Source organism: Bradyrhizobium erythrophlei (genome assembly GCF_042430365.1).
Taxonomy (GTDB): Bacteria; Pseudomonadota; Alphaproteobacteria; order Rhizobiales; family Xanthobacteraceae; genus Bradyrhizobium; species Bradyrhizobium erythrophlei.
This window is the reverse complement of the sequence record NZ_JBHMET010000144.1, coordinates 121,990-179,660: the sequence shown is the minus strand read 5'-3', so window position 1 is coordinate 179,660 and position 57,671 is coordinate 121,990. Positions and strand designations below refer to the sequence as shown.

General features: G+C 62.3%; 47 protein-coding genes (1 of these 47 running past the window's edge). 35 read left to right on the top strand and 12 right to left on the bottom strand.

Annotated elements, in window-relative coordinates; all coding sequences use genetic code 11:
* The 3 genes from asnB to ACFFWD_RS22395 all read left to right on the top strand — a co-directional run.
* A protein-coding gene (asnB, locus tag ACFFWD_RS22405) for an asparagine synthase (glutamine-hydrolyzing) (protein WP_376968657.1) crosses the window boundary here: on the top strand, positions 1–1,117 show its 3' portion. The gene continues 731 nt to the left of window position 1, outside the view; the window shows 1,117 of its 1,848 coding nt (coding positions 732–1,848); the start codon falls outside the window, past its left edge; it ends in the stop codon at positions 1,115–1,117.
* Positions 1,118–1,861: 744 nt separating this feature from the next.
* Positions 1,862–3,148 carry an O-antigen ligase family protein gene (locus ACFFWD_RS22400; protein ID WP_376968656.1) on the top strand — a complete coding sequence of 429 codons (1,287 nt, stop codon included), beginning with the start codon at positions 1,862–1,864 and terminating at the stop codon, positions 3,146–3,148.
* A 264-nt stretch (positions 3,149–3,412) separates the two neighbouring features.
* Entirely contained in the window at positions 3,413–4,285 is an 873-nt protein-coding gene (locus ACFFWD_RS22395) for a dTDP-4-dehydrorhamnose reductase family protein (protein ID WP_376968655.1), read from the top strand.
* A gap of 47 nt (positions 4,286–4,332) precedes the next feature.
* Here the strand turns inward: ACFFWD_RS22395 and ACFFWD_RS22390 are convergent, their stop codons facing one another.
* On the bottom strand, positions 4,333–6,873 hold the full coding sequence (locus ACFFWD_RS22390; protein ID WP_376968654.1) for a hypothetical protein: 2,541 nt from the start codon (positions 6,871–6,873) through the stop codon (positions 4,333–4,335).
* A 495-nt stretch (positions 6,874–7,368) separates the two neighbouring features.
* Here ACFFWD_RS22390 and ACFFWD_RS22385 point away from each other — a divergent pair, with 495 nt between their 5' ends.
* The 6 genes from ACFFWD_RS22385 (at position 7,369) to ACFFWD_RS22360 (ending at position 13,906) form a co-directional block, all read left to right on the top strand.
* A complete protein-coding gene (locus ACFFWD_RS22385) occupies positions 7,369–8,403 on the top strand; it encodes a polysaccharide biosynthesis protein (protein ID WP_376968653.1) in 1,035 nt (344 codons plus the stop codon).
* A gap of 63 nt (positions 8,404–8,466) precedes the next feature.
* A complete protein-coding gene (locus tag ACFFWD_RS22380; RefSeq protein WP_376968652.1) occupies positions 8,467–9,831 on the top strand; it encodes a hypothetical protein in 1,365 nt (454 codons plus the stop codon).
* A gap of 113 nt (positions 9,832–9,944) precedes the next feature.
* On the top strand, positions 9,945–11,027 hold the full coding sequence (gene wecB, locus ACFFWD_RS22375; RefSeq protein ID WP_376968651.1) for a non-hydrolyzing UDP-N-acetylglucosamine 2-epimerase: 1,083 nt from the start codon (positions 9,945–9,947) through the stop codon (positions 11,025–11,027).
* Between the two features lie 60 nt (positions 11,028–11,087).
* Positions 11,088–12,302 (top strand): glycosyltransferase family 4 protein, encoded by a 1,215-nt coding sequence (locus ACFFWD_RS22370; RefSeq protein ID WP_376968650.1) that lies wholly within the window; start codon positions 11,088–11,090, stop codon positions 12,300–12,302.
* A gap of 99 nt (positions 12,303–12,401) precedes the next feature.
* The gene (locus ACFFWD_RS22365) at positions 12,402–13,349 is read left to right on the top strand and encodes an NAD-dependent epimerase/dehydratase family protein (RefSeq protein ID WP_376968649.1); all 948 of its coding nucleotides are present in this window, start codon (positions 12,402–12,404) and stop codon (positions 13,347–13,349) included.
* Complete coding sequence (locus tag ACFFWD_RS22360; RefSeq protein ID WP_376968648.1) at positions 13,346–13,906, top strand: sugar transferase; 561 nt, start codon at positions 13,346–13,348, stop codon at positions 13,904–13,906. The genes ACFFWD_RS22365 and ACFFWD_RS22360 overlap by 4 nt, the downstream gene beginning before the upstream one ends.
* A gap of 154 nt (positions 13,907–14,060) precedes the next feature.
* Here ACFFWD_RS22360 and ACFFWD_RS22355 read toward each other — a convergent pair whose 3' ends face one another.
* Positions 14,061–14,927, bottom strand: a complete 867-nt coding sequence (locus ACFFWD_RS22355) for an NAD-dependent epimerase/dehydratase family protein (RefSeq protein WP_376968647.1) — start codon at positions 14,925–14,927, stop codon at positions 14,061–14,063.
* A gap of 63 nt (positions 14,928–14,990) precedes the next feature.
* Positions 14,991–15,266, bottom strand: coding sequence for a hypothetical protein (locus ACFFWD_RS22350; protein ID WP_376968646.1), 276 nt, complete (start codon positions 15,264–15,266; stop codon positions 14,991–14,993).
* A 375-nt stretch (positions 15,267–15,641) separates the two neighbouring features.
* Between ACFFWD_RS22350 and ACFFWD_RS22345 the strand changes: the two genes are divergently transcribed.
* From ACFFWD_RS22345 to ACFFWD_RS22320, 6 genes are all read left to right on the top strand, one after another.
* On the top strand, positions 15,642–16,823 hold the full coding sequence (locus ACFFWD_RS22345; protein ID WP_376968645.1) for an ABC transporter substrate-binding protein: 1,182 nt from the start codon (positions 15,642–15,644) through the stop codon (positions 16,821–16,823).
* Positions 16,824–16,974: 151 nt separating this feature from the next.
* On the top strand, positions 16,975–17,844 hold the full coding sequence (locus ACFFWD_RS22340; protein ID WP_376968644.1) for a branched-chain amino acid ABC transporter permease: 870 nt from the start codon (positions 16,975–16,977) through the stop codon (positions 17,842–17,844).
* A 7-nt stretch (positions 17,845–17,851) separates the two neighbouring features.
* The gene (locus ACFFWD_RS22335; RefSeq protein ID WP_376968643.1) at positions 17,852–18,883 is read left to right on the top strand and encodes a branched-chain amino acid ABC transporter permease; all 1,032 of its coding nucleotides are present in this window, start codon (positions 17,852–17,854) and stop codon (positions 18,881–18,883) included.
* Positions 18,880–19,632, top strand: a complete 753-nt coding sequence (locus tag ACFFWD_RS22330; RefSeq protein ID WP_376968642.1) for an ABC transporter ATP-binding protein — start codon at positions 18,880–18,882, stop codon at positions 19,630–19,632. Before ACFFWD_RS22335 ends, ACFFWD_RS22330 begins: the two co-directional genes overlap by 4 nt.
* Complete coding sequence (locus ACFFWD_RS22325) at positions 19,625–20,341, top strand: ABC transporter ATP-binding protein (RefSeq protein ID WP_376968641.1); 717 nt, start codon at positions 19,625–19,627, stop codon at positions 20,339–20,341. Before ACFFWD_RS22330 ends, ACFFWD_RS22325 begins: the two co-directional genes overlap by 8 nt.
* Before the next feature lie 19 nt (positions 20,342–20,360).
* The gene (locus tag ACFFWD_RS22320; protein ID WP_376968640.1) at positions 20,361–21,479 is read left to right on the top strand and encodes a cobalamin-independent methionine synthase II family protein; all 1,119 of its coding nucleotides are present in this window, start codon (positions 20,361–20,363) and stop codon (positions 21,477–21,479) included.
* A 137-nt stretch (positions 21,480–21,616) separates the two neighbouring features.
* On the opposite strand, the gene ACFFWD_RS22315 is transcribed toward ACFFWD_RS22320, so the two are convergent.
* Positions 21,617–23,323, bottom strand: a complete 1,707-nt coding sequence (locus ACFFWD_RS22315) for a caspase family protein (RefSeq protein WP_376968639.1) — start codon at positions 23,321–23,323, stop codon at positions 21,617–21,619.
* Between the two features lie 144 nt (positions 23,324–23,467).
* Here ACFFWD_RS22315 and ACFFWD_RS22310 point away from each other — a divergent pair, with 144 nt between their 5' ends.
* The 13 genes from ACFFWD_RS22310 (at position 23,468) to ACFFWD_RS22250 (ending at position 41,466) form a co-directional block, all read left to right on the top strand.
* Entirely contained in the window at positions 23,468–24,823 is a 1,356-nt protein-coding gene (locus ACFFWD_RS22310; protein WP_376968638.1) for a hypothetical protein, read from the top strand.
* 60 nt (positions 24,824–24,883) lie between these two features.
* Positions 24,884–26,080 (top strand): methionine adenosyltransferase, encoded by a 1,197-nt coding sequence (gene metK / locus ACFFWD_RS22305; RefSeq protein ID WP_376968637.1) that lies wholly within the window; start codon positions 24,884–24,886, stop codon positions 26,078–26,080.
* A 126-nt stretch (positions 26,081–26,206) separates the two neighbouring features.
* Entirely contained in the window at positions 26,207–27,634 is a 1,428-nt protein-coding gene (ahcY, locus tag ACFFWD_RS22300; RefSeq protein WP_376968636.1) for an adenosylhomocysteinase, read from the top strand.
* A gap of 192 nt (positions 27,635–27,826) precedes the next feature.
* Positions 27,827–28,048: a hypothetical protein gene (locus tag ACFFWD_RS22295; RefSeq protein WP_376968635.1), complete on the top strand. Its 222-nt coding sequence runs from the start codon at positions 27,827–27,829 to the stop codon at positions 28,046–28,048.
* 3 nt (positions 28,049–28,051) lie between these two features.
* Positions 28,052–29,221, top strand: a complete 1,170-nt coding sequence (gene grrM / locus ACFFWD_RS22290; protein WP_376968634.1) for a cyclophane-forming radical SAM/SPASM peptide maturase GrrM/OscB — start codon at positions 28,052–28,054, stop codon at positions 29,219–29,221.
* Between the two features lie 26 nt (positions 29,222–29,247).
* Positions 29,248–31,440, top strand: a complete 2,193-nt coding sequence (locus ACFFWD_RS22285) for a hypothetical protein (RefSeq protein WP_376968633.1) — start codon at positions 29,248–29,250, stop codon at positions 31,438–31,440.
* 150 nt (positions 31,441–31,590) lie between these two features.
* On the top strand, positions 31,591–31,743 hold the full coding sequence (locus tag ACFFWD_RS22280) for a hypothetical protein (protein WP_376968632.1): 153 nt from the start codon (positions 31,591–31,593) through the stop codon (positions 31,741–31,743).
* 754 nt (positions 31,744–32,497) lie between these two features.
* Positions 32,498–34,519 (top strand): acyltransferase family protein, encoded by a 2,022-nt coding sequence (locus ACFFWD_RS22275; protein ID WP_376968631.1) that lies wholly within the window; start codon positions 32,498–32,500, stop codon positions 34,517–34,519.
* Positions 34,520–35,043: 524 nt separating this feature from the next.
* Positions 35,044–35,973, top strand: coding sequence for an aspartyl/asparaginyl beta-hydroxylase domain-containing protein (locus ACFFWD_RS22270; RefSeq protein WP_376968630.1), 930 nt, complete (start codon positions 35,044–35,046; stop codon positions 35,971–35,973).
* A gap of 316 nt (positions 35,974–36,289) precedes the next feature.
* A complete protein-coding gene (locus ACFFWD_RS22265) occupies positions 36,290–37,411 on the top strand; it encodes an adenylate/guanylate cyclase domain-containing protein (protein WP_376968629.1) in 1,122 nt (373 codons plus the stop codon).
* 302 nt (positions 37,412–37,713) lie between these two features.
* Positions 37,714–38,022 carry a tetratricopeptide repeat protein gene (locus ACFFWD_RS22260; RefSeq protein WP_376968628.1) on the top strand — a complete coding sequence of 103 codons (309 nt, stop codon included), beginning with the start codon at positions 37,714–37,716 and terminating at the stop codon, positions 38,020–38,022.
* A 206-nt stretch (positions 38,023–38,228) separates the two neighbouring features.
* Complete coding sequence (gene ggt, locus ACFFWD_RS22255; protein ID WP_376968627.1) at positions 38,229–39,911, top strand: gamma-glutamyltransferase; 1,683 nt, start codon at positions 38,229–38,231, stop codon at positions 39,909–39,911.
* Between the two features lie 214 nt (positions 39,912–40,125).
* Positions 40,126–41,466 carry an MFS transporter gene (locus tag ACFFWD_RS22250; RefSeq protein WP_376968626.1) on the top strand — a complete coding sequence of 447 codons (1,341 nt, stop codon included), beginning with the start codon at positions 40,126–40,128 and terminating at the stop codon, positions 41,464–41,466.
* A gap of 41 nt (positions 41,467–41,507) precedes the next feature.
* On the opposite strand, the gene ACFFWD_RS22245 is transcribed toward ACFFWD_RS22250, so the two are convergent.
* Positions 41,508–41,768 carry a hypothetical protein gene (locus ACFFWD_RS22245; protein WP_376968625.1) on the bottom strand — a complete coding sequence of 87 codons (261 nt, stop codon included), beginning with the start codon at positions 41,766–41,768 and terminating at the stop codon, positions 41,508–41,510.
* A gap of 216 nt (positions 41,769–41,984) precedes the next feature.
* Between ACFFWD_RS22245 and ACFFWD_RS22240 the strand changes: the two genes are divergently transcribed.
* A complete protein-coding gene (locus ACFFWD_RS22240) occupies positions 41,985–42,194 on the top strand; it encodes a hypothetical protein (RefSeq protein WP_376968624.1) in 210 nt (69 codons plus the stop codon).
* A 103-nt stretch (positions 42,195–42,297) separates the two neighbouring features.
* Here the strand turns inward: ACFFWD_RS22240 and ACFFWD_RS22235 are convergent, their stop codons facing one another.
* The 3 genes from ACFFWD_RS22235 to galE form a co-directional block, all read right to left on the bottom strand.
* A complete protein-coding gene (locus ACFFWD_RS22235) occupies positions 42,298–42,999 on the bottom strand; it encodes a fumarylacetoacetate hydrolase family protein (protein WP_376968623.1) in 702 nt (233 codons plus the stop codon).
* A gap of 36 nt (positions 43,000–43,035) precedes the next feature.
* The gene (locus ACFFWD_RS22230; protein ID WP_376968622.1) at positions 43,036–44,847 is read right to left on the bottom strand and encodes an ABC transporter ATP-binding protein; all 1,812 of its coding nucleotides are present in this window, start codon (positions 44,845–44,847) and stop codon (positions 43,036–43,038) included.
* A gap of 97 nt (positions 44,848–44,944) precedes the next feature.
* Positions 44,945–45,958, bottom strand: coding sequence for a UDP-glucose 4-epimerase GalE (galE, locus tag ACFFWD_RS22225; RefSeq protein WP_376968621.1), 1,014 nt, complete (start codon positions 45,956–45,958; stop codon positions 44,945–44,947).
* Positions 45,959–46,093: 135 nt separating this feature from the next.
* Here galE and ACFFWD_RS22220 point away from each other — a divergent pair, with 135 nt between their 5' ends.
* Complete coding sequence (locus tag ACFFWD_RS22220) at positions 46,094–47,134, top strand: glycosyltransferase family 4 protein (protein ID WP_376968740.1); 1,041 nt, start codon at positions 46,094–46,096, stop codon at positions 47,132–47,134.
* On the opposite strand, the gene ACFFWD_RS22215 is transcribed toward ACFFWD_RS22220, so the two are convergent.
* The gene (locus ACFFWD_RS22215; protein WP_376968620.1) at positions 47,116–47,655 is read right to left on the bottom strand and encodes an HAD family hydrolase; all 540 of its coding nucleotides are present in this window, start codon (positions 47,653–47,655) and stop codon (positions 47,116–47,118) included. The genes ACFFWD_RS22220 and ACFFWD_RS22215 overlap by 19 nt on opposite strands.
* Entirely contained in the window at positions 47,652–48,716 is a 1,065-nt protein-coding gene (gene waaF / locus ACFFWD_RS22210; protein ID WP_376968619.1) for a lipopolysaccharide heptosyltransferase II, read from the bottom strand. The genes ACFFWD_RS22215 and waaF overlap by 4 nt, the downstream gene beginning before the upstream one ends.
* Before the next feature lie 135 nt (positions 48,717–48,851).
* Between waaF and rfaD the strand changes: the two genes are divergently transcribed.
* The 4 genes from rfaD to ACFFWD_RS22190 all read left to right on the top strand — a co-directional run bounded on the left by rfaD (position 48,852) and on the right by ACFFWD_RS22190 (position 54,591).
* The gene (gene rfaD / locus ACFFWD_RS22205; RefSeq protein WP_376968618.1) at positions 48,852–49,832 is read left to right on the top strand and encodes an ADP-glyceromanno-heptose 6-epimerase; all 981 of its coding nucleotides are present in this window, start codon (positions 48,852–48,854) and stop codon (positions 49,830–49,832) included.
* Between the two features lie 7 nt (positions 49,833–49,839).
* The gene (gene rfaE1 / locus ACFFWD_RS22200) at positions 49,840–51,312 is read left to right on the top strand and encodes a D-glycero-beta-D-manno-heptose-7-phosphate kinase (RefSeq protein ID WP_376968617.1); all 1,473 of its coding nucleotides are present in this window, start codon (positions 49,840–49,842) and stop codon (positions 51,310–51,312) included.
* 62 nt (positions 51,313–51,374) lie between these two features.
* On the top strand, positions 51,375–52,595 hold the full coding sequence (locus ACFFWD_RS22195) for an O-antigen ligase family protein (RefSeq protein WP_376968739.1): 1,221 nt from the start codon (positions 51,375–51,377) through the stop codon (positions 52,593–52,595).
* A gap of 85 nt (positions 52,596–52,680) precedes the next feature.
* Positions 52,681–54,591, top strand: coding sequence for an SDR family NAD(P)-dependent oxidoreductase (locus tag ACFFWD_RS22190; RefSeq protein ID WP_376968616.1), 1,911 nt, complete (start codon positions 52,681–52,683; stop codon positions 54,589–54,591).
* A gap of 25 nt (positions 54,592–54,616) precedes the next feature.
* On the opposite strand, the gene ACFFWD_RS22185 is transcribed toward ACFFWD_RS22190, so the two are convergent.
* Both ACFFWD_RS22185 and ACFFWD_RS22180 read right to left on the bottom strand, forming a co-directional pair.
* A complete protein-coding gene (locus tag ACFFWD_RS22185; RefSeq protein WP_376968615.1) occupies positions 54,617–55,369 on the bottom strand; it encodes a glycosyltransferase family 2 protein in 753 nt (250 codons plus the stop codon).
* A gap of 89 nt (positions 55,370–55,458) precedes the next feature.
* On the bottom strand, positions 55,459–56,442 hold the full coding sequence (locus tag ACFFWD_RS22180) for a lysylphosphatidylglycerol synthase transmembrane domain-containing protein (protein ID WP_376968614.1): 984 nt from the start codon (positions 56,440–56,442) through the stop codon (positions 55,459–55,461).
* A gap of 350 nt (positions 56,443–56,792) precedes the next feature.
* On the opposite strand from ACFFWD_RS22180, the gene ACFFWD_RS22175 reads away from it, so the two are divergent.
* A partial coding sequence (locus ACFFWD_RS22175; protein WP_376968613.1) for a mannose-1-phosphate guanylyltransferase occupies positions 56,793–57,671 on the top strand: 879 nt, incomplete at its 3' end.

Genomic DNA, 57,671 nt, shown 5'->3' with positions numbered 1-57,671 from the left:
GGAAGTACTATTGGCAGACGCGGTGCGACGCCAACTCGTTGCGGATGTGCCGGTCGGAGTTTTGCTGAGCGGCGGCGTCGATTCCAGCCTCGTTACGGCGATGGCAGTTCGGGCTTCTCCGCATGTCAAGACGTTCACCGTCGGCCTTGAGGGCTACAAGCAATATGACGAGGCAGAATTTGCGCGCCTTGTCGCAAACCATTTCGGAACCGAGCATATCGAGCTTTATGCTGGCGATGCGAGTCCTGATATCCTGCATCTGCTGGCGCGGCAATATGACGAGCCGATATTCGATTCTTCCATGATCCCGACCTTTCTCGTGAGCGAGCTGGTCCGGCAGCATTGCACGGTTGCGCTTGGCGGGGACGGTGGCGATGAATTATTCGGCGGCTACGAACAGCATCGACGGGTCCTGCTGCTCGCAGCGAAGTTTGGGCGAATTCCTTTGGCCGCCCGCAAGCTGGCAGCCGTAGCTGGCGACGCCGCTTTGCCGACTGGCTTTCGGGGACGCAATTGGATCGGAGCGCTCGGTGTGGATTACAAAACCGATCTCCCATCGGTGGCCAGTCATTTTGTCGCGAGCGAGCGACGTGCGCTGATGGGATCGAATTGGCAGACGCCGGCGGACGAAATTCGAAAGGCGCGTATTCCCCGCTCGGTGGATCTGTTGCAACGGAACACCCGAATGGATTTTGAGAATTATCTACCAGAAGACATATTGGTGAAGGTGGATCGCGCGAGCATGTTGGCGTCGCTCGAGATGAGAGCTCCGCTCCTAGACTTTCGGATCGTGGAGTTTGCATACGGACGCGTGCCCAGCCGGCTAAAGGCCAATCCGAGAGAGCGAAAGATATTGCTGAAGCGTCTGTGCGCAAAGATCATGCCGCCAGAATTCAACGCAAATCGAAAGCAGGGATTCTCCATCCCGTTGCCTGCATGGCTCAAGGCAGGATCCTGGCGCAGCTTTGTTTCCGATGTTCTGCTCGATCCGAAGTGTATATTCGACAGGCGTGCCATTCGCGATCTGATCGAGGGGCACGGGGGAAAGCGCAACAATGCTGAACGGTTGTTCGGACTAACTGTCTTTGAACTCTGGCGGCGCGCTTACAATATATGAGGGGTGGCAGGCGTGCTTGGAGTCGAGCCGACAGGAACGCGTTCAGCATTTCGAATGAGCGGGTGGACGAGATCACGGACGATAAAGGCCGCATTTACCGGGTTCGTCCTGTATTTCGCGTTAGCGGCCTATCTGAAATACTCCTACGTCCCGGTTCCAGATACGATGCCGCAGTACGAAAGGTTCGGTTCCGCGGGGTACGCGTTCATTGCAAGAGATCCTACGCTCGATCAGATTGGCGACTCGACGGACAATATGACGCGATCTCTTGTGATGCTGTTCGAAGATGAGAGGCCGCTTGGACCAGCGCATAGCGCCCATTCAGACATCCGAGATATCGGAAAAGGGCGGTTTTCACATTGGCGCGGGATCGGTGTGATCTTCTCAGCAAGCGACAATACGAACCCGAATAGGAACCATCGACATTATACGATCAGGGAGCAGAAGTGATCCAACTCTCGGATCAGTGGAACCGTCTAGTGAGGTTAGATTGGATTGCTCACGCCTTTCAGGCTCCGTGGAGTGGCCTCGAAGTCCGTGTCTTCTTGTTGTCGATCATGGTCTTTCTGCTTGGCGGATACTTTGCCTATATCGAGCGGAGGGATCGCGAGTGAGTGCTTCTTTTGTTTGTTGGAACCACGTTCATCAGTTTCCGGTAGCAGATATTCGGGTGCACCGCGATGCACGACTTGTCCGCCGCTCGTCCCTAGGTGATATTCCAGTCGTCGGGACGAGCTTACGGTCATGATCGCAGCTGCCAAGTCTTTTGTCTGGGCGTTCTTCATTCTGATCGTAGACCAAGCTGTCACGGTCATGTCCTCCAAGTACGGAATTGCCATCAAGCCAGTCTATTTCTACACGGTCATTGCGCTGGGGCTTCTGATCTCCGCGCTCTTGATCGAGAAGGGCGACCGTTCCCTGCTCACGGACAAGGCATTCTTTCTTTCGTTCCTTGGGATCGTCTTGATTGGCATAATTATGTACCGCGGCGAGATAACCGGGCCGGACTTCGGCGCCATGGTTTCGTATCCAGCCAATGTCCCATCCCATATTGGCTATGTCGTGTGGCCAGCATTAAATCTCGCCGCCAGCGCCGGTCTTTATCTGCTGGCGCGCCGCGCCGCTTTCCGGTCAACGATTGTTGTGGCTGCTCTCGCTGCTCTTGTGCTCCAGATCGGCACGATGGAAGCTGATATGTGGTGGGCGGCTCTTTTCGGAGATGCGAACGGTCGAGCTGGGGGGCTCGCCCAAAATGCGAATGTCGCAGCATTGCTGGTGACTGTATTGGCCTCCCTCACGATCTCCACACGTATAGCGCCCTACGCGGTGATGTTGACCCTGGCGGGTGTTGCGCTGACTCAGTCCAAGACAGGTGCCCTCATCGCGGGGATCTTGCTTCTCTGCCTTCTGTGCTCAGATCGGCGTGCGTTGATGAACAGACGCGCGCTGGCTTTTGGGGCCGGGGTCGCATTTCTGCTGCTTGGAACCGTCCTTTTCTCTCCAGTTCTCAACCCGTCGCCTCAGGTGATCGCCGAGGCCGCATCCAAGGTCGTTCAGCCGGACTCGCACCAACTTCCAGCCGCCAAGCTCGACCGTCCCCTTAGCCTGGAAGCGCGGATTGAAGCTCGGACATCATTGGATGAATCTGCTTCGCTTCGCTGGTCAGCGATCGGGTTCTTCCTGGGACTGCTAAAAGAGCATCCGTTTGGCTTGGGTACGGGATTCACCAACAAGTTCGCTACGGGACCGCACAACACTTTCCTGAAGCTCGCCGTCGACAACGGCGTCGTTTCCTCCCCGCTACTGTTGCTTCTTTTGAGTGCGGCGACGTGGCGCGCCTACGTCACCAGATCGGCTCAGCTGACCTGCCTGTCGTTGATCGCATGGGTGGCGTCGATGCTCTATCACACATTCATGGTCGATCCGATCACGCTGCCGGCGCTTGCAGCCAGCCTCGGGATTGCTGGGTCGAAGGCCATAGCTGTCGCGGGGGAGTCTCGCCTCGCAGCGGCATCGGAACCGGCGCTCTAACTGTCCGTTTGTCAAACGGTCCGAGGCGTGCTGTCGCGTCGGTTGCGGAAGGTTCGTCAGATTTAAGGCTCTTGCCTCGGTTGAAGCCCGTAGGGCGACCAATATTTGACGCTCTTGAAATTGTTTTGCCATTAGCGATCTTGACGGCAAGGCATGTGCCTGATTGAACAGACCGAGCCCGTTTCCTCAGCTGCCGGATGGACATGGTTGTCAAGGCCATCTGCAACCGAGCAGTGGGGTGGAGCCTGGATATCGAAGACAGCCATGATTGATAACGAGCGCAAGAAGATACTCGTTCTGGGCGCATCCGGTATGCTTGGCAATGCCGTGCTGCGCTATTTTGTCAAACGGGGAATTCATTCGGTTGCGGGTACAGTAAGGTCGCAGGCGCGCAAGAACTTGCTTCCCGCTGAATTGCAGCAACATGTGGTGATCGGGGTCGACGTCGAAAATTTCGATAGCCTCAGTCAGGTATTTGCCGATCTCCACCCGGACGTCGTGATCAACTGCATTGGGCTCGTCAAACAACTGGCAGCTGCGGACGATGTGTTCTCGGCGCTACCGATCAATTCACTGTTGCCACACCGCCTGGCGCGGCTTTGCGCGATGTTGGGCGCACGACTGATTCACGTTAGCACCGATTGCGTTTTTTCCGGCGACAAAGGCATGTATCGCGAGGAGGATTTCTCCGACGCGGGAGATTTATACGGGCGAAGCAAATTTCTCGGGGAAGTCGATTATCCTCACGCGATCACTCTCCGCACGTCGATTATCGGCCACGAGCTCGATAGTGCCCATGGCCTTGTCGACTGGTTCCTGGCCCAGAAGGGCCGTGTCTTTGGCTACACCAAGGCGGTGTTCTCTGGTTTGACAACAAATGAGCTCGCGCGCGTGATGCACGACTTTGTCATCCCGTGCGGCGAATTGCATGGCGTTTATCATGTCTCGGTTGACGCGATCGACAAGTGCGCGCTGCTTCGACTGGTTGCCGAGGTATACGGGAAAGCTACGGAAATCACGCCGGACGACAGGGTCGTAATCGACCGTTCGCTCGACTCCACGCGCTTCAGGACTGCGACCGGTTACAGACCGCCAAGCTGGCCAGATCTGATTGCCGGAATGAAGCAATTTGGTTGACGCACGGGCGGCCAGCGTCCCCACGGTTCCGCACTGCGATGAATCGTCTAGGGGGCAGCTATTTGATACAGCGCATATTTGTTATTCTTGAAGTCCAGTCGCCAGTCCGGTGGAACCCTTTTGGTCGCGGCAACTACGGCGTAGAAAGCGCTATAGGTACGCTGGGTCGCCACAGTGTGAGGAGAGCGGCGTCCCTCCAGCACGGCATTGTTTGTCGCGAGGACCTCGTCAAGCTTTTGCTTGTTCTGTCTTAGCTCGAAATTCGTAACGTAGGACGACAGGTACAGCTGTCTTTGACCGGAATAGGCATAGGTATTCCATCCACCAAGAACATGCTCCGTTTCGTCGACTTGGTCGGTGAAGATCAAGGCGTCCTTCGGAGTGCGCTCGCGCACAACTGACCAGATTTCCCTCAAGGCGGGCGTGAGCGGTTCGTTCTCAGTCAGATGCCAGCCCGAGTCGGCTATGATCGAACCGCGCGCCACGCCGATCAGACCGAGCGCGGTAACCGTCAATGTTGTCGCGGCGACAGACGCAGCTCGCAAGGTCAAGTGCGCCTTGCCGGCGATCGGGTCGGACGCAGCCAGGACCGCAGCCAGGGAGGCCCCGCCAACGCAGATGATCCACGCAATGCCGCTGGATGCACTGGCCGGATCTGCAAGGGTCACCGCTGGCAGTGACAATGCAAAGGCGGCCAGGCCTAGCGTTCGCGCAAGCGTTGATCGGGGACGGTGCGAAACCAGTATGAGGCCGAGCACAATGCTGACGCATACAAAATTGACCTGAAGGACGAACGAGAAGCTGATGAACGTCGCTATTCCAAGCGAAAGAGACAAGGCAATCGGCCAGTCTGTAGCGATCCACGCTGCCGCGACCATCAATACTGCTCCAGCGTCGCGACAGGCAAAATACCATCGTGGTATGCGAAAGCTCTCGGGGCCGACAGTGGCTGTGGCCGCGAAGACTGGCACAAAGTGCATCAACATTGCCGCGCTGTAGAAGCCGAAGACAGCTGCGATGCCAAAAAGGGTCAATCGCGCCGCACGTGACAGCGTGCGAATTCGCCACCAGATGCCGCTGGCTCCGAGCGGAACAAGCACGGCAGCGGTAACGATCTTTGACAGCAGCGATCCGCCCAGAGCGGACAGCATGGCAGCCGCCGCCCACGTGGACTTATGCTGACCGCGCTCCGCCATCCACCAAACTGAAATGGTCAGAGCCGGGACGAACACCATGGGAATGCTTTCTGCGACCCAGTATGGATATCGAGCGGCGACGACGACGGATAGCGTCAGAAGCAGAACGTCAAATCGGTTGATTGAGCGTGGCGCGCGATCTGCGACGTAGAGGTGAAGCATAAGGGCGCTTAGCAAAACGTAGCATGTACCGCCGCTCGCCAGCAGAAAGAGAAACGGATCGAAGTGGGGAAGATAGAGCAGGGCGGCCCCAAGCGCTGAGAAGAGAGTGTTGAAGTAGCCCGTGCTTCCGGCGTTGACATAGCCGAGATCGAACTGCGGATAAGCTTGGCTGGCAAGTGACCAGATACGTCCTGCGTAGAATGACAGGTCGCCCGAGGGCGATCCAGACAATGTGCCGGTTGGTCCGTGCCAGAGCAGTGCCAGCCAAGCTCCGAAAGCAACGGAGAAGGGAGCGATGCAGATGGCGGCCCTCAGAATGGCGGTGATCTCCTGACGGGGAGGGCGCCAACTCACCAGAGGAGCGAGACTGGCAATCCACAAGGCAAACGCAATCATACGCCCTCCGGGCATGACGAGCGCGAGCGCCAGGAGAACAGCAAGTATCACAAGTCCGAGGGGAAACGCAGGTATCAGGACTTGTGGGAGGCTGCTGTGTCGGTGTTGCAGCATCAGTCGGACGATGCCCGCACCGGAAGCCCAGATTCCGGTCGAAACCAGGCAGCCGAGAATCGTGTGTTGTAAAACCTGGAGGACCAGAGCTCCATCCTTTGGCGCCCCGTCTCTTGCAAGGACGATCGTACCGAAAGCACCAAATGACGTGAGGCTTGCTAGCAGGACGATCATGACGGGAAGTCCCACAACGAGCAGCGCGGGCCGTCTTTGCAGGAAGGAGGCGAGGTCCTTCCGGAACAAGATCACGAATGCCAAATCGGTGAGCGTCAAGAGCCCTATGAGCAGAAGCTGCAGGCGCGGCTTTAGCTCCATTGGAGCCGCGATGGAGTAGACCCGACCATTTGTACGGGGGTCCGTGCCGTCACTCGCAGAGAAAATCAGCGCGCCGTCCCAATGAGAGAACCTGCCGCCGCCCATTTGCCTGATATCGGCGTGGACCGAGTGGGCAGGTCCTAGTGTGCGGCCCTCCTCGAAGAGCGCAAGTCTCGATGCGGACGGTGATGCGACGGAATCGGTCGAAGGGCGATAAAGGCGGCTTGCGCCAGCGCCCAAGGATGCGGAATAGGCCTTCCCGATCTCTAGCTGGATCTGGTTTGGAGGGATCGCGAAGGAAACGTTAGGTGTAAACCAGAGAAGCCAGCAAAAGCCCAAATTTGCAATGACTAGAGTGGTGATTGCCGCGGGAAAGAGCCGCCCGAACGGACGCGAGATGCTCAAAGTTCTGGCCTCGTGAGCGATTTAGCAGTCGGATTCGTCAAAAGCTTGCGATTGAGGCGGTAAAGGGGCGAGCCGCGCGGAACACGCGGCCCCAAAAGTGCGCCTTAGCCTGCTGGTAGCAGCTTCCAGCTGGGCTGCAAATCGCCACTGGTGAACAAAATTGCATATCCATTCCATTATGCACTTGTTTGGATTTCCGCCGGGCAATAGTTTGCCGGCGCAGGGGAAGCGGCACCACCGACGCGCACCTTCGGCTGCTGAAGGGGCCGGACGCTCGGCGACTGGTTCCTCGAAGACACTGCTTTCCCCGGGGTGGTCGAGTGGATCGGGACGCGGTTTGGGTGGCGGGGTACATCGAGCCGATTGTCTATGGGCCGCGCGAAGCCGATCGTTCACCTGTTGAGGATTGAGTCGCCAGAAGGGCGGTCGGTGGTCTGACCGGTCTTGGACGGTCGACTTGATCTTTTGCGACGAATTTAGTTCGACGAGGGTATGATGTTTCGGGACAAAGTTGTGGCGATTACCGGAGGCACCGGATCGTTCGGGCAGCACATCCTCAAGGGATTTCTCAAGACGGATGTCGCCGAAATCCGAATCTTCAGCCGCGACGAGAAGAAACAAGAGGAGATGCGGTCCACCCACAACAACGCGCGGCTCAAGTTCTATATCGGCGACGTTCGCGCCTACGACAGCATTTACCAGGCCCTCAAGGGCGCGCACTACGTATTTCACGCGGCTGCGCTGAAGCAGGTGCCATCCTGTGAATTTTATCCGCTGGAAGCAGTGCGGACTAATATCCTGGGTACCGAGAACGTGATGGCTGCGGCCATTGCAAACGGCGTCGAGAAAGTCGTTGTGCTTAGCACCGACAAGGCGGTGTACCCGATCAATGCCATGGGGCAGACCAAGGCGTTGATGGAGAAAGTCATGGTCGCTAAATCGCGCAGCCTTTCGTCAAGCGAGACGCTGTTATGCGCGACGCGATATGGCAACGTGATGGCCTCTCGGGGGTCGGTCATTCCTCTGTTCGTGTCCCAGATCAAGGCGGGCAAACCGCTCACGGTCACCGACCCGCAGATGACACGGTTCATGATGTCGCTGGACGACTCAGTCGACCTGGTTCTTCACGCTTATGGACATGGACACCAGGGGGACATTTTTGTGCAGAAGGCGCCGGCCGCCACGATCGGCGATCTCGTGCAGGCGTTGAAGGAGATCTTCAATGCCAGCAATCCAATTCAAGTAGTTGGAACCCGTCACGGCGAAAAATTGTATGAATCCCTCGTCTCACGCGAGGAAATGGCGCGCGTTGAGGACATGCGGAATTACTATCGCATCCCGGCCGACAACAGGGATCTCAACTATGCTATGTATTTCACGGATGGGCAGCCAGAAATAGCAAATCTGGACGACTATACCTCGCATAATACGCGACGGCTAAATCTCGTTGAGCTGAAGGAGCTGCTTCTTGGGCTTGAGTTCGTCCAGAGGCAACTTCGCGGGGCAGAGACAGGTGTTTCCGAAGTTTAGTTGGTCGATGTCCGGTTCAGGCGAGGCCGCGCGAGACGCTCGGGTGCTTCATCACGACGTTCGATGTTCAATTCGGCAGATAACAAGGTGACTCGACCAATCGAGAGCAATCCCGCGCGCGCTCGGCTAGCTTTGCTGATCGGTCTCCATATCGCTGTCTGCTGCGTATCGCTCGTCGTTGTCGCTAGATATGATTACCTGCTCGGCACAAGTCCGGGGGGCGCCTTCACCTTCTACCCTCCAGCCCTCCATATTTTTTTCGACCCGTCGCGCCTCCCGATTGTCATTGCTGCGATCGCAGCGTTCGGACTTGTTGCCTCTCTTTTTGTAAAGGCACGCTTCAGCTTCGGGTATTTCGCGGGGTTCTATTTCTATACGATGGTCCTTGGCTTCGTGTGGCTGAACTTCTTTTCGGACCTGAATTATGATCACCGCCTGGCTGGCCTTTCGGCCGTAACGTCCATTGTTGCGTTTCTGCTTCCCGCGCTCTTCATTTCGTCGCCGCTTCGGCACGAGATCAAACTGTCGACTCAGGCATTCGACCGAATTCTGTTGTTCATATTGCTTCTGGGAATCGGGACGATCGTAGTCGGCGCCATCTACAATTTTCGGATCGTCGCGCTCAAAGACATGTATCAGTTCCGCGACAAGATGTCGGCTCCGGTCATCGTAAACTATGCGGTCACATTCTTCTCGGATGCTCTGTTGCCTTTCGCGTTCGCCGGTTTCATTGCGCGAAAAGCGTATTGGCGCGCGGGCGCCGTTCTGTGCCTGTTGCCCTTGTTCTATCCTATCGTGCTGAACAAGATCGCCTTCTTTACGCCGATGTGGCTTCTCGTTGTCCTCTTTCTGTCGAGGGTCTTCGAGGCACGAGTTGCCGCCGTGCTGTCGCTGTTCGTGCCGCTGCTCGGCGGACTGATGTTGCTGGCATCGCTGAACACGGCCGCTGCGCCGGTCTTCTACATCATCAATTTCCGACAGTTCGCCATACCTTCGCTCGCGATGGACGTCTACAACGACTTCTTCTCGCGGCACGATCTCACCCTTTTCTGCCAGGTCTCTGTCCTGAAGGCGATAACGTCTTGCCCCTATCGAGAGCAGCTATCGATCGTGATGGAGCGAGCGTATGGCATGGGAAACTACAATGCCTCCTTGTTCGCCACGGAAGGCATTGCGTCGATCGGTCCCTTCTTCGCGCCTCTTGCAGGTTTGGCATGTGGGTTCATCGTTGCGATCGGAAATCGTCTGTCGGCGGGATTGCCCGCGAGCTTCATTCTGACGTCAGGTGCCATTCTCCCTCAGATCATGCTCAATGTGCCGCTGTCGACGATGTTGCTGACGCACGGCATGGCGATCACGTTCTTGCTCTGGTACCTCACGCCGCGTACGATATTTGATCGCGAGGCTCGGACTGGGGCTGCCGTTTGATGGCCAGGGAGCGGGCGATTTTGCCAGAAGTCTCGATTTTCCCCTAGGGCGCGGTGTGATAAGACCGCGCCCATCGAGGCTCGTCTCAGGAAGGTAACAGGGAACTACGCACGATGAAGGTGATGTCAATTTTCGGCACGCGTCCGGAGATGATCAAAATGTGGTCGACCCTGAAGAAGCTGGACGAGTACAATTTCGATCATGTGATGGTTCATACGGGGCAGAATTTTACCCCCGAACTCCGCGACTTCTTCTTCAAGGATCTCAAGCTCAGGAGCCCGGATTATGAGCTGGACATCGACACCTCGGGCTATGGGCCGGAAGTGGCGGACGTGATCCGCAAGTCGGATGCCCTGATGGAAAAGGAGAAGCCCGATGTGCTGCTCACGCTTGGCGATACGTATAGTGGCCTCAGCGTGCTGCCGGCGGCGCATCGAGGCGTCAAGATCTTCCACATGGAGGCTGGGCTTAGGGCATGGGACAGTCGGATGCCGGAGCAGCGCAACCGCATCCTGATTGATCATGTCAGCAACGTTCTGTTGCCGTACAATCGGTATCATCGGGAGAACCTTCTGAGGGAAGGCATTCATCCGTCGAAGATCATTGTCACCGGTAATCCGACCTTTGAGGCGATGCGAGCCTTTGCGGAGGATATCGATCGAAGCAATATTCTCGAACGCCTGCGGCTCGAGCCGAAAAACTACATTCTGGTGACCGCGCACCGCAGCGAGAACGTAGATGATCCCGCAAATCTCGCGAATATCTTCAAGGCGCTCGGCATGCTCAGCGAACGTCTCAAGCGCGAGATTATCTTTCCGATGCACCCGCGCACAACCAGCAAGCTGAAGAATGTGCGGGTGCCAGAGAAGGTCCGGATCATGGCGCCGCTCGGCTTTTACGATTTCAACTGCCTGTTGAAGCAGTCGCTCTGCGTGCTGTCGGATTCGGGCACTGCAGCGGAGGAGGGCCTGTTCTACAAAGTCCCCAACGTGAGCCTACGCATGGCGACCGAGCGGGTCGAGACTCTCGAGAGCGGCGCAACCATCGTCTCCGGCATGGAGCCCGAGAACATCGTCGAGGCAGTGACGCTGGCGGTCAGCCTGCCATGGAGCGCGCGCTATGAGCTGGAGGAAAACTATTCGCCGTCCTCCGTCGTTGTGAATGCGATCCGAACGAAGATCACAAATTTCTTCTGAGGCGCTGCCTTGGCCGGCCCGGGACCTCCGAGCTGCCGGTTCAATTCTTGAAGGCCGGAGATGGATCGCAGTTTGCTGATTGCGATAATTTCGACTGATTATCCACCGCTGCGGACGTCCGCAGCGGTGCAGTTGAGGGATCTCGCACAGGAATTTGTCGCCCTCGGACATCGCCCGATCGTCATCGTTCCATCTCCGATGCCGGACAGTTCATGGACGATCGAGCGGCTCGACGGCGTCGAGGTGTTGCGCCTGGCTGCGCCGGAAACTCGCTCCTCATCATTCGTACGGCGCGCCATCGCGGAAATGTGGCTGCCGTTCGCAATGCTTCGCAACATGCGGCGCAGCCCCTTTGCCGCCGAGAAATACGACCTCCTGGTGTGGTATTCGCCACCGATCTTCTTCGGTCCGTTGATTGCAGCGCTCCGACGCAGATTCCGACCCCGAACTTATCTGATCTTGCGGGATATTTTTCCGGAGTGGGCCCTTGATCTGGGTCTAATTAGAAGGGGACCCGTCTACTTCTTCTTCAAGGCGGTCGCGGCAATGCAATACATCGTTGCCGAAGTCATAGGAGTTCAGACGCCGTCCAATCTTGCCTACCTATCGCGCTGGGCGCGGCCGTCACGCCGCATCGAGGTTCTGCACAATTGGCTCGCGATCGAGCCCGCCATCGGCTGCAGCATCGTGCTCAAAGACACCGCGTTGGCTGGCCGAAAAATCTTTGTCTACATCGGTAATTTGGGCGTCGCTCAGGGCGCTGATATTTTGCTGGAGCTAGTCGATAGTTTGCGACAACGAGATGACATCGGCTTTGTTTTTGTGGGGCGCGGCTCCGAGTTTGCACGGCTCAAGGACGAGAAAGCGTCTCGAAAGTTGAACAATGTGCTCTTTTTTGAAGAGATCGATTCCTCTGAAATCCCGGGCTTGCTTGAGCAATGCCACGTAGGCTTGGTGTCGCTTCATCCAGACCACAAGACGCATAACATCCCCGGTAAATTTGTTTCATATGTTCAGTATGGCGTGCCGGTGCTCGCGCGGGTGAATGCCGGGACCGACCTGCAGCGGCTGATTGAGGATGAGCAGGTTGGCAAGGTCTACGTTGGGAACTCCGTGAGCGAGTTAAAGCAGCTTGCGGAACAACTTGCAGACGACGAGCGTATGCGGTACGCGATGTCCCGGAGGGGGAGGGAACTGGGGCGGTCCATGTTCTCGCCGAAGGCTGCAGCGGAGCAAATCATTGGGTCGTTGATCCCACCTGTAGGGAAGGGTTGACAGGCCTGGTTCAACATCCATAGGGCCTCCGGCGTGGACTCAAATTGGAACGTGGTGACACGCGAGGGTCTGTCGCTTCATCGGCGGACGAGTGACGGGATGTCGTTGCGGATATTGGTGACCGGCTCTTCTGGCTTTATCGGGTCGGCCTTGATCTCCGCGCTTGCAAACGTCGGCTATTCGGTCAGGGCCGCATCTCGCAGACGAACGGCGATTGCTGATTTGGCCGGTGTAGAATGGATGGAGTTGCCCGACCTTGAGGGTGGGGTCGATTGGGGGCCACTCCTAAGCGGTGTGAACGTCGTCATCCATCTCGCAGCCATCGCCCATCGTAGCCACATCGACAGCGGCCAGTACGCGCGGGCAAACCGTACAGCAACGGCACACCTTGTGCGGGAATGTGCGAATCGTGGGATCAAGCGATTGATCTTTATGTCCTCGATCGGCGCTCAGGCGGGTTCGGCGGCTGATCATATCGTCACAGAAAAAGACGTGCCGTGTCCCGTGACGGCCTATGATCGGGCAAAGCTCGCTGCCGAGGAAGAAATCCGCCGCCTCGGCGTGCCGTTCACCATTCTGCGTCCGGTTATCGTCTACGGTCCTGGGGCCAAGGCGAATATCGCTATGATCGCGCGGATCGCAGCGCTGCCTCTGCCGCTCCCCTTCGGCGCGTTCAGGAATCGGCGATCATTGCTATCTATCGATAATCTGATTGAGGCTGTGATGGTCTGTCTCAACAATCCCGAAACGATCAACCGCACCTTCATCGTTAGTGATCCTGAGCCGATTTCTCTGGCGGACATGCTCTCCACGTTGCGCGCTGCCGCCGGCCGTCCTTCAAATCTAATTACGGTGCCGCCGGTGGCGGTCAGAGCCCTGATTTTTGCAGCTGGCCGCAAGTCGCTATGGGACCGGATCGGGCGAGAGCTGGTTGCGAGTTCGGCCGATCTTCAAAAAGTGGGTTGGTCGCCCAAAGTCGAGACGAGAGACGGTCTGCGCGCGATGGTGAAGGCAACCATATCGCTCCAGCGGGATCATGCTAGATGAAGCGTATACTTGACGTGGCGGCCTGCTCACTCGTTCTAATGTTTCTCTGGCCGGTTCTGCTCGTCGTAGCGGCTGCCATCCGGCTGGAAAGCCGGGGGCCTGCGATCTTCAAGCAAAGTCGCGTCGGAAAGGACGGACGCGAATTCACCTGCTACAAGTTTCGCACGATGTTCTCTGGGACCGGCGATATTCCGACGCACGAGGTCTCTGCCTCTGCGGTCACGACGCTCGGAGGCTACCTGCGTCGCTTCAAGATCGATGAACTGCCGCAGCTTTTCAATGTGTTGGCTGGTGACATGAGCCTCGTTGGCCCGAGACCGTGTTTGCCGTCTCAGGTCGAATTGGTGCAAGAACGGCGGCGGCTGGGCGTGCTTGCGGTGCGTCCCGGTATTACCGGTCTCGCGCAGGTCAGGGGCATCGACATGTCGAACTCCGGCCGTCTGGCCGAAGTCGACGCGCAATACGTCCGTACCCAAAGTTTCGTGGGCGATCTTAAACTGCTTTGGGCGACACTTCGCGGGCAGGGGGTTGGGATCGACCAGGTCGTTCGAACCTGACGCGCAAAGCGGATAGGATCGCTCCCGCAGTTAGGCTTTGGATGCGCTTCAGAAGCGCGTGCCACAGTGGCTAGACTGGCCTGCACAAATCCCGTTCAAGTTCTCTTGGACTTCAACGGTCGCTTTACCCGGGACGGGGGGAAGCTCGAGCAGCTTAGTTGAAGACCGGTCGGAAGCCCCGTGGTCGCCAGCCGAAATCCCGTGCGGCGGGCGTCGAATCAAACGTCATGTCCTTCATCATGCGGATACCCATCGCGACGTTCGCGCTGGGAAAGAGCGGTTTCGCGAAGCGAAAGCCGGCGCGCCAAAGCCACGGCGGGACGTAGATCAGTCGCCGCGGCCTCCCCATGCCGTCGAAGACCCGGCCCATCATCTCCCGATAGGTCAGTGTTTCAGGCCCTGGCAACGAATAAATCTTGTTGGCCGCCATCGGGCTCGCAGCCGCGTCGATGGCGCCAATTGCCAAATCTTCGGCATGCACCGGCTGGCGCAGGCCGCGCGCTCCACCGACAACCGGCATGAAGCCGAAGCGACGAATCAGCCGTGAGAGCGGAGTGATGTTGGTATCGCGCCCTTCGGCGTAGATCAGGGTCGGGCGCAAGATTGTCCAGTCGATCTGATGTCCTTCGCTCACCGTAGCGATTGTCTTCTCGGCCGCCGTCAGTTTTTGGATCATCTCCCGTTCATCAGCAACTTCGGTGTTCTGCTTGGTCAGGACGCTGGTCGAGCTGAACGCCACCACACGCTTCACCGACGGGCTGAGGATGAAGGGCAACGCCTCCGCCAGCAGGATCGCCTCGGCGGTGCAGTATAGAGTCGTGAATGGCGGGAATCTGAGCGTATCGGGCTGTTGCAGGTCGGCCTGCAGCCATTTTACGGCAGCGTTGTTGCGCGGTGACCGGGACACGGCCAACACGCGCTCGCCGCGACGGACAAGGTGTTCGACAATATACCCGCCGACGAGTCCGCTTCCGCCGATAACGAGGCTTGTCGTCGGCTCGTTTGCTGTTTTGACGTTCATCGTTCCAGCTCAACTCAAGGCCATCCGCCATTCGCTCTAGCGCTGGAACAACTACTGTCAAGTCTATCGCGTCGTATTGGAGCTGCTCTGCTCTGACTTTGCATCACCCCGTTCGGATGCCGGCATCAGTCGTTTCCGTTCCCGCTCTTTCATGAACTCCTCGTATTTCGCGGTGCCCGGCCGTGGCGGGGCGTCTGCGGGAAGGCCGCCGGCCCAGGCAGGCATGGCATCGCTGACACCGGCCGCGAGGCGCTCGTTGATCGAACCGCATCCGGCGAGCACGCATGTTGCGAGCACGAGAGTGGTCATGACGAGGATATGGCGGGTGTGGATCGGCATGGGCGGAAGGGTATAACCCCTAGTCCTTAACGATGATGGATTTAGGGCGTGGCCGCGCTGCGTGACTATGCTTCTTCGTTGACAGGGCCATTTCGTTTGTACAATCGTACAAATGGTGGACGGCTGCTGGCGAGGGTGGGAATCCCTGCTGTTCGGCGTTGTATTCATCAAGATGATTCAGGTATTTAGATACCTTTAATGCGCCGATCGGATCGTCCGCATCAGTCGTGACGCACGCCCATCGTCCGATTGACAACAGGGCAGCGGAAGACGCCATGTCGCGTTGCGGCCTAGCCGCAAAACTTGTGGGTTAGGGTGAGGCAAGGGCCGGACGACTCGGATCAATGCAAGGAAGCGGGAAGGGGAAGGACGTTCATGTTCAATCGTCGCAAAATGTTGCTGTGGGCCGCGACCACGACCGCCATCGCGGGGCTCGGCGCGGCGGCGCCGGCACATGCTGAGGACACCGTGAAGATCGGCTTGATCGTGCCGATGACCGGGGGCCAGGCATCGACCGGCAAGCAGATCGACAATGCGATCAAGCTCTACATGCAGCAGAAGGGCGACACGGTCGCCGGCAAGAAGATCGAGGTCATCCTGAAGGATGACGCGGCGGTCCCGGACAACACCAAGCGCCTCGCCCAGGAATTGATCGTCAACGACAAGGTCAACTTCATCGCCGGCTTCGGCGTGACGCCGGCCGCTCTAGCGGCCGCGCCGCTCGCCACGCAGGCAAAGGTGCCGGAGATCGTGATGGCGGCCGGAACCTCGATCATCACCGAGCGTTCGCCCTATATCGTGCGCACCAGCTTCACGCTGGCGCAGTCCTCCACCATCGTCGGCGATTGGGCGGTCAAGAACGGCATCAAGAAGGTAGCGACGCTCACCTCCGACTATGCCCCCGGCAATGATGCGCTGACCTTCTTCAAGCAGAATTTCACCGCCGGCGGCGGCGAGATCGTTGAAGAGGTCAAGGTGCCGCTGCAAAATCCCGACTTCGCGCCGTTCCTGCAGCGCATGAAGGATGCCAAGCCGGACGCGATGTTCGTGTTCGTGCCGGCCGGACAGGGCGGCAACTTCATGAAGCAGTATGCCGAGCGCGGCCTCGACAAGAGCGGCATCAGGGTGATCGGCCCCGGCGACGTCATGGACGACGACCTGCTCAACAACATGGGCGATGCCGCACTCGGCGCGGTCACCGCGCATCTCTATTCGGCAGCGCACCCGTCCGCGATGAACAAGGACTTCGTCGCCGCCTACAAGAAGGCGTTCGGCAACCGTCCGGGCTTCATGGCCGTGGGCGGCTATGACGGCATCCACCTGATCTACGAAGCGTTGAAGAAGACGGGCGGCGCGACCGACGGAGACAAGCTCGTGGAGGCGATGAAGGGCATGAAGTGGGAAAGCCCGCGCGGCCCGATCTCGATCGATCCGGAAACCCGCGACATCGTGCAGAACATCTACATCCGTAAGGTCGAGAAGGTCGACGGCGAGCTGTACAATGTCGAGTTCGCGACCTTCGAGGCCGTCAAGGATTCCGGCAAGACCAAGAAGTGACGCGCGAAAAGCCCATCATACCCGGGGCGTGCTTGGCGCGAACCTCAGATGCGCAATTGCGCATCGGGGGATCTGGAGAGAGATTCCGGGTTCAGCGCTCCTCGCTGCCCCGGAATGACGGGTGCTGCTGCTAGGATTGTCCAGCCTTCTCATGACCACCCTGTTCACCATCCTGTTCGACGGCGTCGCCTACGGCATGCTGCTGTTCGTGCTGGCCTGCGGGCTCGCGGTGACGCTCGGGCTGATGAACTTCGTCAATCTCGCCCATGGCGCGTTCGCCATGGCCGGCGGCTACATTTGCGCGGTGCTGGTGAACAATTCCGGCTGGCCGTTTTTCGCGGCGCTGCCGCTCGCCTTTGTCGTGAGTAGCGCGATCGGCGTGGCGCTGGAGCGCACGCTGTATCGCCATCTCTACACCCGCAGCCACCTCGACCAGGTGCTGTTCTCGATCGGCCTCACCTTCATGTCGGTTGCCGCGGTCGACTACGTCATGGGATCGTCACGGGTCTTCATCAAGCTGCCTGCGGCACTGGAAGGGCAGATCGACGTGTTCGGCGTCGGGATCGGCCGCTACCGGCTGATGATCGTGGTGATCTGCGGCCTGCTCACGCTGGCGCTGCAGTTGATCCTGGCCAAGACCCGCTTTGGCAGCCGCTTGCGTGCCGCCGTCGACGACCCGCGCGCCGCGATCGGGCTCGGCATCAACGTGCCGCAGGTGTTCGCCTTCACCTTTGCGTTCGGCTGTGGACTTGCCGGCCTCGGCGGCGCGTTGAGCGCCGAGATCCTCGGGCTCGATCCGTATTTCCCGCTGAAGTTCATGATCTACTTCCTGATCGTCGTGACCGTCGGCGGTTCGTCCTCGATCACCGGGCCGTTCCTGGCTTCGCTTCTGCTCGGCATCGCCGACGTTGCCGGAAAATACTACGTGCCGAAGATGGGACCGTTCGTGATCTACACCGTCATGATCGTGATCCTGATCTGGCGTCCGAACGGCCTGTTTGGCCGCACCGCCGCGCGGTGAACCCGACATGACCGCGCTGTCAGACGTTTCCTCTCATGCGATGGCCAGCGCACGCTGGCGGGCCGGAGAGGTTGCGTTCTGGGGTCTGGCGCTGGCCTGCGCCTTCCTGTTTCCGTCGCGCTACCTGATCATGACGGATATCCTGCGGCTCGCGCTATTCGCGCTGTCGCTCGACCTGATCCTCGGCTATGCCGGCATCGTCTCGCTCGGCCACGCGGCCTTTTTCGGCGTTGGCGCCTATTCAGCAGGGTTGATGGCGCTGCATGGCGTCGTCAACGAGCCCGTCATCGCGCTCGTCGTCGCCGGGCTCGTCGCGGCGGTGCTCGGCTTCCTGACAAGCTTCCTGGTCATCCGCGGCGCCGACCTGACACGATTGATGGTGACGCTCGGGATCGCGCTCCTGCTGGAAGCGCTCGCCGAACGCTTCTCCGACATCACCGGCGGCACCGACGGCCTGCAGGGCATCGAGATGCAGCCGATTCTCGGCACGTTTGCCTTCGACATGTTCGGCAAGACCGGGTTCTTCTATTCGCTGATCGTGCTGTTCATCCTGTTCCTGTTCGCTCGCCGCATCGTGCATTCGCCGTTCGGGCTGTCGTTGCGCGCCATCCGGAACAACCCGCTGCGGGCGGCGGCAATCGGCGTGCCGGTCAACCGCCGCCTGATCGCGATCTACACGCTGGCCGCCTTCTACGCCGGCATCGCCGGTGCCTTGTTTACCCAGACGACGGCACTGGCTTCGCTCGACGTCTTCTCCTTCGAGCGCTCCGCCGACCTGATGCTGATGCTGGTCATCGGCGGCACCGGCTATCTCTATGGCGGGCTGATCGGCGCCGTCGTGTTCAAGATGCTGCAGGAGCTGTTCCAGACCATCACGCCGCAATACTGGCTGTTCTGGATCGGCCTCGTGCTGGTCGTGATCGTGCTGGTCGGCCGGGCGCGCATCCATCGCTGGGTGCTGTTCGTGCCGAACCTCATCGTCAGCCGGTTCGCCGGACGCAAGGCCGCCGTCGCTGTTCCCGAGAGTGACGCATCATGACGATTGCGCTCGAAACCCGCGGGCTGGAGAAATCGTTTGGCGGCCTTCGCGTCACGCGGGACCTTTCATTGAAAGTGGTGCAGGGCGCTCGCCATGCGCTGATCGGGCCGAACGGCGCCGGCAAGACCACCATCATCAATCAGCTCACCGGCGTGCTGAGACCGAACAGCGGGCGCATCCTGCTCGAGGGCAGCGACATCACCGATCTTCCCGTGCACAAGCGGGTGCTGCGCGGCCTGTCGCGCACGTTCCAGATCAATCAGCTCTACGCCGATCTCACCCCGCTCGAAACCATCGGCCTTGCGGTCTCCGAGCGGATGCGACGCGGCGGGGACTGGTGGCGGCGGATGGGGACGCGCGACGACGTCAATGGCGAGATCGCGGACATCCTTACCCGGTTCCATCTGCTCGATGTGATGGGCGAGCTGACCGCGACGCTGCCCTACGGCAAGCAGCGGCTGCTCGAGATCGCGGTCGCGATCGCCGCCAAGCCGCGGGTCCTGCTGCTCGATGAGCCGGCCGCCGGCGTCCCGGAGAGCGAACGCCACGACATCCTCGCGGCGGTTGCGGCCCTGCCGCGCGACGTCACCGTGCTCCTGATCGAGCATGACATGGATCTCGTGTTCTCCTTCGCCGACCGGATCTCGGTGCTGGTCAATGGCGGGCTGCTCACGGAGGGCGCGCCCGACCAGGTCGCGCGCGATCCGCAGGTCAAGGCGGTCTATCTCGGCGAGGCGGCGGATGCCTAATCTCCTCTCCATCCAGGGCCTGCGCGCCGGCTATGGAGAGGCGGTGGTGTTGCCGGACATGTCGCTTTCGCTTGGCGAAGGCCAGGTGCTGGCGCTGCTCGGCCGCAACGGAACCGGCAAGACCACGCTGATCAATTCGATCGTCGGCATCACCCGCCGCTTCGGCGGCAGCGTCGCGCTCGCCGGCCTCGACATCACGGCGATGCGGCCGGACCAGCGTGCCCGCACCGGGATCGGTTGGGTGCCGCAGGAACGCAACATCTTCCGTTCGCTGACCGTCGAGGAGAACATGACGGCGGTGGCCTTGCCCGGGCCATGGACGGTCGAGCGCGTCTACGAGATGTTTCCGCGCCTGAAGGAGCGGCGGAGCAATTTCGGCAACCAGCTCTCCGGCGGTGAACAGCAGATGCTGGCGATCGGTCGCGCGCTGACGCTGAACCCGAAGGTGCTGCTCTTGGACGAGCCGACCGAAGGGCTCGCGCCGATCATCGTTGAAGAATTGTTAAAGGCGATCGGAACCATCACGCGTTCGGGCGGCATCTGCTCGATCATTGTCGAGCAGAATGCGCAAAAGGTTCTGGGGCTCGCCGACCGCGTTGTGATATTGGAACGCGGCACGATCGTGCACGACGCCGCAAGCAGCGCGCTGAAGGCCGATCCCTCCGTCCTCGAGCGCCATCTCGGCGTCTCCGGGGCCGCAGCACGTTGACGATATCAGGGAGTTGACCATGCAGCGAACCAAGCCTCCGTTCCGCGCCGACGAGGTCGGCAGCCTGTTGCGGCCACCGAAGATCAAGGAGGCCCGCGCCAGACTTGAGAAGGGTGAGATTTCGGCCGACGAGCTGCGCAAGGTCGAGGATTCCGAAATCGAGAAGGTCGTGCACAAGCAGGCCTCGATCGGGTTGAAGCTCGCGACCGACGGCGAGTTCCGCCGCTCCTGGTGGCACTTCGACTTCCTGAGCCACCTGACCGGCTGCGAGCTGTTCCATCCCGAAATGGGCATCCAGTTCGCGGGTGTGCAGACCCGCCACGATGCGATCAGGGTGATCGGCAAGGTCGATTTCCCCGAACATCACCCGATGCTCGACCACTTCAAGTTCCTGAAGAAGGTCGCCGACCAGGCGCACGTCACGCCGAAGATGACGATCCCGTCGCCGGCGGTGCTGCACTTCCGCGGCGGCCGCAAGCTGATCTCCAAGGAGGTCTATCCCGATCTCGAGGAGTTCTTCCAGGATCTCGGCAAGACCTACCGCAAGGCGGTGAAGGCGTTCTATGACGCCGGGTGCCGCTATCTGCAGTTCGACGACACGGTCTGGGCCTATCTCTGCTCGCAGGACGAGCTGCAGAAGGCGCGCGAGCGCGGCGACAATCCCGATGGCCTGCAGCAGATCTATGCGCGCATCATCAACTATGCGATCGCCGACCGCCCCTCGGACATGGTGATCACGACGCATGTCTGCCGTGGCAATTTCCGCTCCACCTGGATCTCCTCCGGCGGCTACGAGCCGGTGGCCGAGACCATGTTGGGTGGTACCAATTACGACGGCTACTTCCTCGAATACGATTCCGATCGTGCCGGCGGCTTCGAGCCGCTGCGCTATTTGCCGAAGGGCAACAAGGTCGTGGTGGTCGGCGTCATCACCTCGAAGTTCGGCGAGCTCGAGAAGAAGGACGACGTCAAGCGGCGGCTGGAAGAGGCGGCGAAGTTCGCCCCGATCGAGCAGCTTGCGGTGTCGCCGCAATGCGGCTTCGCCTCGACCGAAGAGGGCAACATCCTCTCCGAGGAAGAGCAGTGGGCCAAGCTCCGCCTCGCCGTCGAGGTCGCCAACGAGGTGTGGGGGAAGTGACGCGTAGCGTCATTCCGGGGCGATGCGAAGCATCGAACTATGGTGCGCGCTTGCGCACCTGAGAATCTTGAGATTGCGGCGCGAGATCCCGGGTTCGCGCTCTGCGCACCCCGGGATGACGGCGCGCAAGCGCGGCCTCACTTCTCCGCCAGATACACCTCGCCGAGCAGCGACGAGTTCGACCAGGGCACCTGCTTGCTCTTGGTCGCGGCGACGACCTCGGCGCGGACGCGGGTCAGCATCTGCTGCACCTCGAGGCCAGGCGTGCCGATGTGGCGCGATAGCGCCGCCGAGAACGGGCTGTTGGGGCCTTCGCCGTCCAGCGCGACCTGGCCGGGCGCGGTCGCAAACGCGATCAGCGTGCCGGCCCCGAGCGTCGAGCCGGCGCCGAGCGATGTCGGCGCGGCGAGGCCCGATCCGCCCTCAATGGCGCGGCTGGCACCGGCTGGCGCAGATTGTGGCGCCATCGGATTGTTGCGGCAGGCATCGAGGATCAGGATGTTGGTGCGGACCTGGTCGTCGAGGCCGGCCATGATCGTGTCCATGTCGACCATCGCGCCCGTCATGCGGCCGCCCGCCTGAAACTGGATGTCGACCGGCACGAGATAGTTGCGGCCGTCGACCTGCACGCCATGGCCGGCATAATAGACCACCGCGATCTGCGATCGCGCCGCCTCGCGCAGGAAGTCGCGGATCGTCTTCTGCATGGCGTCACGGCCGAGATCGAGGCCTTCGGACACGGTGAAGCCGATCTCGCGCAGGCTCCTGGCGATCGCGCGCGCGTCATTGGGCGGATTGGGCAGCGCCCTGACATGCGCGTAGGCGCCGTTGCCGATCACCAGCGCAAGGCGTCGCGCGCTCACCGCCGGTGGTGGCGGCGCGGGCGCAACCGGCGCGGCGGCCGGCCTTGCCTCGCTCGACGGCGCCGCCATTGCCTTGCGCGGCGGCGGCGCTGCGGCCTCCTGCAGCAATGACAGCCGCACGCGGGCGGTCGCCTGGTTCGATTTGCTGCCGGCGTCCGAAGCCTGGCCCTCGAGCGTCGCCGCATAGTCCTGCCTGGCGTGCTCGAAGTCGCCCTTGGCCTCATAGGCGAGGCCGCGCTGGATGTAAGCCGAGATCAGCACGCTGCCCGGCGGCGTCATGATGTTGGCCGGCGCCTTCGCCTTTGCCAGCCGGATCGCCTCGCTGGTGTCTGCGATCGCGCGGTCGACGTCGCCCTTGGCGCGCCAGATCACGGCACGGTTGATCAGCGGCTGCGGCAACGTCGGATCGATGCGGATCGCTTCGTTGATATCAGCCAGCGCGCCGTCGAGATCGCCGAGCGCCTGCCTGGAGATGCCGCGGTTCTGGTAGGAGAAAGCCGATTTCGGGCCGGCCTTGATCGCGGCGTCGTAGTCGGCGATCGCCTTGGCGAAGTCGCCTTTGCCGCGATAGGCGTTGCCGCGGTTGTGGAAGATGATGCCGCTCGGCTGCCCCATCCGCAGCGCGTCGTTGAAGTCGGCGATCGCGATGTCGTACTCGCCCTTGTCGTAGTAGGCCGAGCCGCGCAGATTGTAGGCTGGGACGTTCGATTGCAGGCGGATCGCCTCGGTGGCGTCAGCGATCACTTGCGGATAATTGCCCTTCTTGTTCCAGCCGACCGCGCGCCAGAAATAGATCGTCGCGAGCTTCTCGCCGGAAAACGGCTTCAGCGCGATGATCTTGGTGCAGGCGTCGATCATCTGGTCGGCCGGCGTGGTGTCGGTCGTGCAGAGCGGCCCGAGCTGGGATTTGGCCTGGGCGAGGCAGGGGGCCGACCACAGTGCGGCGGCGAGCAGGGCAGGGATCAGGAGCAGGCGGCGCATCGGTCATCCATGGAACATCCACCGCTTTGTTGCCAGCGGCAGAGCAGGAGTTCATTTCCCCAGTGGGCAGATGATGTTAGGACACGGAAGCGATCCGCCGCTGCCCACCACCGTCCCAAACTGCGGGCTCATGCCCCTGGCCTCATGAAGAACGACGACATCCTCAGCCAGATCTCCGAGTTCTGCCGCCGCGCCGACATGGCGGAGACGACGTTCGGCCGCCGTGCCGTCAACGACGGCAAGCTGGTGCACCGCCTGCGCGAGGGCAAGCGCATCACGGTCGACACGCTCGACCGCATCCACGCCTTCATCGCGGCGTCCACGCCGGGGGGCGTGCCACCGCCGCGCGGTCTCGTGGTGCCGCCGGAGAAGCGCGACCCCAGGGGCAATTTCCGCTTCTTCGAGAATCGGCAAAGATACCTCCTGTTCGTCCATACCTGCAGCGAGAAGCGGGTGATTGCGGACCGCGTCGCGCTGGAATTGTCCGCGATTCACCCGCGGCCGCCGGCGCTGCGCGTCTTTGACGCAGGAATGGGCGACGGCACGGTCCTGGCGCGGGTCCTGCGCGCAATGCATGGCCGCTTCCCTCATATGCCGTTCTACGTCGCCGGCAAGGAGCTGAGCCTCGAGGACGTCCGCCTGACGCTCGAGAAGGTGCCAGATCGGCTGTTCGAGCACCCGGCGAGCGTTTTCGTGTTCACCAACATGTACTACGCCGAGGCACCTTGGCTGACCCCGCGAGCCGCCGCGGCCGCCTCCAGCACGATCTGGCACGAGGTGGCCCTGCGCGGGGCCGCCTCGGGCGAATTCGAGGCCCAGATCGCAGAACTCGGCCCGTTTCTCGAGCAGAACTGGCGGGCCAATGTCAGCCCCCAGACCGGGATGCCGATCTATGAGCGGCCGGTAGCCCTGGTCCTGTACCGGGAGGATCACCGGTTCCTGCTTGATTCGATCATCCCCCGGGCCGGCCGGACCGAGGCGAATTTCGATCTTGTAATCGCCTCCCAGCCCTATCGGGCCAAATCCTCGGTGAATTTCCGTGCAAAACGCATCATTGCGCCGCTGGCGCGCGCCCTGCGAGCTGGCGGCCGATTGATAGGAATCCACTCTCACGGCCACGATCCGGGGCTCGAAATCATCCAGACGGTCTGGCCCGGAGAAAATCCTTTCGCCGTCAGCCGCCATGAGATATTGCGCGCGGTGAAATACGAGCTGGGATCGGCAGGGCGGGACCTCAATTTTAACGCTTATGCCGATAACCGTTCGATCTTCCGATATGATATGGAAGCGCTGCCCAACGAGGTGACCGGCTCGATCGGAACCTCGACGGCCTTTGCAGCGTGGAACGCGGCGGTGTATGTCGCCCAAATCGAAGATGACCGGTTGACGGAAATGACTGAAAGTGGGCGGACCCTCGATGCCACCAGAGAGGTTCTGCGCAAGCACAATGGGCTCTGGTTTTACGACGAATCCTACGTCATCTCGCGCCGCCGGGACTGACATTCCATGACACATCACGACAGGAGCCGCCGGGATGGCGGCAAATAAGAGGTTTTGCTGATGCGCGCGTCCTATCTGTTCACCAGCGAGTCGGTTTCCGAGGGCCATCCGGACAAGGTCTGCGACCGCATTTCGGACGAGATCGTCGACCTGTTCTACCGCGAAGGGCCGAAGGCCGGCATCGATCCCTGGGCCATCCGCGCGGCCTGCGAAACGCTCGCCACCACCAACAAGGTTGTCATCGCCGGCGAGACCCGCGGTCCGAGCTCCGTCACCAATGACCAGATCGAGAGCGTCGTCCGCGCCGCGATCAAGGACATCGGCTACGAGCAGGAAGGCTTCCACTGGAAGACCTGCGACATCGAGATCCTGCTGCACCCGCAATCGGCCGACATCGCGCAGGGCGTCGATGCGCTGCAGCCGGGCGAGAAGAAGGAAGAGGGTGCGGGCGACCAGGGCATCATGTTCGGTTACGCCACCAACGAGACGCCGGACCTGATGCCGGCGCCGATCTTCTACGCCCACAAGATCCTGCGCCTGATCTCGGAAGCGCGCCACTCCGGCCGCGAGAAGGTGCTCGGCCCCGACTCCAAGAGCCAGGTCACCGTGCAGTACGAGAACGGCAAGCCTGTCGGCGTGCGCGAGATCGTGGTCTCGCACCAGCATCTGGTCGAGGACCTCACCTCCACCCAGGTTCGCGACATCGTCGAGCCCTATGTGCGCGAGGCGCTGCCGAAGGACTGGATCAACGGCAAGACCATCTGGCACATCAACCCGACCGGCAAGTTCTTCATCGGCGGTCCCGACGGCGACTCCGGCTTGACCGGCCGCAAGATCATCGTCGACACCTATGGCGGCGCGGCTCCGCATGGCGGCGGCGCGTTCTCCGGCAAGGACCCGACCAAGGTCGATCGCTCGGCCGCCTATGCTGCGCGCTACCTCGCCAAGAACATCGTCGCCGCCGGTCTCGCCGACCGCTGCACGCTGCAGCTGGCCTACGCGATCGGCGTCGCGCGGCCGCTGTCGATCTACATCGACACCCACGGCACCGGTAAGGTGCCGGAGGACAAGCTCGAGAAGGCCGTCGCACAGGCCATGGACCTGACCCCGCGCGGCATCCGCAGCCATCTCGACCTCAACCGTCCAATCTACGCGCGCACCTCGGCCTACGGCCATTTCGGCCGCACGCCGGACAATGAGGGCGGCTTCTCCTGGGAGAAGACCGATCTCGTCGAACCGCTCAAGCGCGCGGTCTGATTCTCGCGTCATTCCGGGGCGCGCGCGACAGCGAGCGAACCCGGAATCCTCAATCGTCATTTCGAGATTCCGGGTTCGCCTCTGCGAGGCGACCCGGAATGACGAGCTCAACAACAGGAAGCTCTCATGAACGCCCCCACGAAGCCCGGCTTCACCGACTACATCGTCAAGGACATTTCGCTCGCCGACTTCGGCCGCAAGGAGATCTCGCTGGCCGAGACCGAGATGCCCGGCCTGATGGCCACCCGCGAGGAGTATGGCCCCAAGCAGCCGCTGAAGGGCGCGCGTATCGCGGGCTCGCTGCACATGACGATCCAGACCGCGGTCCTGATCGAGACGCTGGCGGCGCTCGGCGCCGACATCCGCTGGGTCTCCTGCAACATCTATTCGACCCAGGATCACGCCGCCGCCGCGATCGCCGCCGCCGGCATTCCGGTGTTCGCGGTCAAAGGCGAGACGCTGACCGAGTACTGGGACTACACCGCCAAGCTGTTCGACTGGCACGGCGGCGGCACGCCCAACATGATCCTCGATGACGGCGGCGACGCCACCATGCTGGTGCATGCTGGTTACCGCGCCGAGCAGGGCGACACCGCCTTCCTCGACAAGCCGGGTTCGGAGGAAGAGGAGATCTTCTACGCGCTGGTCAAGCGCCTGCTGAAGGAGAAGCCGAAGGGCTGGTTCGCCGAGATCGCGAAGAACATCAAGGGCGTCTCGGAAGAGACCACCACCGGTGTGCATCGCCTTTACGAGATGGCCAACAAGGGCACGCTCTTGTTCCCGGCGATCAACGTCAACGACAGCGTCACCAAGTCGAAGTTCGACAACCTCTATGGCTGCCGCGAGTCGCTGGTCGACGGCATCCGCCGCGGTACCGACGTGATGCTGTCGGGCAAGGTCGCGATGGTCGCGGGCTTTGGCGACGTCGGCAAGGGCTCGGCCGCCTCGCTGCGCCAGGCCGGCTGCCGGGTCATGGTCTCCGAGGTCGATCCGATCTGCGCGCTGCAGGCGGCGATGGAGGGCTATGAGGTCGTCACCATGGAAGACGCCGCACCTCGCGCCGACATCTTCGTCACCGCGACCGGCAACAAGGACATCATCACGATCGAGCACATGCGCGCGATGAAGGATCGTGCCATTGTCTGCAACATCGGGCACTTCGACAACGAGATCCAGATCGCGTCCTTGCGCAATCTGAAGTGGACCAACATCAAGCCGCAGGTCGACGAGATCGAGTTCCCCGACAAGCACCGCATCATCCTGTTGTCGGAGGGGCGCCTGGTGAACCTCGGCAACGCGATGGGCCACCCGTCCTTCGTGATGTCGGCGTCCTTCACCAACCAGACGCTGGCGCAGATCGAGCTGTTCGCCAATAACAAGAACGGCAAGTACGAGAAGAAGGTCTATGTGCTGCCGAAGACGCTGGACGAGAAGGTCGCCCGTCTCCACCTCGCCAAGATCGGCGTCAAGCTGACCGAGCTGCGCAAGGACCAGGCCGACTATATCGGCGTCAAGCAGGAAGGCCCCTACAAGGCGGATCACTACCGCTACTGATCGCGCACAGCAGCGCTGACGACACGCGGCTCCGGATGTCTCCGGGGCCGCTTTTGTTTGCGCCCATATGAACCAGATCACAGCTGCATTGATACTGTTGATGTATTTGCAACCTGTGGACGCGGGTGTAAGGTTTGATCTGTTAAGTCCTTCCTGGAGGACGACATGGCGCATTTTAGAGAAATTTGGCCATTGGCCTTTGTACTGGCCGCCACCACCAACCCCGTGAACGCCGACGCTCCGATCGACACCAATCCCGCCGGCTTTTTCCGGTCGGGCAGCCTTGCTGACACACTGCGCGACGCCTCCGCGACAAGCGGACGCGACGAGGGCGGCGCGGGCGTGAGCCGCATCCAGCTCTCGCAGTGGTTCAACTTCTTCAATTGCTTCAGCGGGGTCTGGCGAAGGTGTTGAGCGATGTGGCGGCCCGTTCTCATTGTGCTTCAGCCGACGCCGTTCTGTAACATCAGCTGCGACTACTGCTACCTGCGCAATCGCGACGACCGGACGGTCATGAGCGCCGAGGTCGTCGGTGCGATCCGGGACAGGGTCTTCCCGCGAATGGCCGCAGACGCCGCGCCGACCGTCATCTGGCACGCCGGCGAGCCGACGGTGGTGCCGCTCGCCTGGTACCGGCGGGCCTATGTCGAACTGCGGCGGACTGCGCCGGCGCAAACCCATTTCTCGCTGCAGTCGAACGGGATCGCGCTCGGGCAAGACTGGATCGCGTTCGCGCAGGAGACTGACACCCAGATCGGGCTCTCGATCGACGGGCCACAGGCATTTCACGACGCACGCCGGAAGACGCGGAACGGCAAGGGGACCTGGTCCCATGCGATGCGTGCACTCCGTGAGCTGAAGGCTTCGCGCATCGATCCCAACGTGGTCACGGTGCTGCATCCGCGCTCGCTGCAGGCCGCCGATACCTATTTCGAATTCTACCGCGACAACGGCATCACCCATGTCTCGTTCTCGATCGACGAGTCCGAGGGCGGCCATGCCGTGAGCTCGTTCGACGGCGACGACCAGCGCGAGGCGATGGCGGAGTTCCTGTTCAGCCTGCTGCGGCGGGCCTATCTCGAGCAGTATCCGCTGCACATCAAGGAGGTCGAGCGGATTGCGGCGATCCTGGCCGGCGGCGAGCTGCACAACGAGCAGATCGATGCCTGGGATGTGCTGGTGGTCGCCGCCAATGGCGACGTCACGACGTTCTCGCCCGAATTCATGGAGGTGCGGTCGCGGCCGCATCACGATTTCAGGTTCGGCAACATCTTGTCCGATGATTTCGAGACGATCCTCGACAGCGCGCTGGTTGCCCGGACCCAGGCCGAGATCCGCCGCGGCGTTGATCGCTGTCGCGCGGAGTGCCGGTATTTTGCAATTTGCGGCGGCGGCGCGCCAGCCAACAAGATGCAGGAGAACGGCGCCCTCGACACGGCGGAGACGAATTTCTGCCGGCTGTCGATCCAGCCTGCCGCGGAAGCCTTCCGCAGGTTCGTTCGTTGGGTGCGCGAGGGGCGCGAGCAGCGCCGCGTTCGGGGACGTGAGGTTATTGTCCAAGAGGTTGCTACTCAAGAGATTGCCTAGTCGACGCGTTTTTGATGGAGGGCGACATGACACAGTGCCCCGCATTTCTGTTCACCCTTTGCGAGTGGACGCAGTATTTGCCGATCCAGCAGATCACGGGGGCGCAGATTGCCTCGTTCCTGTTCGGTGTCCTGGTGGTCGTGGTCTTCTCGATCGATCACTACAAGGTCCCGACCTACGCCAAGACGACAATCGGCGAATTCATCGAGCTCGCGCCGGAGTCGCTGACGTCGCATTCCCGATACATGAAGGGGCTGACGATCTACGTCTCGCTGATGCTCGGCTTCTACGGCATCCTGCTCGCGATCGGCCCAGCGGCGATCGCGCCGATCTTGTCCTACTTCTCGATCAACACCGGATCGGTCGGCACGATGGACAATTCGGCCTGGCCGCTCGCCGCGACCTCCATCATCACGTTGATGGGCAGCCGGGACGACAACAAGTACCTCGGCAGGATGGAGGGATGGCTGCGGTCGATCGCCCATGAAGCGGCCTACATCCCCTATGCCGTGACCAATCTCGCCGTTGCGCTCGACGGCAGTTTTCCGCTGAACGAGGAGGAATTGCGGGCCGCCGGAGAGTTTTCGCCGGCGACGCTGGCTATGGTGCAGGACAGCCAGGAGGGCTCGCGGCAGAACTGGATCCGCGCCAAATATCTCTATTCGCGGCTCGAGCAGCTGCGCGACAAGGACGACCAGTTCAAGCTGCTGATGCGGCAGCCGGAGAACGAACGCGCCTTCAGCTTCGTCCGCGATCAGCGTGACGCGCTGGCCAAGGAGCTCGACCGTGGCGATCCCGACGAGGCAACGTCGCGGAAGATCGACGCCTTCAAGAATGCGCTGGCCGTCTTCCTTGCCTCGATCCTCTGGCGCGGTTGCGACAATGAAACCGCCGTCAACGCCAAGCTGAGTGGGCTCAGGCTGAACGCCAACGCGCCGGCGCCACGGTCGCCGGCGACCTTCATGTTCCACCTGATATTCTTCCTCGGCGGCACGCTGCTCGTTTTCCTGGCCGCGCTGAAGATCCGGCAGATGCAGTTTCACGATGCGTCGGTCGAGCAGAAATGGCATCTCACCCTGGCCTTCCTCGTCTTCCTGCTCACGGCGTTCTTCGTGACGCGGTCGCGCGAGAAGCAGCTCGCGAGCGGCGACTGGAAGTACAGCACCGACGTCATCTTGCGCTGCTCGGTGCTTGCGACGGTCGCGATCGCGGTGGTCGCCTCGCTCGTGACGTTCGCCGTGCATCAGGGCGGCAGCGGACGATTCTACGCCATGCTGCTGGTGGCGTTCGGCATTGCGCTGCCGTCGACGCTCGTGTTCCAGCTTCTGATGAGCTGGGCTGCGACATCGACCCCGACCAAGGAGGCGGTCGCCGCAAGGATCGGCTATCAGGCCAACTCGCCCCAACTGGTCAGAACGTCCGCATTTGCCGGCGGCATCTACGCAGCCGTCGTCCTGGTCGCGCTGCTCGTGCTGTACTGGCCGGCCGACTACACGGTCGTGACGAGCACGCCGCAGCAGGTGACCGACGCCGCGATCAACAGCCTGAGCAACATCAAGACGGCGCTGCTCGCCAACAAGGAAGACGATCAATGGTTCGGCAATTCGGTTTCGAAGGCGGCGATCCGCAATCTCGACAAGAGCCTGCAGGACGCCAAGGCCGAATTGGTCTCGGGCAATTACAAGCCCGAGACGATCGCTACGATCCTGAGGCAATGCGACGAGATGGGCGACCTCGGCGGCGGCCGGCGCCTGTTCAGGCCCGGCTGCGAGCTCGACGACTATCTGCAGTCGATTCCCTACAAGGGCGATGTGCTTCCCAACCTTTACAATCTGCAGGGCCAGATCAGCTATCTGAAGCCGCGGTTCGAAGCCCTGCAAAACTACACGTCACTTGGCATGATGCTCCAGCACGGATGGCGGAACGCGCTGCTGGTGGGCCTGATGTGGGCGACCATGGCGGCCGTGTTTGCGGTCTCCGTCCTGCTCTACCGGCGACAGGAACTGTGGGAAGGCATTGCGCTGAAGAAGCTGCCGGATTTCGTGCCCAAGGGACAGCAGGAGCGGGAAGCGTGGTTGCGCACGCCGCTGTACGATATGGCCAAGCTGTCGCCGCTCGAGGCCTTGCGCTATCCGACGCTGCGGGCGCGGCTCGCCGACCTCATGAATGCGCAGCAGCCCACGCAAGCGACGGTGACGCAGCTGCGGCCGGTGGCCTGACGTGGGCCGAACGCCACCGGGCCTCCCATCCGTTGTTTCGCGTATACGCCCGATAGCGCGAATCGGCGATCCTGGAGAGAGGGTTAACGGCAGATTAACCGGCGGCGCATAGGCTTCCAGGTTCGAGGCTGCAGCGGAGGACTTGTTCCCATGGAAGCCCAGAGGATTGCGGTCGACGCCGTGGTTGCGCTGACCGATTGCGACCGTGATGCGGTCACCGCCTTCATCCGCAAGCTCTATCTTGCCGGCGTCCGCGACCCCAAGCGCCTGACCTTCAAGGGCCTGCAGGCGCTGCGGACCTGATTGTTGCCACGTAGGGCACGCCGACCCGTCATCCAGAGGTGCTCGCGAAGCGAGCCTCGACGGATGCACGGCCCGAATCGTGGCCGTCGTGCTTCGAGACGGCCGCTCGTGCGGCCTCCTCAGCATGATGGGGATGGAGTTGCGTGCTCGGCTTTTGCCGTCGTCATAGCGAGCCACCGGGTCGTGCGAATGCGCGCCCGCGAAGTAATCCATCGGGCCACAATCGGGCGACATGGATTGCTTCGTCGCTATCGCTCGTCGCAATGACGGGGGTTAGATCTTTTCACATGTCAAACAGCGATGAGGATGTGAGTTCGCAGTCTGGTGGCGCGGTTTGTCCGAGGCTTGCGTTACTTTCCACCCTCTTGGAAGGCAGAGGGCGCAGGGAAAGCCGGGTGCCGATCGCACACATGGGTCCTGTGCAAAGAAAGTACGAGGGTAGGACCACAGGTGAAACCGGAATCACTCCGGCTCTCCCTACGCGATGGTTTTACGGTTTCCTTCGTGCTCTCCCCCGGTGAGGCCGGGCTTTTTGCCACCGTGGCTGCAAGGACGAGTCCCTTGCAACTTAACACCAGCGTCAGGACCACACGACTTCGCCGTCCGCCTTGGCACGTCCGTCTCGTGTGCAGCCGCGTCCTGTAGCGCGCAAAAACGAATGGCATCGCGCACAACTTCATATGACACACCTAGTAGGGGACGGAAGTTGGCTCTAGTTGCCTAGGTAGGACGTAAGGTGCTACGCGGTTGCATCATGCATGCCCCGCAAGTTCCAGTTTCAAGCCACCTCAAAACCTCCTACCGCCCAGATATCGACGGGCTCCGGGCCGTCGCGGTACTGTCGGTCCTGTGGTTTCATTATGGCGCCCCAATGCCGCAGGCCTGGCGGCTTCCGGGCGGCTTCACCGGAGTTGACGTTTTCTTCGTGATCAGTGGCTTCTTGATCACCTCCCGGCTGATGGATGACATCGGTGACGGGCAGTTCTCGATTCTGAGCTTTTACGACAGGCGCATTCGGCGAATTCTGCCGGCGCTGATCGCGATGCTGACTTCAACGCTGGTCGCCAGCTACTTCCTCTTGATGCCAGGCGACTACAAGGATTTGGCCGCAAGCGCCGCTGCCGCAGCTTTCGGTGCATCAAATCTGTTCTTCCTCTGGAACACCGGCTACTTCGACCAAGCGGCCGAGCTTATGCCGCTCCTACATACGTGGTCGCTTGCGGTGGAAGAGCAGTTCTACCTGGCCTGGCCGGTGATCCTGTGGATTATCGCCCGCCGGAGTAGCCGGACCAAAATTGCCGTCGCTCTTGCCGGCATCGTCATCCTGGGGTTTGGCGCTAGCCTGTTTTGGTTCGACTATAGCCCGAAATCAGCCTTCTTCACGGCCATACCCCGCGCATGGGAGCTGGCAATAGGCGCGCTCCTGGTGTTTCTCCCGCCACTGCCACGCGCCGCCGGGGAAGTAGCCACCTTCGCGGGAGCCGCACTAATTGGCACCGGATTTTTCGTGGTGACTGACACAGCCTTTCCCGGGCTGTCGGCACTTTATCCCTGTCTCGGAGCGGCACTGGTCATATGGCCGCGAGGGAACGGCGGCTGGATTGTAGGCTGGCTCAGCCGTCTGAGGCCGATTGGCCTGATTTCATATAGCCTTTACCTCTGGCACTGGCCCGCCTGGGTGCTCTTCCGCAACTACATCAACGGGGCCCAGCCGCGAATTCGCGAAGCAGCCGCGTTCGCCTGTATCTCAGTCATCCTCGCTATATTCTCTTATCGATACATCGAAACGCCTTTTCGACGGAGGCCCTGGCGCGCGTCAACGGTCGTCTTTAACGGTCTGGCGTCAGGCCTCGCGGTGTTCCTCGCCGCGGTGTTCATCCATATTAACCACGGACTGCCGAGCCGACTCTCAGATGAAGAGAAGGCTATCAGCAGTCTCAACGTGATGTGGGATTGGCCCTGTCCAGCACAGGCAGATGTGGTCGGAGGCCGTCTCTGCGCCTTCGGCGCCCCGTGGGAATCGGCGAAGAAGCGAGCCCTCCTCTGGGGTGATAGCCATGCCGATCATTTTGTGCCGCTGCTCAACCAAGCAGGTCTTGAGACCGATACGGCGTTTGTCGTAATCGACGGCTGCAGCCCAGTTTACGGTAAGCTGACCGGTCTAATCCGAGACATGCCTCCAGTCGAAGGCAAGAAGTACTTCGATTGGTGCTCCGAAAAAACCGCTTTGGCATTCAGCGTTCTCGATCAGAATCCAGATATCTTGATCGTCGCGCTGGCGACGCCCTGGACGGCTATCCAGCCCCTAACCCACGACAATGGCGGCGGGAAGGTGACGTCGAGCCTCGCTTTCGAAGGCGCGATCCGTAAGACGCTTCAAAGGATCAGCGCGCCTGGTCGCTCGTTGGTGCTTCTCGGCGACGTTCCCTATCGCCCCGCTGGCGTGCCGTTGCTCTGCACCTATCCGCAGGAATACATCTACCGACGATGCGGACCCGTCGCCGGACTGGACAGGAAGACCTTCGCCCGTAGCATCGACGAGACCACCTACGCGATGTTGGGGAGGATATCGGCGACGACGCCAAATGTGTCGGTTACGTATCCGGGGCGAGCCCTGTGCAGGGACGACCATTGCAGGCTCTACGTTAACGGCGAGTATCTCTACAGAGACATTGACCATCTCAGACGCAACCTTTCGCTGGAGACTGATCGCCTGCTTGCCGCTGATTTCGGCATCACCGAGCTATTGCGGACGCTCAGATACCCCAGCAATTGACGGTGGGCGCTGCCGAGTATGTGATGCGAAGATTGTCCTTGTTGCGAGGACGAACACCCCGCTGGTGACGCCTGCCGGAAGGAATGATCCAGAGGCATTAGGCTGAAGGTCGATTGCGCTCACGGTCCCCCCGAAACCCAAATCAGCTTGAGTTGCTCTGAAATTTCGATCTTTCGTGAAACGATCAGGCGTCGTCGATCGCCTTTGTAGCCGGTCCATCATTGCCGTTTTCAGATACTCGCAAAGGCACGATCCGATCGTCCGCTCATGTTCGGTTTCTTGCGAGCGATGCGCGCTTGCGGAACTTCAAAAACGGTGAGCGCATCCTTACATGGCGCCTCGCGACGGCACTCCGGTATGGCCTCCCGGCCTTGCTGCGGGGGCTAAGGCATGATGAAATAAGGCAAATTGTCGCGGACATGGGAATGCGCTCTCCACCTCCGCATGTCCTTGGGGGCTTCCTTCACCGGAATTTGCTTCGCAGGGACGCGCGGATGCGCCGGGACCGCGATTGGGGATAAACGATGTTGAAACAGCTCTTCGCGCCGCAGCTCGTAATTCTTTACGTGCTTGTGGCCTCTACGGTTTATGTGCATTTCCGCGGCCGCCAGCGGCTGCGGTTTGCCCGCCAGCTCGGCGACCACTCGACCTATCTCGCGCCCTACAATGTGCTGATGTATGCGGGCTCCGCGGTGCCCAATACGCCGGTGATCCCGGTCGAGCAGTTCCCCGAGCTCAAGAAACTCAGCGAGAACTGGGAGACCATCCGTGACGAGGCGGTACGGCTGTTCGACGAAGGTTTTATCCGCGCGGCGGCAAAGAACAACGATTGGGGTTTCTATTCGTTCTTCAAGAGCGGCTGGAAGCGCTTCTATCTGAAATGGTACGACGACTTCCTACCGTCGGCGCGCACATTGTGCCCGAAGACCGTCGAGCTGTTGAACTCGATCCCGAGCGTGCATGGCGCGATGTTTGCGATGCTGCCGCCCGGCGGCAAGCTCGGCGCGCATCGTGATCCCTTCGCCGGCTCGCTGCGCTATCACCTCGGCCTGGTCACGCCGAACTCGAACCAGTGCCGCATCCTGGTCGACGGCGTCGAATGCGTCTGGCGCGACGGCGAGGCCTTCATGTTCGACGAGACCTTCATCCACAGCGCCGAGAACAAGACCGACGTCAATCGCATCATCCTGTTCTGCGACGTCGAGCGTCCGATGAAGTACGGCTTCATGACCGCGATGAACCGCTGGGTCAGCCACAACATCGTCAAGGCGTCGGCGACCCAGAATGTCGACGGCGAGCATGTCGGCGCGCTGAACAAGGTGTTCGGCAAGCTCTACGAGATCCATCTTGCAAGCCGCAAGGTCAAGGAGTGGAACCGGGACGTGTACTACACGCTCAAATATTCGGTGACCGCGCTGATCCTCGGCCTGATCGTGATGTCGGCGCTGAGGTGAGGGCGGCGGCGTTGCTGCGCTGAAAGCGAAAGGCCCGGAGCGTGCTGCGGGCCTTTGTTTTTGAGCGCGTGGATTCATGTGTCCACGGTGTCCGCATTTCAGGGGCAAAGGCGAAATGGGCTTGGGACCGAAGCATACGCCTTTTGCCCCATCGTCGACGCCGGGAACTCGATGGACATGCTCAGGTTCTGACGCATAGACTTGGCCTCCAGTTGGACTTGGCCTCCAATACGCAGCCGACCACATGGCTGAGGCGCGGGTCGAACGCCGTCTTGCTGCCATCCTCGCGGCCGATGTCGCGGGCTAATCGCGCCTGATGGGGACTGATGAGATCGGCACGCTCACAGCGTTGAAAGCGCACCGGCGTGAGATCGTCGATCCCGCGATCGCCACCCATAAGGGGCGCATCGTCAAGACCACCGGTGACGGCATGCTGGTTGAATTCGCCAGCGCCGTCGATGCCGTGACCTGCGCGGTCGAGATTCAGGAGCAAATGGTGGAACGAGCGGCTGAAGGTAGCGCGCTGCGTATCCAGTTCCGGGTCGGAATAAATGTTGGGGATATCATCATCGATGGTGAGGATATTTTCGGTGACGGGGTCAACGTTGCCGCGCGTGTCGAGAATGAATGTGAGCCGGGCGGCGTGTACCTGGCGGACGACGTTTATCGGCAGGTGCGCGGAAAGATAGTGCTTACGATCGATGATCTCGGCGAGAGATCCCTGAAGAACATCGAGCGTCCGGTGCGGCTCTATGCGGTGCGCTCGGTCGCATTTTCTGCTGGGGCTCCAGCCAGGTCGCTTTCCGAGGCCGGCGAACCGCTGCCGCTGCCGGACGGGCCATCGATCGCGGTGCTACCATTCGAAAACATGAGTGGCGATCCCGAGCAGGAATATTTCGCCGACGGGATGGTCGAGGACATCATCACCGGCCTGTCGCACATAAAGTGGCTCTTTGTGATCGCGCGCCATTCGAGCTTCGCCTTCAAGGGCCGATCGATCGATGTGAAGCAGGTCGGGCGTGAATTAGGCGTGCGCTATGTGCTCGAAGGCAGCGTGCGAAAGAGCGGCGATCGCGTGCGGATCACCGCGCAACTGATTGATTCTGTCACTGGAATACATGTTTGGGCGGAACGTTTCGATCGCAAATATGATGATATTTTCGCGTTACAGGACGACGTGACGCTGTCCGTTGTCGGCGCGATCGAGCCAAGCCTGCGCCTTGCCGAAGTCGATCGCGCCAGGCGGAAGCGGCCGGAGAACCTGACCGCCTATGATCTCGTCCTGCAGGCACACGCCGATATTCACTCGAGAATGCCGGCGCAGTCGAAGAGAGCCCTGGTTCTTCTGGAGCGCGCTCTGGCGCTCGACCCGACCTATGCCCTTGCCCATGCGTTTGCGTCTCAGGTCTCAGTGCCATCATGCAATTTACTTGCGTGAAGGAATGCAGGAAGAGCATCGCATAGCCTCCATGCAGCATGCCGGAGCCGCCATCGACCATGGCCAGGATGATGCGACAGCCTTGACGTTTGCGAGCTTTACCATCGGTATGGAGGGACGGGGATCGCGCCGCAGCGTTAACGCTGCTTGAACAGGCGCTGTCCTTAAGTCCGTCCTCGGCGTACACCTACATCTTCGGAAGTATCGTTCTTGCGTATGGCGGAGAGGCCGAGCGCGCCAGCGAATGGGCTGAGCGCGGCTTGCGCCTAAGTCCATTTGATCCGTGGCGCGCGACAGCTCTGATGGCGCTTGCGCTCGGGCACTTTCATCGCGCTCGTTATGACGATGCTGTTGCTGCGGGACGGAAAGCTGTCCAGGCCAGTCCGGGCTTTAGCATGGCTTACATGACGTTAGCTGCGCCGCTCGCCAGGCTCGGCCGGCTGGACGAAGCGAAGGCGGCTGCAGCAATGCTTCTGGAACTGCAGCCGAGTTTTCGATACGGCCGACACTTCGCCGAATTGGCAGTCGTGTCAGACCTTGCGGCAGCCTTTGGGGGAGGCACTTGGAATAGCTGGCCTCCCGGAATGATTGGACTGCAAGCCCGTGGTTAGTCATCGCAGATTTTTCGGTTGATCCTCCGATGTCTGTCGCTGCGGGCAAACCGGGCGCGGAGCGGGCTTGACCGAAGTAAGAATTTTCTTCAGATTTGAGCGGGGAAACGACCCGACACGATCCCTCGGGATCAGGGACGCGGCGCCGCCTCCGCAGCGATCGCACAACGACGTCGATACGACGAAGAAAACGGGAGGATAGACGGATGGCCAATATCGGCATGTCGCGCAGGGAGTTGCTGGTCGGATCGATGCTCACGGCAGTCGCCGCCGCCGCGCCGAGACCGGTCTGGGCGTTCGACAGCGCGGGTGCGCTGGCGCGATCGAAGACAGGCATGGTGACCAGTCCGCACGAGCTCGCCACCGAGGCGGGGCTCGAGGTGCTGCGCAAGGGCGGCAATGCGATCGAGGCCGTGATTGCGATCGGCGCCACCCTCTGCGTGACCTATCCGCACTTCAGCGGCCTTGGCGGCGACAGCTTCATGGTGATCAGCGACCGCAAGGGAAACGTCCGGACGCTGTCCGGCGTAGGCCAGGCCGCAGCAAATCTTCCGAACTACAGCGGCTCGGTCCCGATCCGCGGGCCGGGGTCGGCGCTGACCGCGGCCACGACCGTCGATGTCTGGGACCAGGCGTTCGATTTCAGCCGCAAGTCCTGGGGCGGCAAACAGAGCTGGGCGTCGCTGTTCGAGCGTCCGATCGAATACGCCGGCAAGGGATTTCCGGTCACGCCGTCGCAGCGTTTCTGGCAGGACATGGAAGCGAAGAACCTAAAGGACTGGCCCGACATCCAGCGCATCTTCATGCCCGCCGGCCGGATGCCCGAAATCGGCGAGCCCCTGGTCCAGCCCGAGCTCGCCAGATCGCTGGAGATGCTGGCGGCAAACGGCGGGCGCGATTTCTATGAAGGAAAGCTCGCCGCGCGCATTGCGGCCGGACTGAAGCAGATCGGTTCACCGCTCACCGCCGACGACCTGGCACGCTGCCGGGCTCGCGACGAAACGCCGTTGCGCGTCAGCTATCGCGGGGGCGAACTGCTCGGGCTGCGCCCGCCGACGCAAGGTCTCACCACGCTCGAGATCATGGGTATCCTCGACCGCTTCGAGCTTGCGAAGTATCCGGAAGGCAGCGCCGACTACTATCACCTCCTGGTGGAGGCGGTGAAGCACGCGTTCATCGACCGCAATCGCTATATCGGTGATCCGGAATTCGTCGACGTTCCGGTCAATCAGCTGCTCTCGGCGAGCAGCCTCGACGCGCATGCAAAGGCCATCAGCATGGACAAGGCGATGCCTTGGCCGCACGTGTTCAAGAAGGGCGATACGGTTTATCTTGCCGCGACCGATCGCGACGGCAATTGCGTCAGCATGCTGCAAACCGTCTATTACGATTGGGGAAGCGGTATGGTGGCGGGCGACACCGGCATCATCTGGCACAATCGCGGCGCCTCGTTCAATCTCGATCCTGCCAGCCCGAACTGCCTCAAGCCGGGCAAGCGGCCGTTCCACACGCTCAATCCCGGAATGTATCTCAAGGGCGGACGGCCGCACCTTCTGTACGGCACGCAGGGCGCCGACGGCCAGCCGCAGACGCTCGCGGCGGTGCTGACAAGGCTCATCGACTACAACATGGATCCGCTCACGGCGCTGTCCCGCCCGCGCTTTCTGCTTGGCAAGACGTTCTCCGACTCGCGCGACAGCCTGAAGCTGGAGAAGGATGCCGGTGAGGAGGTCTTCAAGAAGCTCGCCGAGCGCGGCCACGAAATGAGTCCGATACCTGCCCAGAGCCCGCTCGCGGGGCATCCGGGCGCGATCCGGATCGACGCCGACGGAAGCATCACCGGGGCACACGACCCGCGCAGCGACGGGCGGGCGCTCGGGCTGTCATGAGACGAGGCGCGACAGGCTGACGGAGCTGCCGGGCGAGAGCGGGTCGGCGCTCATAGCGTAACGCCGGCGGGAGAGCTTCGCTGTGCCCGATCGACTGAGGTTTTTGCCTCCGCTCCCGGTTCGGCTGGAACCCTTGGAACCCAAGGCCGTTTGTTCCCAAACGACCCGCTTGGTCATCATCCACGCGGGGGGGGGGTCCGAGGGAGGTCCTCCCATGGCAACGCTTGGCCTCGACGCCACCCAGCTCACCCCATCCGAGCATCAGCGCCAGCTTCGTCGCGCCGTGATTGCCTCGACCGTCGGCACCGCGATCGAGTGGTATGATTTCTTCCTCTACAGCACCGTCACCGGTCTGGTGTTCGCAAAGCTGTTCTTTCCGCACTCAGACCCCTGGGTCGGCACGCTGGAGGCATTTGCGATCTATGCGGTCGGCTTCGTCGCGCGCCCGGTGGGAGCCGCGATCTTCGGGCACTATGGCGACCGCATCGGCCGCAAGTCGACGCTGATTGCGACGTTGCTCTTGATGGGATTGGCGACCGCCGCGGTGGCCGTGGTGCCGACCTACGAGAGCATCGGCATCTGGGGCGCCGTGATCCTGACCGTGCTGCGCTTTATCCAGGGTGTCGGCGTCGGCGGCGAATGGGGCGGCTCGGTGCTGATGTCGATGGAATGGGCGCGCAACGACCGCTCGCGCGGATTGATCGCGTCATGGCCGCAATTCGGCGTGCCCTGCGGCCTGTTCCTCGCCAATCTCGCCGTGCTGGCGTTCAGCCAGATGGCGGGCGACCAGTTCCTGGCGTGGGGCTGGCGCATTCCGTTCGCGCTCAGCCTCGCTCTCGTCGGCGTCGGGCTCTACATCCGCCTCGGCATTCTGGAAACGCCTGTGTTCTCCAGGCTATTGGCCGAGCGTCAGCTCGACCGCACGCCGATGCTGACGGTGATCAGGGAGCATCCGAGGGAGATCCTGCTGTCCGCCTTCGCGCGCTTGTCCGAGCAGGCGCCGTTCTACATCTTCACCGCCTTCGTCTTCTCCTACGGCATCGGCACCTTGCACCTGTCGCGCGACTTCCTCCTGACCGCGGTGCTCTCGGCCTCGGTGCTGTCGTTCGTCGCGATCCCGCTGTGCGGGCACATCTCCGACCAGATCGGCCGCAAGAACATGTACATGATCGGCGCAGCCGTGACCGGCGTGTTCGGCTTCATCTATTTCGCGCTGCTCAACACCGGTTCGGCGACGATCATCTTCCTCACGATCGTCGTGTCGCTGATCCCGCACGACATGCAGTACGGCCCGCAGGCTGCCCTGATCGCCGAGAGCTTCACCGGACGCCTGCGCTACAGCGGCTCCTCGCTCGGCTATCAGCTCGCCTCCGTGATCGCCGGCGGCCCGGCGCCGCTGATCGCGACCTGGCTATTCGGCACGTTCCACTCGGCGACCGCGATCGCGGGCTATATCGCAGTCTGCGCCGTCATCACGCTGATCGCGACCGCGCTGATGACCGACTTCACCGGGAAAGACATCAACGCGGCGGGCGCGCATGAGCGGCACGCCTGATGCGGGCGGCGGTCTCGCAGCTCTCGTCAAACCATGGAGCCTTAGCAGCCCCGGCAGATGCCTCGGATCTTTCGATCGACGATCGCGTCCTCCGGATCGATGATCTGCTGGGACCGCGATGTCGATGCGGGAAGATCGGCGGTACGCGGCTGGCGATGGCCGACCGGTGCCGACCAGGGCCTGGTCATGGTTTCGTTTGACGCATATTCGTGCTGTTCTTGCACCGTCGCGCGTGCAAGCGCCGGCGTTGCCGCTGCCGCCAACAGGATTGCAGCCAGGCCAAGTCGTCTCGGGATCATCATCGAAGCCTCCGCGCGGCATTCACCGCGTTTGAGCGCGCCCCCGTTCGATGGACTCGCGTCCAGGCAGTGATATTCCCGCGCTCTGCGCTCTCGCCCGCGGATCACATGCGGGCGACATGCGCTCGCGCAGCCGTGATGAAATAGTTGCGAACGTCCACCGCACTTGGTTCCAGAAGCCGCGCTTGCGCGGGCTTCGACCATCGTGTGGAGGAAACCATGACCAAACTGACCATCGTGGCGGCTGCGCTGATCGCGGCAGCCGCATTTACAACCGAGGCCTCGGCCGCCCGCAATGGCGCGCCACGGCATACCCAGGCTGCGACGACGGCCAATACGGACGGCAATTGCGTACGGGCGCCGAACGTTGGCTCGTTCGCCTCGGTGCCATATACCGTGCCGCCCTGCATGCCCAACACCGCGCGTTGACGGTACGAAAAGGTCGGCCTGGCGGAGTATTTGGCCGAGGGATTCCACAGTAAAAAGCCCCGGACGCGACGTCCGGGGCTTGGCACCATCCGCGATGGCGAGCCTATTCCGGCTTGCCGATCGCCACTTTGAGCGTGCCGACGCCGTCGACGCCGCATTCGATCTTGTCGCCGGGCTGCAGCTGGGACACGCCGGCCGGCGTTCCCGTCATGATGATGTCGCCGGCGGCGAGCTTCACCTGCTGGGAGAGCTGCCAGATGATCTCAGGCACGCTCCAGATCAATTCGGTGAGGTCGCCCTTCTGGGCTTCCTTGCCGTTGACGGTGAGCCAGATTCTGCCCTGCGAAGGATGGCCGATCTTTGAGGCTGGCTCGATCGCGGAGCAGGGCGCGGAATAGTCGAACGACTTGCCGACTTCCCACGGCCGCTCCTTCTTGCGCGAGGCGAGCTGCAGGTCGCGGCGGGTCATGTCGATGCCGACCGCGTAGCCGTAGACATGCTCGAGCGCCTTGTCGGCGGGAATGTTCAACCCGCCGCTCTTCATCGCGACGACCAGCTCGACCTCGTGATGCAGGTCCTTGGTCAGCGGCGGGTAGGGGATGGTGGCGCCGTCCGCCACCAGCATGTCGGCATGCTTGGCGAAGAAGAACGGCGGGGCGCGCTCGTCATTGCCCATCTCCCTGATATGCTCGAGATAGTTGCGGCCGACGCACCAGATGCGGCGCACCGGATAGGTGCCGGACTCTCCGACGACGGGGAGCGAGGGCTGCGGTGGAAGCGGGATGACGTAGGTGGCGGCGTTCATGAGAGGGTCTCGCTGCTCTTTTGGGGTGAACTGATGCTAGGCGGTGGCGCTGATCGGCGCCAGCGCAAGCGGCGTCGCGTCGTGGTGGTGTTGCAGGCGGAAGAACGAGGCGTAACGGCCGCCGCGGCGCAGCAGCTCCTCGTGCCGCCCGCGCTCGACGATCTCGCCGCCCTCGACCACCAGGATCGCATCGGCGTGCATGATGGTGTGCAGGCGGTGCGCGATCACGATCGTGGTGCGGTTCTGGCAGAGATGTTCGATGGCTTCCTGCACCTGCCGCTCGGATTCGGAATCGAGCGCGGCGGTGGCCTCGTCGAGCAGGATGATCGGCGCGTTCTTGATCAGCGCGCGGGCGACCGCGATGCGCTGGCGCTGGCCGCCGGAGAGCTGGGTGCCGTGCTCGCCGACCGGGGTGTCGTAGCCGAGCGGGAAGCCCATGATGAAGTCGTGCGCGCAGGCGGCCTTCGCGGCATCGACGATCTCCTCATCGGTGGCGCCTTGCTTGCCGAAGGCGATGTTGTTGCGGATCGTATCGCGGAACAGGTAGACGTCCTGGCCGACATAGGCGGTCTGCTCGCGCAGCGATTTGCGCGACACCGCCGAGATCGACTGTCCGTCGATCAGGATCTCTCCCTCGCGCGTCTCGTAGAAGCGCAACAGCAAGGCCAGCACCGTCGACTTGCCGCCGCCGGAGGGGCCGACCAGCGCGGTCACCTTGCCGGGCTCGGCTGTGAAGCTCATGCGGTTCAGCACCGGCTCGCCGGCGCGATAGGCGAAGGAGACGTCGCGCAGCTCGATCCGCGCCTCGGAGAGCTTCAGCGCCGGTTTGTCGTCGTCGGAATGCTCACTGGCCGGACTGTCGACGACCTCCAGCAGCATCCGCGCGCCGACCAGCTGGCTGTTGAGGTCGATATTAAGACGCGCCAGGCGCTTGGCCGGCTCGGTCGCCATCAGGAAGGCGGTCATGAAGGAGAAGAACTGGCCGGGGGTGGCGCCGAGTGCGACCACGCTGTAGCCGCCATAGAGCAGGCAGCCGGCCACCGCAAAGCCGCCGAGCATCTCCATCAGCGGATTGGAGCGGCTGGCGACGCGCGCCATCTTGTTGGCGTTGCGCTCGACCGTCGAGATGTGCTCGTCGATCCGGCGCTGCATGGTGCCTTCCAGCGTGAACGCTTTCACGGTGCGGATGCCCTGCAGCGATTCCTGCATGGTCTCCAGGATGTCGGCGGTGCCGGTGAACTGGTTGTAGGCGAGCCCCTTGATCCGCTTCACGAGCTTGCGCAGCACCAGCATCGCCGGCGGCACCGCCACGAGGCCGAGCAGCGACATCAGCGGGTCCTGCCACACCATCACGCCGAGCATGGCGATCAGCATCAGGAAATCGCGCCCGATCGCGTTGACCAGCATGTTGAGCACGTCGGTGATCGACTTGGCACCGGCGGTGAGCCGCGCAAGGAATTCCGACGAGTGCCGTTCGGAGAAGAACCCGATGCTCTCGCTCATCAGCTTGGAGAACAATTGCCGCTGGTTGGTCGCGAGGATGGCGTTGGAGATCTTGTTGAGGATCACCATGTGGCCGTAGGTCGCCACGCCCTTGATGAACAGCAGCACCACCGTGATGCCGGAAAACATGGCGATGCCGGACACGTTCTTGTCGACATAAGCCTGGTTGATCACCTGGCCGAGGACATAGGTCGCCGCTGCCGTGGCGCCGGCCGCGACCGCCATCAGCGCGAACGCCGTCAGATAGCGCCGCCAATAAATGATCCCCTGTTCCATGACCAGGCGGCGAATCAGGATCGCCGCGCCATAGGGATCGTCGGTGATTTTTCTTGGAAACTGGGCCATCCGCGTTCCATTGACGGCGGCTCAGCCGGCCGTCAGGGTTGCGGAGACTCCTTGCCTGCTTGTCAGGCCTTTTTCAAGTCCAATAACGGCTTGATTTTTAGGCCGATTCTGCGTGCGCGGGGAGGCCGCCGCGCTCCCGGAACAGCTTCTCCTCCCAGGCCAGCGCATGGGTCGCGATGGTCTCGAGATCATCATAGCGCGGGGTCCAGTCCAGCGCCGAGCGGATGCGGGTGGTGTCGGCGACCATGGTCATGATGTCGCCGGGCCGGCGTGCGGCATAGGACACGGCGAAGTTGCGCATCGAGACGCGGCGCACGGCTTCGATCGTCTCCAGCACCGAATAGCCGCGGCCATAACCGCAGTTCAGCGTCACCGACTGGCCGCCGGCGCGCAAATAGGACAATGCCGAACGATGGGCCTCGACGAGGTCGCTGACATGGATGAAGTCCCTGACGCAGCTGCCGTCCGGCGTTGGATAGTCGGTGCCGAACACGTCGATCTTGGCGCGCTGGCCGGTCGCGGCCTCGACCGCGATCTTGAGCAGATGCGTGGCGCCGATGGTGGCGAGCCCGACGCGGCCTTGCGGGTCGGCGCCGGCGACGTTGAAATAGCGCAGCACGACATAGCTCATGCCGTGCGCGGTGGCTGTGTCATGCAGCATGATCTCCGTCATCAGCTTCGAGGTGCCGTAGGGCGACAGCGGCCGGGTCGGCGCGATCTCCGGCACCGGCACCTGGTCCGGATTGCCATAGACCGCCGCGGTCGACGAGAAGATGAAGCGGTTGACGCCGCTCTTCACCGCCGCATTCAGCAGGCTGCGCGTCGTCATCGTGTTGTTGCGGTAATAGCCGAGCGGATCGCGCATCGAATCCGGAACCACGACCGAGCCCGCGAAATGGAGGATGCTCTCGACATTGTGCTGGGCGAGCACGCCCTCGACGAGATTCTCGTCGCCGGCATCGCCGATGAACAGGGGCACGCTCTCGGGCAGGAAGGCGGAGAAGCCTGTGGACAAATTGTCGATCACGACGACGCTCTCGCCGGCATCGACCAGCGCGTGAACCATGTGACTTCCGATATAGCCGGCGCCGCCGGTCACAAGCACGGTCATGGGTGCAGCTCTCCCGTTTTCTTATCCGCCGATGCTAGCGGGCTCGCGGTGAAGAGGGGGTTTCGTGGCGCGCGAACTGGCCACTATGCTTAATGTTGCGTATAGGAATGGCGCGAAACGGAGACCTGCGTGCCGATCGAGAACAAACCTGCCGGCGAGCTGCAACTGATCGTGCCGAATCTGCACAGACGCTACTCCGGCGTCACCGCGACCAACCGCATGGTGTCGCCGAAGCTCGCCAGGATGTTCCGCGCGGCATGGTTCGGCTCGCATCGGCCCGACGGCGTCGCGGGCCTCCGATTTGTCGATCTGCTGCGATTGTGGCGGCGCAGCACGCCGCTGATCTGGCACGCGCGACGCAACGACGAGATGATCGCCGGGCTCCTGCTGCGCGCGCTCGGTTGGCCGCTCAAGCTGCTGTTCACCTCGGCCGCGCAACGCCATCACACCTGGCTCACGCGCTGGCTGATCCGCAGGATGGATGCGATCATCGCGACCAGCGCGCTGTCGGCGTCGTATCTGCAGCGCGAGGCAACCGTGGTGATGCATGGCGTCGACACGGAGCGCTACGCGCCGCCGCAGAATCGCGCTGCGGCGTTCGCCGAAGCCAACCTGCCGGGCCGCTATGCGATCGGATGTTTTGGCCGCGTGCGCGCGCAGAAGGGCAGCGACGTGTTCGTCGACGCGATGTGCAGGTTGCTGCCACGCTATCCGGATTTCACCGCGGTCATCGTTGGCGCCGTCGTGCCCGAGCAGCAGGCGTTCGCCAATGACCTGACGCGACGCATCGCGGCGGCCGGCCTGCAGTCGCGCATTATCATCACCGGCGAGCTCGACATCGAGGAGGTCGTGTGCTGGTACCGGCGGCTGACGATCTACGCCTTCACCTCGCGCAACGAGGGGTTTGGGCTGACCCTGATCGAGGCGATGTCGGCAGGTGCAGCGCTGGTCGCCGCGCGCGCAGGCGCAGCCGAATTCGTGGTCGATGATGGCGTCACCGGCGTGCTGACGCCGCCCGGCGACGTCGATGCACTGGTCGCGGCGCTGGAGCCGTTGATGCGCGATGTTGCCGCGGCGCAAGCGATGGGTGCGCGGGCGCGAGCGCGGGTCGTGGACAAATTCAGCCTCGATGCGGAAGCGAACGCGATTGCCGCGGTCTATCGCACGCTGCTCTGAGCGATCACCTCGGCCACGAAGGCATCGAGATCGCCTCCCGGAAACAGGAAGCCGCGCAGGCCGGCCGCCTGCGCCGCGCCGATGTCGCTGTCGCGGTCGCCGATGACGAAGCTGCCGTCGTGCTGAACCGGCCAGTGCGACATCAGGTCGAGAATCATGCCCGGCGCCGGCTTCCGCCAGGGATGATCCTCCAGATAGCCGGCCACCGTGCCGGCCGGATGATGCGGGCAATAGCGGAAATCATCGACGCGCGCGTGCTGCGCGAGGAGCTCACTGCGCATCCAGTCGTGGAGCGTCCTGACATCGAGCTCGCTGTAATAGCCGCGAGCGACGCCGGACTGGTTGGTGATCAGGAAGACGAAATAGCCTGCATCATTGAGGCGCCTGATCGCGCGCGCCGCATTCGGCATCCAGCGGATACGGTCGCTGGTGCCGACATAGCCGTCGTCGTAATTGACGACGCCGTCGCGATCGAGGAACGCGGCGGGGCGCGCTACGGCGGGGCGTTGCGCGTTGCTCATGTCGCCTGCGCGTCCCGAAGCACGCGCTCGGCAATGTCGGCGACCTCGGTCGCCGAAATGTCGCGCATGCAACGATGATCGTTCATCCTGCACACGGTGCGCTGACAGGGCTGGCACGACAGCTTGCCTTTGGTCTGCTGCACCGTCGCCGCAAGCCCGTTGAGTGGGGCCCAGAGATAGGGGCTGGTCGGGCCGAATATCCCCATGGTCGGCGTTCCGATCGCGGCCGCGATGTGCATTAGCCCGGAGTCGTTGGAGATCGCGACGCTGGCCGCCGCCATCGCAAGGATGCCGTTGCGCAGGTCAGTGCCGGTGAGGTCGCGGACACGGCCGCCGCCGACGGTCGTGATCTCCTGCGCCAGCCCCTTTTCGCCAGGGCCCCCGATCACCCAGACGTCGAATCCGCGCTCCGCCAGCAGCCGGGCAGCCTGTGGATAATAGGTCCAGCGCTTGGATTCGCCGACCGAGCCTGGCCCGAGCGCGATCGCTGGGCCGGCGCCGAGGCCGTTGGCGTGCCGCCAGCGCGCGACCTCGTCCGCGGGAACCCGAAGCTGCGGCACCGGCCATTCCGGCGGCAACGGCGCGCCGTCGGGCAGCGCGAGCGCGGCGTTCTTGTCGATAAAGCGCGGCAGCTTTTTCTCGCCCCAGCGTATGGCGTTGATCAGGCCGAACCGGGCCTCGCCGAAGAAGCCAACCCGCTCGGGGATGCCGGCCAGTGCCGGCGCAATGGCGGCCTTCCAGGTGCGTGGCAAGACCAGGGCGGTGGCGTAGTTCCGGGAGCGGAACTCGGCCGCCAGCGCCCATTGCTGGCCTGGCACCAGCCGCCTGCGCGGCAGATCCCAGACGATCCCGCTGCGGACCCCCGGCATATAGTCGACCAAGGGGGCACACTGCCGGGTGACCAGCAGGTCGACCGGTCGGTTCGGCCAGCGCTTCCGCAGCACCCGGACGACGGTATGGCCACGGACGAAATCACCGATCCACATATAGGGGATGATCAGAATCGGGCGAATGTCCGCCGCATCCTGCGTTTCAATCCCAAATATTGAATCTTTATTCATATCTAAAGGGGTGCCGGACCGGATCAATTGCGGGCTGTCGGTAACCGGTTCGAGCCGGGAGGTAAAGCGCCGTTGCCTGTGGCGCCGGAGTGGGGCAAAGCTGGCCCCGGATTTGGATCAGGGCAGGATTGCGTAATGTTGCTGGTAACCGGGGGCGCCGGTTTTATCGGATCGAACGTCGTGGCCGCGTTGAACGACGCCGGGCGGAGCGACGTCGTGGTCTGCGATATCCTCGGCCACGACGGCAAATGGCGGAACCTGGCCAAGCGGCAGTTAGCCGATTTCGTGCCGCCGGCCGAATTGATGGGCTGGCTCCAAGGCCGTCGGCTGGATGCCATCATCCATCTCGGCGCGATCTCGTCGACCACCGCGACCGACGGCGATCTCGTCATGGAAGCCAATTTCAAGACGCCGCTGCGGCTGCTTGACTGGTGCACAGCCTCCGCAACCCCTTTGATCTACGCCTCGTCGGCCGCGACCTACGGCGATGGCGAGCAGGGCTTTGATGATGACGGCTCGGTCGAAGCGCTGAAGCAGTTACGGCCGATGAACCTCTACGGCTGGAGCAAGAACCTGTTCGACCTGCTCGTCGCAGACCGGCGCGCACGTGGCGAGAAGCTACCGCCGCAATGTGTCGGGCTGAAATTCTTCAACGTGTTCGGCCCGAACGAATATCACAAGGGCACGATGATGAGCGTGCTGGCGCGCCGTTTCCACGACATCAAGTCAGGCCGCGTCGTGCAGCTGTTCAAGTCGCATCGCGAGGGGATTGCCGATGGCGACCAGCGCCGCGACTTCATCTATGTCGACGACGTCGTGCGGGTCGTGATGTGGTTGCTTGCGACGCCTGAGGTCAGCGGGCTGTTCAATGTTGGAACCGGCACGGCGCGCAGCTTCAAGGATCTGATTGTCTCGGCCTACAACGCGCTCGGCCTGAAGCCGAACATCCAGTATGTCGACATGCCCGAGCAGATTCGCGGCAGCTACCAGTACTTTACCCAGAGCGAGGTCGATCGGTTGAGGCATGCCGGCTATAACGGCGGCTTCACCGCGCTGGAAGACGCGGTCGACGCCTATGTGACGGGCTTCCTCAACCGCACCGATCGCTATCGCTGAGCCGCAGATGTTCGATTTTGAAGTCCTCTCGCATGCGATCTCCGGCCAGACCGTGCTCTGCGTCGGCGACCTCATGCTCGACGAGTTCGTTTATGGTGAGGTGTCGCGGATCTCGCCGGAGGCGCCGGCGCCGGTGATCGCGGTCCGGCGCAGCGAGACCAATATCGGCGGCGCCGGCAACGTCGCGCGCAATATCGCTTCGCTTGGCGGGCGCTGCATCTTCGTAGGCCTGGTCGGTGACGACGATGCGGGCAGGGCGCTGGCTGCGGCGCTCGCCAAGGAGAGTGGCATCGAGAGCGTGCTGGTGCGCGATTCCGCGCGCCCTACCACGCGCAAGGTCCGTTTCGTGTCGGAGCACTTTTCGACGCACATGCTGCGCTCCGACTGGGAGCTCGCCGCGCCGGCCGCGCCCGCGATCGAGCAGCAGCTGATCGACGCGATCCTGCCGCAGCTTGCGCGCGCCGACATCGTGCTGTTGTCCGATTATGCTAAGGGCGTGCTCACTGCGCGGGTGATCCGCAATGTGATCGATGCCGCGCGCAACGCGGGCAAGCGCGTGATCGTCGATCCGAAGAGCGCCAACCTCGCGATCTATCGCGGTGCCACCGTGCTGACGCCGAACCGCAAGGAATTTGCGGAAGCAACCCGCAGCCGCGCCGACACGCAAGAGAGCATCGCGCAGGCCGCACCGGATGCGATGTATCTCGCCGATTGCGAGGCGATGCTGGTAACGCAGGGCGAGCACGGCATGACGCTGGTGACGCGCGCTGGCCAATCGGTCCATGTCCCCGCGTTGCCGGTCAAGGTGCGTGACGTGTCCGGCGCCGGTGACACCGTTGCCGCGATGCTGGCGCTCTCGCTTGCAAGTGGCGCCGATTGGGAGGCCGCGTTGCGGATGGCGTGCGCCGCGGCCGCCGTCGCGGTCGGCAAGACCGGTACCGCCCTCGTCACCCCGGAGGAGCTGCGGCGCAAGATCCTGCCGCATGCCTCGCTCGCCGCCGAGGACAAGATCGTCGCCGCCGGCGGCGACATCGACGCGCATCTCGCCGAATGGCGCGCCCAGGACCTGCGCATCGGCTTCACCAATGGCTGCTTCGACATCCTGCATCCAGGGCACGTCAAGGTGTTGACCGCGGCGCGCCGCGCCTGCGACCGTCTCGTGGTCGGCCTCAACAGCGACGCCTCGGTCAGGCGCCTGAAAGGCGAGGGGCGCCCAGTGCAGGATACGCGGGCGCGCGCTGAGGTGCTGGCGGCGCTCGAAGCCGTCGACCTCGTCGCGATCTTCGAGGAGGATACACCGATCAATCTGATCACCCGGGTGCGCCCGAGCGTGCTGGTCAAGGGCGGCGACTACACCCGCGAACAGGTGGTCGGCCACGAGATCGTGGAAGCCGCCGGCGGCGAGGTGCTGCTGATCGACATCCTGCCCGGTCACAGCACGACATCTCTGGTCGATCGAGCGCGCGGAGGTAAGGCGTGAGCACGAGTGTGGCATCAGCAACCGCAGTGGCATTGCCGGCCTGGCGCGATCCGGCGCGCTGGATGACGACGGCCGATATCGTCGCGGTCCTGCTCGCGCTGTCGCTGCCATGGTCGACCTCGGCGGTTGGTATCCTCGGCGCGGTGTTCTTCGTGGTCGTGGTGCCGACACTCGATTTCGCGGATTTCGTGCGATCGCTGAAGCGGCCGATCTCGGCGTTGCCGATCGCGCTGTTCCTGTTGGCGTTGGTCGGAACGCTTTGGTCGGACGCGCCCTGGGCTGCGCGGAGCTATGCGCTGACCCCGGCGGTCAAGCTCCTGGTGCTGCCGTTCCTGTTCTATCATTTCGAGCGGTCGACCCGCGGCATGTGGGTGTTTACGGCGTTCCTCGTGTCCTGTGCGCTGTTGATGGCGATCTCCTGGCTGGTGCTGCTGTATCCGGGTCTCTCGCTGAAGCAGGCGAGCGGCATTGAGCGCGGCATCTTCGTCAAGAACTACATCAACCAGAGCCAGGAATTCACGTTGTGCGCAGTCGCGCTGGCCTATCCGATCGTCATGCTGCTGCGGGAAAGGCGGACCGCACTGGCGCTGGTGCTGACCGCGATCGCCCTGAGCTTGTTCGCCAATATGGCCTTCGTGGTGGTGTCGCGGACGGCGCTCGTCACCGTCCCGATCATGTTCGCGGTGTTCGCGCTGCTGCATTTGCGCTGGCGCAGCATCGCGCTGATCCTGTGCGCGAGCGCAGTGCTCGGCGTCGCGGCGTGGTACAGCTCGCCGCAGTTGCGACATACCGCCGAGACCTTCAGCCGCGACTACCAGCTCTACAAGGAGCGCAACACCCCGACGTCGATCGGCCTGCGGCTTGAATTCTGGCGGAAGTCGCTCGGCTTTTTTGCTGAGGCACCGGTGATCGGCCACGGGACCGGGGCGACACGCGGCCTGTTCGAGCGCGTGGCGACGCACGATGAGTCGGCCTCGAGCGAGGTCATCGGAAATCCACACAATCAGACGCTGAACGTCGCCGTGCAGTGGGGTATCGTCGGCGTCGTCGCGCTGTACGCGATGTGGATCCTGCACCTACTGCTGTTCCGCGGTGACGGCCTGGTCAGCTGGATCGGCCTTCTGGTCGTGGTGCAGAACATCTTCACCTCGCTGTTTAACTCGCATATCTTCGATTTCCACGAAGGCTGGATGTACGTGCTGGGCGTCGGGGTGGCCGGCGGCATGGCCCTGAAAATGCGATCCGCTGCGGGCGGGGAACCTGAACCTTCCGCCCGGCCATGAACGCTGGCATGCGCGCGACAGATGCGCTATCAGCCTTGCAACGTTTCGTCGCAAAACCCCGAGTTGCCGATACTCTTCCCGCCATATGACGCGTCTTTCACAATTCACCCTGCGCAACTTCCTGATCGTGACCCATGACGCGCTCGCGACGGCGTTTGCCTTGCTGGCGAGCTTCTATCTGCGCTTCGAGGGCGGACTTCTCACTGAACGGCTGCCGCTGTTGCTGAGTATCCTGCCCTGGTTCGTGCTGTTCAGCGTGATCGTCTGCTATCTGTTCAACCTGACCACGGCGAAGTGGCGCTTCACGTCGTTGCCGGATGCGCTCAACATCCTGCGCGTGTCGGCAGTGCTGACGCTTACTCTCGTCGTGCTCGACTATACCTTCATCTTCATCGCACCGGCCTCTCACTTCCACGTTCTGTTCGGTCGCGTCACAATCGTCCTCTTCTTCTTCCTCGAAGGCTTTGCACTGAGCGCGCTGCGCCTGGGCTATCGTTACTTCCGCTATTCGCGCACGCGCCATCACGCCCGCACCGACAACGCCGCGCCCGCGCTCCTGGTCGGCCGCACCGCCGACGCGGAGGTCGTATTGCGCGGAATCGAGAACGGCGCCATCAAGCGGCTTTGGCCGGTCGGCGTGCTGTCGCCGTCGGCCGCCGACCGCGGCCAGATGATTCGCAGCATCCCGGTCGTTGGCGGGGTCGATGACATCGAGGCCGTGATTCGCGACTTCGAGGCCCGCGAGCGGCCGATCAAGCGCGTGGTCATGACGCCGTCGGCCTTCGAGCCGGACGCGCATCCGGACAGCGTGCTGATGCGCGCGAAGCGGCTTGGGGTGATGGTCAGCCGGCTGCCGTCGTTGGAAAGCGGCGACGCGCCGCGCCTCACCAACGTCGCGGTCGAGGATCTCTTGCTGCGTCCAAGCGAAAAGATCGACTATGCGCGGCTCGAGACATTGGTGAAGGGCAAGTCCGTCATCGTGACCGGCGGCGGCGGCTCGATCGGCGCGGAAATCTGTGACCGCGCCGCTACCTTCGGCGCGGCGCGGCTGCTGGTGATCGAAAACTCGGAGCCGGCGCTCTATGCGGTGACCGAAGCACTCTCCGTCCGCGACACCGGCGCAGAAATCGAAGGCCGCATCGCCGACATCCGCGATCGCGAGCGTATCACGCGGCTGATGAAGGAGTTCAAGCCGGATATCGTGTTCCATGCGGCGGCGCTCAAGCACGTGCCGATCCTGGAACGCGACTGGAGCGAGGGCGTCAAGACCAACATCTTCGGCTCCGTGAATGTCGCCGACGCCGCGCTCGCTGCCGGTGCAAGCGCCATGGTGATGATCTCGACCGACAAGGCGATCGAGCCGGTGTCGATGCTGGGCCTGACCAAACGCTTTGCCGAAATGTATTGTCAGGCGCTTGATCACGATTTGATGGCACAGGCGAGCGGCAAGCCGCACATGCGTCTGATCTCGGTGCGGTTCGGCAATGTGCTGGCGTCCAACGGCTCCGTGGTGCCGAAGTTCAAGGCCCAGATCGAGGCCGGCGGCCCGATCACGGTGACCCATCCCGATATGGTCCGCTATTTCATGACGATCCGTGAGGCGTGCGACCTCGTGATCACGGCGGCGACGCATGCGATGACGCCGGCACGGCCCGACGTTTCGGTCTACGTGCTCAACATGGGACAGCCGGTCAAGATCGTGGACCTCGCTGAGCGGATGATCCGCCTGTCCGGCCTGCAGCCGGGCGTCGACATAGAGATCGTATTCAGCGGCATGCGCCCCGGCGAGCGGCTGAACGAAATTCTATTCGCGAGCGAAGAACCGACGATCGAGATCGGAGTAGCAGGCATCATGGCGGCGAAGCCCAACCAGCCGCCAATGTCGATGCTGCGCACGTGGCTTTCCACGCTCGATGGTGCCGTCGTCAGTAACGACCGCGCCATCATCATGAATGTGTTGAGAAATGCGGTTCCTGAGTTCGGCAGTGTCGAATGACAGCGTCCGCATCCGTAAGGTTCGGCTAGGTTCGCAGCAAGCGCATCTGAAAGATACGCCGGACAAAGCGCAGAAAAAACGCTGCGTCGATCGGAGGCGCGTTCAGGTGAACGCGGCGTGAGCGCAGGCACTCCAGATTTCCTCGGATCGTCACGCCGAGTCCGCTAGTGCTGATTCCCCCCATTTGAAAGTCGGCAATAACGCGCGGCAGGTAACATACCCTGAAATCGTTCAGCGCCATCGCCCGCAGCATATAGTCGTAGTCGGCGGTGGTCTTGTAGCTGAGATCATAGTCGCCAACCTTTCGGACTACGTCGCCGCGCACGTAGAACGTCGGGTGCGGTGGAACCCAACCGAGCTGAAACGAGTAGCGTCTGAAGGTTCCGCCGCGCCATGCGCGGACGAGGCGCTTGGTGCGATGATCGGTGACCATGTTGAGGTCGCCATAGACAATGTCCGCGTCCTGGAGACCGGCAGCAATGTCGGCAAGCGCCGTCGAATCGTGAAAAGTGTCGTCCGAGTTCAGAAAGCCGACTACGTCGCCCTCGAACAGGCGCAACCCCTTGTTCATGGCATCGTAGACGCCGGCATCCTTTTCGGAGAGCACGCGGATCGCATCGGACCGGAAGGACTCGACAATCTTGAGCGTTCCGTCAGCGGATGCCCCGTCGATGATCAGCATCTCTTTCTCGTGATGGTTTTGTGCGAGAAAGGATTCGATGGTGAAGCCGATCGTTGCCTCGGAATTGTAGCTGGCTGTTACGACGCTGATCTTCATCCTAATCTCGTAACGTAGTGCATGCTTGCCGAACGGGACTGCATCGAAGCCAGGTTATCTATTTTCCCGTTGAGGCCAATGGCAGAAGGCTAGTCGCTGGAGTTTGGCACGGTATCGGTCGGTCGCCAGCTTGGATCGCCCTTTCCAAGGGCTTTCTCCGGGCTCAGTATCCATACCAGACCACCGAAGGCACCGACAAGAAACGACACTGCGCCGAACAAGAGCGAAACGTTAACGCCCTCATTCGCGATCAATCCGGCGTATCCGAAGGCCAATCCCATGGTGGCCTCGCGGACCCCCCAGCCGGCGATCGAGATCGGCATCATCGTGATCAGCATCACTGGCGGCAGGAGCTGGAACACCTGACCGAATGTCGCCGGGGCCGCGATCGATTGCACCACGCACCAGCAGATCACGACGGTCACGACGTGAATCAAAATGGAGAGCACTGCGACCTTCGGCCCGTGGTCGCGGCTGAACAGCACCCGGTTGGCGATCACGGCGCAGGCGTGCACATGGTGTGTTGCCCACCAGCGCTTCAGCCAGGGCCATGGCAGGATGCCGATCAGCAGGAAGCCCAATCCGGCCACGAGCGCGGCGAGATCCAGCAGGAGAAGCGCTGAGCGTCCGTTCGGATCGGAGATCAGTTGATAGCTCCACGGCAGGGTCGCGAAGATCAGGATCGCCAGTGCGATCAGGCCGATTGCCCGATCGACGAAGATCGAGTAGGTCGCCGCGCGCCAGCCGGCGCCGCTGCGCGCGACCAGCCAGAGCCGCACTGCGTCGCCGCCGATCGAGGAGGGCAGCGTCTGGTTGAAAAAGGTCCCGATCACGTTGAAGCGCATCGCCTGCCTTGTGTCGAGCGGCGCGCCGCACTCGGCGCTGATCTCACGCCATCGCAAGACCCCAAGAAATATCTGCAGGAAGGTGACCGCGATCGCGAGCCCGAGCCAGCCCAGGCTGCCGACTTGGATGCGCGAGGCGAGATCGTAGAGATCGACCTTGCGCAAGGAGAAATAGAGCAGCGCGGCCGAGATCAGTATCTTGAGGGTAGAAAGCAGGATTCGGCGCATCTCGCCCGCGCTTGCCAAGTGCAGAATGTGTCAAAAACAGCGCAAAACGTCTTCGCGCGCCGAAATTCGCCGCCTTGGTATGGTTTCCGCACCGATCTTGCAATAGCCGTGCGGTCGACTGTTGCGCCACGCTGAATGGGGCGGCTAAAGAGCCGGAACGGGGACTGCCAACCGCGCGCCAGGGTTTACAATGAGGGCAAAATCCGCCCGGAAGCCCGGATTCGCGTGATAGTGGTGAGTGGCACCGCTCCCGGGGTCGGCTCTTTGGGCTGATATCGGGACGGTTGAACACGATGGCGTCGCGCAATTTTGATGTGCCAGCCACGGGCATGACAGGACGTGAGGCATCGATGGACCAACGAATAATCCCCCTGATCATGTGCGGCGGCGCGGGCACGCGGCTGTGGCCGGCCTCGCGCGAGGTGCATCCGAAGCAGTTCCTGTCGCTGTTCGGGGCGCGCTCGACGTTCCAGGAGACGGTGCTGCGGGTTGCGGATGCGAGCCTGTTCGCGCGCCCGATCGTGATCACCAACGAGGCCTACCGCTTCATGGTGCTGGAGCAGCTCGCGGAAATCGGCCGCGAGGCCGACGTGCTGCTCGAGCCGATGCGGCGCGATTCAGGGCCGGCGATCGCGGCCGGTGCGGCATTTGCCGAAGCGCGCGACAAGGACGCGATCGTGCTGGCGCTCGCCGCCGACCACCTGGTGCGCGACACCAAGGCGTTCGTGGCCGGCTGCCGCGCGGGGCTGGTCGCGGCCGAGATGGGCCGCATCGTGACCTTCGGGGTCCGGCCGGAACGGCCCGCCACCGAATATGGCTACATCAATCCGGGCGAGGTGGTCGCCGGCGAGGTGCGGGCGGTCGCCAAGTTCGTCGAGAAGCCGGATGCGGCGACCGCGGCCGGCTATATCGATGCCGGCTACCTCTGGAACAGCGGCAACTTCATGTTCCGCGCCGCGGTGCTGCTCGACGAGTATCGCAATGTCGACGCGGCGAGCGTCGCCTTGGTTGCGGACTCCGTCGCGACCGCCGCGCGCGATCTCGGCTTCGTCAAGCTCGATGCGGCGGCCTTCGCTGCGGCGAAGGCGATCTCGATCGACTATGCGGTGATGGAGAAGACCGCGCATGCGGCGGTGGTGCCGGTGGCGTGCGGCTGGTCGGACATCGGCTCATGGCGCCAGGTCTGGGAGCTCTCCGAGAAGGACAGCCAGGGCAATGCGGCGCGGGGC

Bases quoted from the DNA above. Each gene is read 5' to 3' on its own strand.
- ACFFWD_RS22180 (WP_376968614.1), bottom strand. From the start codon at position 56,442: ATGCGCCGAATCCTGCTTTCTACCCTCAAGATACTGATCTCGGCCGCG.
- ahcY (WP_376968636.1), top strand. From the start codon at position 26,207: ATGAACGCCCCCACGAAGCCCGGCTTCACCGACTACATCGTCAAGGAC.
- rfaD (WP_376968618.1), top strand. From the start codon at position 48,852: ATGTTGCTGGTAACCGGGGGCGCCGGTTTTATCGGATCGAACGTCGTG.
- ACFFWD_RS22315 (WP_376968639.1), bottom strand. From the start codon at position 23,323: ATGCGCCGCCTGCTCCTGATCCCTGCCCTGCTCGCCGCCGCACTGTGG.
- ACFFWD_RS22195 (WP_376968739.1), top strand. From the start codon at position 51,375: ATGACGACGGCCGATATCGTCGCGGTCCTGCTCGCGCTGTCGCTGCCA.
- ACFFWD_RS22310 (WP_376968638.1), top strand. From the start codon at position 23,468: ATGAAGAACGACGACATCCTCAGCCAGATCTCCGAGTTCTGCCGCCGC.
- ACFFWD_RS22250 (WP_376968626.1), top strand. From the start codon at position 40,126: ATGGCAACGCTTGGCCTCGACGCCACCCAGCTCACCCCATCCGAGCAT.
- ggt (WP_376968627.1), top strand. From the start codon at position 38,229: ATGGCCAATATCGGCATGTCGCGCAGGGAGTTGCTGGTCGGATCGATG.
- ACFFWD_RS22215 (WP_376968620.1), bottom strand. From the start codon at position 47,655: ATGAGCAACGCGCAACGCCCCGCCGTAGCGCGCCCCGCCGCGTTCCTC.
- ACFFWD_RS22245 (WP_376968625.1), bottom strand. From the start codon at position 41,768: ATGATGATCCCGAGACGACTTGGCCTGGCTGCAATCCTGTTGGCGGCA.
- wecB (WP_376968651.1), top strand. From the start codon at position 9,945: ATGAAGGTGATGTCAATTTTCGGCACGCGTCCGGAGATGATCAAAATG.
- ACFFWD_RS22330 (WP_376968642.1), top strand. From the start codon at position 18,880: ATGACGATTGCGCTCGAAACCCGCGGGCTGGAGAAATCGTTTGGCGGC.
- ACFFWD_RS22280 (WP_376968632.1), top strand. From the start codon at position 31,591: ATGGAAGCCCAGAGGATTGCGGTCGACGCCGTGGTTGCGCTGACCGAT.
- ACFFWD_RS22260 (WP_376968628.1), top strand. From the start codon at position 37,714: ATGGCGCTTGCGCTCGGGCACTTTCATCGCGCTCGTTATGACGATGCT.
- grrM (WP_376968634.1), top strand. From the start codon at position 28,052: ATGTGGCGGCCCGTTCTCATTGTGCTTCAGCCGACGCCGTTCTGTAAC.
- ACFFWD_RS22365 (WP_376968649.1), top strand. From the start codon at position 12,402: ATGTCGTTGCGGATATTGGTGACCGGCTCTTCTGGCTTTATCGGGTCG.
- ACFFWD_RS22360 (WP_376968648.1), top strand. From the start codon at position 13,346: ATGAAGCGTATACTTGACGTGGCGGCCTGCTCACTCGTTCTAATGTTT.
- ACFFWD_RS22385 (WP_376968653.1), top strand. From the start codon at position 7,369: ATGTTTCGGGACAAAGTTGTGGCGATTACCGGAGGCACCGGATCGTTC.
- ACFFWD_RS22335 (WP_376968643.1), top strand. From the start codon at position 17,852: ATGACCGCGCTGTCAGACGTTTCCTCTCATGCGATGGCCAGCGCACGC.
- ACFFWD_RS22400 (WP_376968656.1), top strand. From the start codon at position 1,862: ATGATCGCAGCTGCCAAGTCTTTTGTCTGGGCGTTCTTCATTCTGATC.
- ACFFWD_RS22395 (WP_376968655.1), top strand. From the start codon at position 3,413: ATGATTGATAACGAGCGCAAGAAGATACTCGTTCTGGGCGCATCCGGT.
- ACFFWD_RS22350 (WP_376968646.1), bottom strand. From the start codon at position 15,266: ATGCCGATCCACACCCGCCATATCCTCGTCATGACCACTCTCGTGCTC.
- ACFFWD_RS22355 (WP_376968647.1), bottom strand. From the start codon at position 14,927: ATGAACGTCAAAACAGCAAACGAGCCGACGACAAGCCTCGTTATCGGC.
- ACFFWD_RS22340 (WP_376968644.1), top strand. From the start codon at position 16,975: ATGACCACCCTGTTCACCATCCTGTTCGACGGCGTCGCCTACGGCATG.
- ACFFWD_RS22190 (WP_376968616.1), top strand. From the start codon at position 52,681: ATGACGCGTCTTTCACAATTCACCCTGCGCAACTTCCTGATCGTGACC.
- ACFFWD_RS22370 (WP_376968650.1), top strand. From the start codon at position 11,088: ATGGATCGCAGTTTGCTGATTGCGATAATTTCGACTGATTATCCACCG.
- ACFFWD_RS22240 (WP_376968624.1), top strand. From the start codon at position 41,985: ATGACCAAACTGACCATCGTGGCGGCTGCGCTGATCGCGGCAGCCGCA.
- waaF (WP_376968619.1), bottom strand. From the start codon at position 48,716: ATGAATAAAGATTCAATATTTGGGATTGAAACGCAGGATGCGGCGGAC.
- ACFFWD_RS22345 (WP_376968645.1), top strand. From the start codon at position 15,642: ATGTTCAATCGTCGCAAAATGTTGCTGTGGGCCGCGACCACGACCGCC.
- ACFFWD_RS22265 (WP_376968629.1), top strand. From the start codon at position 36,290: ATGGGGACTGATGAGATCGGCACGCTCACAGCGTTGAAAGCGCACCGG.
- ACFFWD_RS22235 (WP_376968623.1), bottom strand. From the start codon at position 42,999: ATGAACGCCGCCACCTACGTCATCCCGCTTCCACCGCAGCCCTCGCTC.
- ACFFWD_RS22275 (WP_376968631.1), top strand. From the start codon at position 32,498: ATGCATGCCCCGCAAGTTCCAGTTTCAAGCCACCTCAAAACCTCCTAC.
- ACFFWD_RS22270 (WP_376968630.1), top strand. From the start codon at position 35,044: ATGTTGAAACAGCTCTTCGCGCCGCAGCTCGTAATTCTTTACGTGCTT.
- metK (WP_376968637.1), top strand. From the start codon at position 24,884: ATGCGCGCGTCCTATCTGTTCACCAGCGAGTCGGTTTCCGAGGGCCAT.
- ACFFWD_RS22230 (WP_376968622.1), bottom strand. From the start codon at position 44,847: ATGGCCCAGTTTCCAAGAAAAATCACCGACGATCCCTATGGCGCGGCG.
- ACFFWD_RS22320 (WP_376968640.1), top strand. From the start codon at position 20,361: ATGCAGCGAACCAAGCCTCCGTTCCGCGCCGACGAGGTCGGCAGCCTG.
- ACFFWD_RS22380 (WP_376968652.1), top strand. From the start codon at position 8,467: ATGTTCAATTCGGCAGATAACAAGGTGACTCGACCAATCGAGAGCAAT.
- ACFFWD_RS22285 (WP_376968633.1), top strand. From the start codon at position 29,248: ATGACACAGTGCCCCGCATTTCTGTTCACCCTTTGCGAGTGGACGCAG.
- galE (WP_376968621.1), bottom strand. From the start codon at position 45,958: ATGACCGTGCTTGTGACCGGCGGCGCCGGCTATATCGGAAGTCACATG.
- ACFFWD_RS22185 (WP_376968615.1), bottom strand. From the start codon at position 55,369: ATGAAGATCAGCGTCGTAACAGCCAGCTACAATTCCGAGGCAACGATC.
- rfaE1 (WP_376968617.1), top strand. From the start codon at position 49,840: ATGTTCGATTTTGAAGTCCTCTCGCATGCGATCTCCGGCCAGACCGTG.
- ACFFWD_RS22325 (WP_376968641.1), top strand. From the start codon at position 19,625: ATGCCTAATCTCCTCTCCATCCAGGGCCTGCGCGCCGGCTATGGAGAG.